The organism is Paraburkholderia sp. 32 (genome assembly GCF_050435345.1).
Classification (GTDB): domain Bacteria; phylum Pseudomonadota; class Gammaproteobacteria; order Burkholderiales; family Burkholderiaceae; genus Paraburkholderia; species Paraburkholderia tuberum.
The window spans coordinates 3,272,843-3,322,248 of record NZ_JBNDKD010000001.1; the positions used below are offsets into that span (position 1 = coordinate 3,272,843).

At 64.6% G+C, this 49,406-nt stretch carries 45 protein-coding genes and 3 pseudogenes (1 of these 48 cut by a window edge); 17 read left to right on the forward strand and 31 right to left on the reverse strand.

What is annotated here, in order from left to right; all coding sequences use genetic code 11:
* The 10 genes and pseudogenes from OKW26_RS15100 to OKW26_RS15145 form a co-directional block, all read right to left on the reverse strand.
* Positions 1-972 (reverse strand): annotated as a pseudogene (locus OKW26_RS15100) (AMP-binding protein) (it extends 583 nt beyond the left edge of the window).
* A 56-nt stretch (positions 973-1,028) separates the two neighbouring features.
* Positions 1,029-2,162 carry a saccharopine dehydrogenase family protein gene (locus OKW26_RS15105; RefSeq protein WP_429354119.1) on the reverse strand — a complete coding sequence of 378 codons (1,134 nt, stop codon included), beginning with the start codon at positions 2,160-2,162 and terminating at the stop codon, positions 1,029-1,031.
* 219 nt (positions 2,163-2,381) lie between these two features.
* On the reverse strand, positions 2,382-3,062 hold the full coding sequence (locus OKW26_RS15110; RefSeq protein ID WP_429354120.1) for a c-type cytochrome: 681 nt from the start codon (positions 3,060-3,062) through the stop codon (positions 2,382-2,384).
* Entirely contained in the window at positions 3,063-4,541 is a 1,479-nt protein-coding gene (locus OKW26_RS15115; RefSeq protein WP_429354121.1) for a flavin monoamine oxidase family protein, read from the reverse strand.
* Between the two features lie 87 nt (positions 4,542-4,628).
* Positions 4,629-5,595, reverse strand: a pseudogene (locus tag OKW26_RS15120) (WD40/YVTN/BNR-like repeat-containing protein).
* Positions 5,596-5,612: 17 nt separating this feature from the next.
* Positions 5,613-7,973, reverse strand: coding sequence for an efflux RND transporter permease subunit (locus tag OKW26_RS15125; RefSeq protein ID WP_429354122.1), 2,361 nt, complete (start codon positions 7,971-7,973; stop codon positions 5,613-5,615).
* 73 nt (positions 7,974-8,046) lie between these two features.
* The gene (locus tag OKW26_RS15130) at positions 8,047-9,876 is read right to left on the reverse strand and encodes a DUF1302 domain-containing protein (protein ID WP_429354123.1); all 1,830 of its coding nucleotides are present in this window, start codon (positions 9,874-9,876) and stop codon (positions 8,047-8,049) included.
* A gap of 75 nt (positions 9,877-9,951) precedes the next feature.
* The gene (locus OKW26_RS15135; protein ID WP_429354124.1) at positions 9,952-11,316 is read right to left on the reverse strand and encodes a DUF1329 domain-containing protein; all 1,365 of its coding nucleotides are present in this window, start codon (positions 11,314-11,316) and stop codon (positions 9,952-9,954) included.
* 76 nt (positions 11,317-11,392) lie between these two features.
* A complete protein-coding gene (locus tag OKW26_RS15140; protein WP_429354125.1) occupies positions 11,393-11,806 on the reverse strand; it encodes a RidA family protein in 414 nt (137 codons plus the stop codon).
* A 17-nt stretch (positions 11,807-11,823) separates the two neighbouring features.
* The gene (locus OKW26_RS15145; RefSeq protein WP_429354126.1) at positions 11,824-12,657 is read right to left on the reverse strand and encodes a phytanoyl-CoA dioxygenase family protein; all 834 of its coding nucleotides are present in this window, start codon (positions 12,655-12,657) and stop codon (positions 11,824-11,826) included.
* Positions 12,658-13,197: 540 nt separating this feature from the next.
* On the opposite strand from OKW26_RS15145, the pseudogene OKW26_RS15150 reads away from it, so the two are divergent.
* Positions 13,198-13,626, forward strand: a pseudogene (locus tag OKW26_RS15150) (LysR substrate-binding domain-containing protein); the annotation flags it as partial.
* Here OKW26_RS15150 and OKW26_RS15155 read toward each other — a convergent pair.
* Positions 13,627-14,502 (reverse strand): aldo/keto reductase family oxidoreductase, encoded by an 876-nt coding sequence (locus tag OKW26_RS15155; protein ID WP_429354127.1) that lies wholly within the window; start codon positions 14,500-14,502, stop codon positions 13,627-13,629.
* A 107-nt stretch (positions 14,503-14,609) separates the two neighbouring features.
* On the opposite strand from OKW26_RS15155, the gene OKW26_RS15160 reads away from it, so the two are divergent.
* Entirely contained in the window at positions 14,610-15,536 is a 927-nt protein-coding gene (locus OKW26_RS15160) for a LysR family transcriptional regulator (protein ID WP_429354128.1), read from the forward strand.
* A gap of 39 nt (positions 15,537-15,575) precedes the next feature.
* On the opposite strand, the gene OKW26_RS15165 is transcribed toward OKW26_RS15160, so the two are convergent.
* Positions 15,576-16,040: a response regulator gene (locus tag OKW26_RS15165; protein ID WP_429354129.1), complete on the reverse strand. Its 465-nt coding sequence runs from the start codon at positions 16,038-16,040 to the stop codon at positions 15,576-15,578.
* Between the two features lie 111 nt (positions 16,041-16,151).
* Here OKW26_RS15165 and OKW26_RS15170 point away from each other — a divergent pair, with 111 nt between their 5' ends.
* Positions 16,152-17,372, forward strand: coding sequence for a sensor histidine kinase (locus OKW26_RS15170; protein WP_429354130.1), 1,221 nt, complete (start codon positions 16,152-16,154; stop codon positions 17,370-17,372).
* Positions 17,373-17,388: 16 nt separating this feature from the next.
* On the opposite strand, the gene OKW26_RS15175 is transcribed toward OKW26_RS15170, so the two are convergent.
* From OKW26_RS15175 to OKW26_RS15190, 4 genes are all read right to left on the reverse strand, one after another.
* Positions 17,389-18,195, reverse strand: coding sequence for an oxidoreductase (locus tag OKW26_RS15175; RefSeq protein ID WP_184060687.1), 807 nt, complete (start codon positions 18,193-18,195; stop codon positions 17,389-17,391).
* A 35-nt stretch (positions 18,196-18,230) separates the two neighbouring features.
* A complete protein-coding gene (locus OKW26_RS15180) occupies positions 18,231-21,371 on the reverse strand; it encodes an efflux RND transporter permease subunit (protein WP_429354131.1) in 3,141 nt (1,046 codons plus the stop codon).
* Positions 21,368-22,483 (reverse strand): efflux RND transporter periplasmic adaptor subunit, encoded by a 1,116-nt coding sequence (locus OKW26_RS15185; RefSeq protein ID WP_429354132.1) that lies wholly within the window; start codon positions 22,481-22,483, stop codon positions 21,368-21,370. The genes OKW26_RS15180 and OKW26_RS15185 overlap by 4 nt, the downstream gene beginning before the upstream one ends.
* Before the next feature lie 83 nt (positions 22,484-22,566).
* A complete protein-coding gene (locus OKW26_RS15190; RefSeq protein ID WP_184039356.1) occupies positions 22,567-23,184 on the reverse strand; it encodes a TetR/AcrR family transcriptional regulator in 618 nt (205 codons plus the stop codon).
* A 76-nt stretch (positions 23,185-23,260) separates the two neighbouring features.
* Here OKW26_RS15190 and OKW26_RS15195 point away from each other — a divergent pair, with 76 nt between their 5' ends.
* From OKW26_RS15195 to OKW26_RS15205, 3 genes are all read left to right on the forward strand, one after another.
* Positions 23,261-24,721 (forward strand): efflux transporter outer membrane subunit, encoded by a 1,461-nt coding sequence (locus tag OKW26_RS15195; protein WP_429354133.1) that lies wholly within the window; start codon positions 23,261-23,263, stop codon positions 24,719-24,721.
* 76 nt (positions 24,722-24,797) lie between these two features.
* Positions 24,798-25,427 (forward strand): TetR/AcrR family transcriptional regulator, encoded by a 630-nt coding sequence (locus OKW26_RS15200; protein WP_429354134.1) that lies wholly within the window; start codon positions 24,798-24,800, stop codon positions 25,425-25,427.
* Positions 25,428-25,717: 290 nt separating this feature from the next.
* Positions 25,718-25,864, forward strand: a complete 147-nt coding sequence (locus OKW26_RS15205; protein ID WP_429354135.1) for a hypothetical protein — start codon at positions 25,718-25,720, stop codon at positions 25,862-25,864.
* Here the strand turns inward: OKW26_RS15205 and OKW26_RS15210 are convergent.
* The 3 genes from OKW26_RS15210 to OKW26_RS15220 all read right to left on the reverse strand — a co-directional run bounded on the left by OKW26_RS15210 (position 25,856) and on the right by OKW26_RS15220 (position 28,096).
* On the reverse strand, positions 25,856-26,107 hold the full coding sequence (locus OKW26_RS15210; protein ID WP_429354136.1) for a hypothetical protein: 252 nt from the start codon (positions 26,105-26,107) through the stop codon (positions 25,856-25,858). The genes OKW26_RS15205 and OKW26_RS15210 overlap by 9 nt on opposite strands.
* Before the next feature lie 188 nt (positions 26,108-26,295).
* The gene (locus tag OKW26_RS15215) at positions 26,296-27,246 is read right to left on the reverse strand and encodes a hypothetical protein (RefSeq protein WP_429354248.1); all 951 of its coding nucleotides are present in this window, start codon (positions 27,244-27,246) and stop codon (positions 26,296-26,298) included.
* A 271-nt stretch (positions 27,247-27,517) separates the two neighbouring features.
* Positions 27,518-28,096, reverse strand: coding sequence for a hypothetical protein (locus tag OKW26_RS15220; protein ID WP_429354137.1), 579 nt, complete (start codon positions 28,094-28,096; stop codon positions 27,518-27,520).
* A gap of 170 nt (positions 28,097-28,266) precedes the next feature.
* On the opposite strand from OKW26_RS15220, the gene OKW26_RS15225 reads away from it, so the two are divergent.
* Positions 28,267-28,614 carry a metal/formaldehyde-sensitive transcriptional repressor gene (locus OKW26_RS15225; RefSeq protein ID WP_429354138.1) on the forward strand — a complete coding sequence of 116 codons (348 nt, stop codon included), beginning with the start codon at positions 28,267-28,269 and terminating at the stop codon, positions 28,612-28,614.
* Positions 28,615-28,620: 6 nt separating this feature from the next.
* Positions 28,621-29,538, forward strand: coding sequence for a CDF family Co(II)/Ni(II) efflux transporter DmeF (dmeF, locus tag OKW26_RS15230; protein ID WP_429354139.1), 918 nt, complete (start codon positions 28,621-28,623; stop codon positions 29,536-29,538).
* 142 nt (positions 29,539-29,680) lie between these two features.
* On the opposite strand, the gene pcaF is transcribed toward dmeF, so the two are convergent.
* The 7 genes from pcaF to OKW26_RS15265 all read right to left on the reverse strand — a co-directional run bounded on the left by pcaF (position 29,681) and on the right by OKW26_RS15265 (position 36,779).
* Complete coding sequence (gene pcaF, locus OKW26_RS15235; protein WP_184060673.1) at positions 29,681-30,883, reverse strand: 3-oxoadipyl-CoA thiolase; 1,203 nt, start codon at positions 30,881-30,883, stop codon at positions 29,681-29,683.
* A gap of 365 nt (positions 30,884-31,248) precedes the next feature.
* The gene (gene denD / locus OKW26_RS15240) at positions 31,249-32,229 is read right to left on the reverse strand and encodes a D-erythronate dehydrogenase (RefSeq protein WP_429354140.1); all 981 of its coding nucleotides are present in this window, start codon (positions 32,227-32,229) and stop codon (positions 31,249-31,251) included.
* 33 nt (positions 32,230-32,262) lie between these two features.
* Complete coding sequence (otnI, locus tag OKW26_RS15245; protein WP_429354141.1) at positions 32,263-33,063, reverse strand: 2-oxo-tetronate isomerase; 801 nt, start codon at positions 33,061-33,063, stop codon at positions 32,263-32,265.
* A gap of 61 nt (positions 33,064-33,124) precedes the next feature.
* The gene (locus OKW26_RS15250) at positions 33,125-33,787 is read right to left on the reverse strand and encodes an aldolase (protein WP_184073342.1); all 663 of its coding nucleotides are present in this window, start codon (positions 33,785-33,787) and stop codon (positions 33,125-33,127) included.
* Positions 33,784-35,097 (reverse strand): 3-oxo-tetronate kinase, encoded by a 1,314-nt coding sequence (gene otnK / locus OKW26_RS15255; protein ID WP_429354142.1) that lies wholly within the window; start codon positions 35,095-35,097, stop codon positions 33,784-33,786. The genes OKW26_RS15250 and otnK overlap by 4 nt, the downstream gene beginning before the upstream one ends.
* Before the next feature lie 14 nt (positions 35,098-35,111).
* Positions 35,112-36,002: an L-threonate dehydrogenase gene (gene ltnD / locus OKW26_RS15260; protein ID WP_429354143.1), complete on the reverse strand. Its 891-nt coding sequence runs from the start codon at positions 36,000-36,002 to the stop codon at positions 35,112-35,114.
* 72 nt (positions 36,003-36,074) lie between these two features.
* Positions 36,075-36,779, reverse strand: a complete 705-nt coding sequence (locus OKW26_RS15265) for a FadR/GntR family transcriptional regulator (protein ID WP_429354144.1) — start codon at positions 36,777-36,779, stop codon at positions 36,075-36,077.
* 220 nt (positions 36,780-36,999) lie between these two features.
* On the opposite strand from OKW26_RS15265, the gene OKW26_RS15270 reads away from it, so the two are divergent.
* Positions 37,000-37,824: an IclR family transcriptional regulator gene (locus OKW26_RS15270; protein ID WP_429354145.1), complete on the forward strand. Its 825-nt coding sequence runs from the start codon at positions 37,000-37,002 to the stop codon at positions 37,822-37,824.
* An 84-nt stretch (positions 37,825-37,908) separates the two neighbouring features.
* Here the strand turns inward: OKW26_RS15270 and OKW26_RS15275 are convergent, their stop codons facing one another.
* A complete protein-coding gene (locus OKW26_RS15275; protein WP_429354146.1) occupies positions 37,909-39,099 on the reverse strand; it encodes a M20 aminoacylase family protein in 1,191 nt (396 codons plus the stop codon).
* 111 nt (positions 39,100-39,210) lie between these two features.
* Here OKW26_RS15275 and OKW26_RS15280 point away from each other — a divergent pair, with 111 nt between their 5' ends.
* Positions 39,211-40,119, forward strand: coding sequence for a LysR family transcriptional regulator (locus tag OKW26_RS15280; RefSeq protein ID WP_429354147.1), 909 nt, complete (start codon positions 39,211-39,213; stop codon positions 40,117-40,119).
* 15 nt (positions 40,120-40,134) lie between these two features.
* On the opposite strand, the gene phnN is transcribed toward OKW26_RS15280, so the two are convergent.
* Genes phnN through phnF form a run of 3 tightly spaced genes read right to left on the reverse strand, consistent with a single transcriptional unit; the run spans position 40,135 to position 42,202 of the window.
* A complete protein-coding gene (gene phnN / locus OKW26_RS15285) occupies positions 40,135-40,686 on the reverse strand; it encodes a phosphonate metabolism protein/1,5-bisphosphokinase (PRPP-forming) PhnN (protein WP_090809526.1) in 552 nt (183 codons plus the stop codon).
* Complete coding sequence (locus tag OKW26_RS15290) at positions 40,683-41,447, reverse strand: DUF1045 domain-containing protein (RefSeq protein ID WP_429354148.1); 765 nt, start codon at positions 41,445-41,447, stop codon at positions 40,683-40,685. Before OKW26_RS15290 ends, phnN begins: the two co-directional genes overlap by 4 nt.
* Positions 41,444-42,202, reverse strand: coding sequence for a phosphonate metabolism transcriptional regulator PhnF (gene phnF, locus OKW26_RS15295; protein ID WP_090809521.1), 759 nt, complete (start codon positions 42,200-42,202; stop codon positions 41,444-41,446). Before phnF ends, OKW26_RS15290 begins: the two co-directional genes overlap by 4 nt.
* A gap of 179 nt (positions 42,203-42,381) precedes the next feature.
* Between phnF and phnG the strand changes: the two genes are divergently transcribed.
* Genes phnG through OKW26_RS15330 form a run of 7 tightly spaced genes read left to right on the forward strand, consistent with a single transcriptional unit; the run spans position 42,382 to position 48,325 of the window.
* Positions 42,382-42,897 carry a phosphonate C-P lyase system protein PhnG gene (gene phnG / locus OKW26_RS15300; RefSeq protein ID WP_429354149.1) on the forward strand — a complete coding sequence of 172 codons (516 nt, stop codon included), beginning with the start codon at positions 42,382-42,384 and terminating at the stop codon, positions 42,895-42,897.
* The gene (gene phnH, locus OKW26_RS15305) at positions 42,897-43,508 is read left to right on the forward strand and encodes a phosphonate C-P lyase system protein PhnH (RefSeq protein WP_429354150.1); all 612 of its coding nucleotides are present in this window, start codon (positions 42,897-42,899) and stop codon (positions 43,506-43,508) included. Before phnG ends, phnH begins: the two co-directional genes overlap by 1 nt.
* Entirely contained in the window at positions 43,508-44,644 is a 1,137-nt protein-coding gene (locus OKW26_RS15310; protein WP_429354151.1) for a carbon-phosphorus lyase complex subunit PhnI, read from the forward strand. Before phnH ends, OKW26_RS15310 begins: the two co-directional genes overlap by 1 nt.
* Positions 44,641-45,591 carry an alpha-D-ribose 1-methylphosphonate 5-phosphate C-P-lyase PhnJ gene (locus tag OKW26_RS15315; RefSeq protein WP_429354152.1) on the forward strand — a complete coding sequence of 317 codons (951 nt, stop codon included), beginning with the start codon at positions 44,641-44,643 and terminating at the stop codon, positions 45,589-45,591. Before OKW26_RS15310 ends, OKW26_RS15315 begins: the two co-directional genes overlap by 4 nt.
* Positions 45,588-46,358 (forward strand): phosphonate C-P lyase system protein PhnK, encoded by a 771-nt coding sequence (gene phnK / locus OKW26_RS15320; RefSeq protein WP_429354153.1) that lies wholly within the window; start codon positions 45,588-45,590, stop codon positions 46,356-46,358. The genes OKW26_RS15315 and phnK overlap by 4 nt, the downstream gene beginning before the upstream one ends.
* Positions 46,359-46,366: 8 nt before the next feature.
* A complete protein-coding gene (gene phnL / locus OKW26_RS15325) occupies positions 46,367-47,155 on the forward strand; it encodes a phosphonate C-P lyase system protein PhnL (protein ID WP_184060649.1) in 789 nt (262 codons plus the stop codon).
* Positions 47,156-47,191: 36 nt separating this feature from the next.
* Positions 47,192-48,325 (forward strand): alpha-D-ribose 1-methylphosphonate 5-triphosphate diphosphatase, encoded by a 1,134-nt coding sequence (locus OKW26_RS15330; RefSeq protein WP_429354154.1) that lies wholly within the window; start codon positions 47,192-47,194, stop codon positions 48,323-48,325.
* Between the two features lie 121 nt (positions 48,326-48,446).
* Here OKW26_RS15330 and OKW26_RS15335 read toward each other — a convergent pair.
* A partial coding sequence (locus tag OKW26_RS15335; protein ID WP_429354155.1) for a diguanylate cyclase domain-containing protein occupies positions 48,447-49,406 on the reverse strand: 960 nt, incomplete at its 5' end.

Here is a 49,406-nt window from a genome sequence, read left to right on the forward strand (position 1 = left end):
CCGTCGACGAAGTGCTCGGCAGGCGTGAGATAGGAGATGGACGCCGGGGCTTCCGTCTGTCCGTAGCCGCCCGCCATAACCGGACCGAAACACCACGATCGCGCGCCTGAGCTTCTCCACCGACATCGGCGCGGCGCCATACAGGAAGCACTTGAGCGACGAAAAATCCTGGTCCTCGATGCCGGGGATATCGAGCAGGCGATAGATGACCGTCGGCGGCAGGAAGAACTCCGTGACCCGATGCTTCGCGATCGCCGCGAGAAGAAGCGCCGGCTCCGGCTTGGGCAACACGACCACCGTGCCGCCGCGCGCGGTGCACGGCAGCGAGAGCATTCCCGCAGTATGCGTCATGGGCGCGGCGGCGAGATTCACCGGACGCTCCACGCCATACGGAAACGCCATCATGAACTGCGCGAAGTAGGTTTGAAACGCGCGATGCGTGTTCATCACTCCCTTCGGCAAACCCGTCGTTCCACCCGTGGCCGAAAGGGTCACGATGTCGTCCATGTCGTAATCGACGCGCGGCTCTGTCGCAGGTTGCGCCGCGCTCCACTTCTCGAGCGACGGCGCCCACGGCAGATCGGCATCGATACAGACCCAGAGCCTGACCTTGGGCAGACTGGGGCGTAGCGCTTCGATCGCCGGTGCGAACGTCTGGTGGAAAAACAGCGCTTCGCAATCGAACGCGTCGAGGAGGTACTGGTTCTCCTGCGGCGCGTTGCGCCCGTTCACCGGGATCCACACCACACCCGCACGCCACAGCGCCAGCGTGCAGGTCCATGCCGTGACGTCGTTGTCGGCCCAGACCGCTGCCTTCGCTTCCTTTTCGAAGCCGGCAGCGAGCAGGCCGTTAGCGATGCGGCACGACAGCGTGTGCACCTCATCGAACGAATAGCTACGCTCGTCCTGGATGTAGGCGATGCCGTTGGGGCTGATGCGCCAACCGCGGTCGAAGAAGTCAATGATTGCCATATCCCGTGTTTCCCTGTCTGTCCTGAATCTGTACCGAAACTGCGCGCTCGCGGCGCTTACAGCTGAGCGACGGTCGCGCGCGCGAGCCCACGCTGCTCGAGGAAGCCGAGCAGATAGCGATGCCCGAATGCCTTGGAACCCGAGGCGAAGCCCACCTTCGCGGTCTCGCCGTCGAGCAGCTTGATGGCCGCGGCCGTCTGGATCGCGCCGGTCGCGATGTATGGCGTGATGCCGTGCACGGTCGCGCGCACGGCCGAGAGCTGGCCGCGGCCAATCGCGAAGTCGACAGTGCGATGAAGCGACGTGCGTTCGCGCGGCGGCATGGCCGGCGTGGTTGAGTCGACGAGTTGCTTGAGCACCGCATCCTGCTGCTCGCGCGGCAAGTTCGCGTACTCGGCTTCCCACTTCTGTCCAAGCGCGTGCACCATCTGCATCGCATTGTTGTCGTAGAAGCCCACGCAGGAAACGCAGCTGCGCACGCGCGGATCGTGCTCGAAGTAGATCGGCAGCGACGTCCCGCCCCACGGCAGGGCGAACACGGGCTGAAGGAAGTCGGGAGAGGCGATGTTGAACGAAGCGTGGCTGTCATGCGGCACCAGCTTCTTTTCCCACAGATAGCATGCTTCCTGACGATAGCCTTCGAAGATGGTCGCAGTGGAGCCCACGCTCACACCGGCGCCGGCGCCGCGCGGGCCGCGCGTGAGCGTGGCGGTCTCCAGCGCATCGATGCCGGGCGTTTCAAGCGCCAGTTCGGCGGCGATTTCCGCGAACGTGTACATGTAGGCGTTCGAGGGCGATACCAGCAGCCCCGCCTGCCGGAACTTCTCGCCGAACTGTTCGCGAACCTGGCGGATATAGTGCTGCTCGCCAGTGGTGTCGAGGTAATGGCAGCCTGCCTTGAGCGCCGCTTCCACGGCCGTAAGGCCGAAATTGAAGAACGGCCCGACCGTGTTGCACACGACCTTTGCACCGCGAAAGGCATTCACGAGCGAATCCACGTTGTGCTCGGCTTCGATGACTTCGTAGTTCGCCGATTCGAGGCGCACGACACGCTGCGCCATCATGTCCTGCGTGCGCTTCGCGTTACGCGCTACCGCCGTAAAGGGAATGTCCTGGTCGATGAGCCAGTCCATGATCAACATGCCGGTGTAACCACTTGCGCCATAAACGACGACGGGATGCTTTGCCATGCTTGTCTCCTGAAACGTGATTGGTTAAATGTTGCGTCTGTCAAATGCGGGGATGTCGCCGGCGGCTGACAAACAGCACCGTCAGTCAGTGTTGCGATGAAGCACGCTTCATTAATAGAACACAATACCCAACTTAGGTCACATTGACAACTTAACGAAACTGAAAAAAACAGGGTATTCCCTGTCACCCCACTGTTCCTGCCCGTTACGCCATGGCAGCTATTGCGTGCCTGCGGCGCTGCCACCCGGCGTCAGGCTCGCCAGATAGCTGGCCACCGCCTGGATGTCTTCGCCGGACAACGTGGCCGCCATCCCGTTCATTGCGCCGCTCGGGTCACGACGCTCGCCCGTCTTGAACGCAGCAAGCTGCTTCGCGAGATAGGCTTCGCCCTGGCCCGCCAGTCGTGGCACCAGGTTGCGGCCCATGAACGACGCCCCGTGGCAGGCCTGACAGCTTTTCGCCGCTACGAGCGCCATCCCGCGCTTTTCGAGCGCCGCCTGGCCGTGCACCGCTTCGCTTTGGGCCGGCGTCTGCCGCGCGAAATAGACAGCCAACGACTTGATCTGCTCGTCCGTAAGCTCCCTCGCAATCGCCCCCATGTGGGGGTTAGGTCGCAGGTCGCCGGCAAACGCGTGCAACTGGGCGACGAGATAAGCTTCTGGCTGTCCGGACAGCGCCGGATACCAGGCGTTGACGGACTGCCCGTGCGCACCGTGGCAGAAGTAGCAGGTCTCCTGCGGTTGCGGCCATGGGCCACCGTTGGCCACTGCCGTCTTGTCGATCTCGCTCATCGCCTGTTCGAAATGCATACCGTCGAGGTAATCGCGTCCGTAGAGCGCTCCCACGCCTGCGACGCCTGCCAGCACAACGGCTGCGCTTACGATCCATGCCCGTTTCATTCACGCCTCCTCGCCGCGTCGAGTGAAGCCGGCCAGCGCCTGCAAGGCAGCGCGGTGGCCCGAACGCACGGCACCGTCCATCGCGCCGGCCCAGATGTTGGCGGTTTCAGTCCCTGACCAGATCAGGCGCCCCACTTCGGGATGCAGATACTTGCCCCACCTGGTCCAGAAGCCCGGCGGCATGGGATTGATGCAATGCAGGGTCCATGGATCGACCCGGCCCCAGTCGTAGTCGTGGAACTGCGTCGGATGCAGCGCGCGGTCGCCGAATGCCTTGGCAAAAGTGGCCGACAGCGTCTTTTCGGCCATCGCGGAATCGTCCGGCAACATCCCCGGCGCGACGAATGCGGCGATCACGCCGAGCGATGCATCGGGAGGCGAGTTGTCGTACGCCATGAAGACGGGGCCACCGACCTGGAAGATCGTTCCGCAATAACCGGCGTCGCGCCAGAACGGTTTGTCGTAGACGTGGACCGTCTTGCGCATGGGGGCATTCGTGGGCCAGTTCTGCTGGAGTTGCGCCCGCCCGCCGGGCAACGGCGGATCGAAAACAACCTGATTGCACAGGGCCGGATTCATCGCGACGATCGCACGACGCGCCTTAACCACGCCCTGATCGGTGTGCACCTCCACAACGTCACGATCCCAGCCGGTGACCTTGCGCACGGGCGAGGACAGCCTGACCTTGTCGCCGAGTTGCTCGGCCATCTTGATGCTCAGACGCTGCGAACCGCCGACGATGCGCGTTTCCTGCGCGCCGCCCTTGAACGCTTCGAGCTGCGTGTAGTTGCAGCTTGCACTGTTGATCATCGATAAGTAGTGCAGCAGACCCAGCTGCGCCGGCGCACCGCCCGTGGTCAGCTTCGCGGCTAGCGCGAGAAAGTAGCCGTCCTCGTATTTCACGCCCTGCTGCAAGAGCCACTCGCCGTAAGAGTGCTTGTCCAGTTCCGCCAGATGCGGTGCTTTCCACGGCGCGCCGGACGGCACGCCGCGCGACAGTTCGGCAAGCCGGTTGCCGATCGTGTCGTCACCCCCAGTGCCGCCATGAAAGTCCTGCGCCACCGTAGCGCCCTGCGCCATCACGACGGTCTTACCCGTGTACCAGCTCGGAAACGTATCGATCTCGAGTTGACGTGCCAGATCGAAGATCGCGGTCTGGCCGGGACCGATCCACTGCCCTCCGGCTTCGGAAACGACGCCGTGTCCGAGGTCGTGGTTATAGGTGCGTCCACCGACGCGGTTGCGTGCCTCGAGCACGACGAACGAATCGCATCCGGCCAGTTTGAGGTCACGGCCCGCGGTCAATCCAGCGAGACCCGCGCCGATGATCGCGACGTCCAGAATGTCGCCGTTCATGGGCTTCGTTACGGCGGCCTGGGCCAGCGACATGCCGCCGGCCGCGAGTGACGCCGCGCCCATCGCCGTCACGCGTAGCAGCTGGCGCCGGGTCTGTGTATCCGGCTTACGTTTCCGATCCATCTTTCATGCCCAATTCAGTTTCATTGTTTCTCCCCTTTCTTCTCCGCTCTTAAGGAGAACTCTTAATAAGATAGCGACTGGCGCTTCTCAATGGATCGTCAGCACCCCCTCCTGCGAAAACAACACCGGTTTGCCGGCGCCATCAATCAATGCGACGGTGAGCGTTGCGCGATCGTCGCGCTGATGAACCTCGAACGACGTGCTGCCCTCGCGTTGCCGGAACACAAGGCCATCGAGCCCGACGCCCATCAGTCCGTTTCGAGTCGCTACGAGATCGGTGATCGAACTCTTCGTGCCCGCGTTCAGCGCCGCCCACGTCGCCCCGCCGTCGCTGCTCTGGTACAGGCTGCCCAGCAGCCCGCCCACCACGATCCGCCCGTCGGGCAGCGCCACGCCCGTCCACAGCGTGCCCTTGCCGCCCGTTGCCTGATAGCTCCAGTTCGCGCCACCATCCGTGGACTTCAGCACCATCCCCTGTTCCGAATCGATATAGAGCGCGCCCTTGCTGTCGGCAAAAATGTGGTACAGGTTGCGGTCCGCCCTCGTGCCCACCCGGCGGCTTCGGCACAGTCACCTTCGTCCACGTCTTGCCGCCGTCGTGCGTGGCGAGCATCAGCGACCACAGGCCTACGGCCACGCCATCTCTCTGGCTCGTGAACAGCACTGAGAAGAGCGGCTGGTCCACCGAGAGGTCCATCCGCTGCTTCTGCCAGGTCTCGCCGCCGTCGCCCGTTGCGAGAATCACGCCCCACTGGCCGACCGCCCAGCCGTGCTGCGCGTCGGTAAAGGTGACTGCCGAGAGCGTCGCCGAAACAGCCACTCCTTTCGCCTGGCGCCACGTCTTTCCTTCGTCATCCGATATAACGATGACGCCGTGCTCGCCCACCGCCACGATGCGCTTACCCGCACGCGTGGCGTCCAGCAGCATCATGTGGGACGGGGCCGCCCACGCGTGTGCGGGCATCGCCGCCCACTCCGCAATGGCTCCCGGCGGCAGAGCCCAGACTGCCGCACTCGCGCACAGCGCGGCACAAGCAACAAGTATCTTGATCATGACTGCGTCTCCCCTGTTCAATGGCTGAAGAGTCCAGGCGCACGCGCCGGTTTGCGCCTCGGGAACCACCGTTCCAGCACAGAGGCCAGCGCCGGCAGTGCCGTCATCGCCATCAGCAGGTTCACCAGGAACATGAACGCCAGCAGCTTGCCCATGTCGGCCTGGAACTTCAGCGCCGAGAAGCTCCACGTCGCCACGCCAATGGCCAGCGTGATAGCCGTAAAGATCGTCGCCACACCCACTTCCAGCATTGCGTGCTGCACAGCCTTCACGATGTTCTGCCCGCCCGCCAGATGCACCTGCAGCCGGTTGTAGATATAGAACGCGTAATCCACGCCAATACCCACCGCCAGCACCATGACGGGCAGCGTCGCCACCGTGAGCCCGATCTGCAGTTCCTTCATGAACCAGTAGCCGATGAAGGTCGCCACCGAGAGCGGCAGGCAGCACGCGAGCATCGCGCGCCAGTCGCGGTAGGCGAGGAACACCAGTATCAGGATCGCTGCATACACGTAGAGCATCATGGGCAACTCGCTCGCTGCCACTTCCTCGTTGGTCGCGGCGAGTACGCCCGCATTGCCCGCCGCGAGACGCACAGTGATGCCCGGGAACGGATGCGTAGCGCGATACGTCTTCACGTCGTCCAGGATCCGGCTGATCGTCTTGGCCTTGTGGTCGGTGAGAAACAGGTGCACGGCCGTCATGCTGCAATCCGCCTTCATGAAGCCCTTCACCCGGCCCACATCCACCGAGACCGCGCCGTAGTTCCCAGGGTCGATCGGCACGACATTCATCTTCGGGTAGTCCTCGTTGTAGCCCTGGTTGTAGCGGCGCAGCATCGCCGAGTAGGACTCGACCGACACCACGCCTCGCTCGGTGCGCATCGCGCTCGTGAGGTCGTCCTCGTACAGGCCGACTGCCGGGTTATCGCAGCCCTTTTGCGCCGACTCGATCGCGACAGTGAGCCAGTCGAGGCCGATGTCGTAGCTCGAAGCGATCGACGTGGCATCGCGGTTGAAACGCGCATCCGCATGCAGTTCTGGCGCGCCCGGCTGCAGTGTGCCGATCACACGGTCGCGGCTTTGCCACGCGGCAAGTGCGAACACCACCAGCGTCAATGCAACGGTCACGCCTGCATAACGCGGCTGGGCGATGCGCGCGAGCCCGCGCAACCACGCCGAGCGCCGCTCGCTGCGCTCGAGCGCGCTGTCCGCGTAGCTCTTCGCGAAGTTGAAGCATGACGCCGCCACCGGCAGCAGGATCAGATTCGTCACGATCTTGTATGCGACGCCGAGCGACGCCGTGATCGCCAGTTCCCGCACCATCGGTATCGGAATCAGCAGCAGCGTGATAAACGATACGAATGCGGTGACGAGTGCCAGTACGCCCGGAATCAGCAAACCACTGAAGCTGTGCCGCGCCGCATCGAACGAGCTGTTGCCGTGCGCAATCTCCCGCACGATGAAATTGACCTGCTGTACGCCGTGCGAGACGCCAATCGCAAAGACCAGGAATGGCACCAGCACCGCGAGCGGGTCCAGTCCAAAGCCCAACAGCTTCAGCGTGCCGAACTGCCAGACGAGCGATGTCAGCGAGCATGAAATCAGCAGCATCGTGAAGCGCACCGAATGGCAGTACCAGTAGACCGCAAGCGCCGTGAGCAGCAACGCGATGCCGCAGAAGCCGAGCACGGCGGTCGCGCCATCGGCGATATCGCCGATCTGCTTCGCGAAGCCAATGATCTGGATTTCATAGCCCGCATCTTCAAACGGTTTGCGGATCTGGGCTTCGAGCAGGTGGTTGAACGCCACGTAATCGAGAACCTTGCCAGTGCGGTCCCGCTCGTTGAGCTCGGCCGTAATCATGGCGCTGTCTTCGTTGTGCGAAACGAGCGTGCCGATATAGCCGCCGAGTGTCGTCGCACGGCGCACCTTCGCGACAACGTCGGGCGTGAGCTGGTCGGGCGTGATCGTGCCGGAGATGATTGGCTCCGCGCGGAAGCCCTCGTCGGTGATCTCGTTCACGTAGGCGTTCGGCGTCCACAGCGACTGCACGCCAATGCGGTCCACGTTCGGCAGGTACGTCACCGCCTGGGTCACCTTGTACAGTCGCGTAAGCCCTTCCTTCGTCCAGATCGAGCCCTTGCGTGCACGCACGACCACGGTGATCCGGTTCGCGCCGAGCAGGTCGGAGCGGTACTTCTGGAAGGTCTGAATGTATTCGTGGCCGATCGGCATCTGCTTCTCGAAGCCCGCATCCATCCGCAACTGCACGGCAAAAAATGCCATGACAACGGTGAACAGGCCAATGCTCACCAGCACCGCCATGCGGTGACCGAAGAACACCCTTTCCAGCGTTTTTACCAGACGATTTAACACGGCATTTTCCCTTCAAATGTTTCGGCAGCTCCGGCGACAAGCGGCATCGGACCCCACACCGGCGCTTCGGCCATCAGAAGTTCCGGGTGACGAACATGCCGACGAAGTTGCGGTCTGCGTAGGGATTGCCTACGGTGTTGTGCCCACCCCAGAACAGCGTGTAATTGATGCCCGCCTGCCAGACCGTCGGGTTCTGGTTGAACAGCACGTAGAGGTTCAGCGACTTCGAGCCCTGCAGGTAGTTCGCGGTAAGCGTCGGCGTATAGCCGTAGAGTCCGTCGGCGAACGTCACGCCCGGCGTCACCTGCCAGCCATGAATCAGCGTGCCGTCGTAGGTCCAGTTGAAATCGATGGTTGCGCCCACGGAGCTCGACGTGCCCTGCGCCATGCCGATCGGGTAGCCCAGGCTGGATCCGTTGTTCAGCCAGGGCAGGTAGCCCGCCTGAGGCACCTGCGTGACCGTCTGGCCATCCACCGAGCGCGTGACGCCGCGCTGGCTCAGGCCAGGGTAGTAGATCCATGTGAGCTCCCAGGTCAGCGTCGCTTCATCCGCACCGAGCAGCTTGAGGAACGGATACTCGCTGCGCGTGAGCGCCAGCAGCCCGTTGATGTCGTACTGGAGCTTCTTCATGTCGGCCCATTGCTGGCAATTCACGCCGGCCACGCCGTTGGTGTTCAGGTCCAGTGGGCCACCTGCGCCATAGCAGCTCGACAGTGCGACGGCATCGTGCGGCCGGTACGAGAGCTCGGTGCCGATCGCCCAGTTGCCGATCCCGAAGTTCGCGCTGGCGCCAAAGAGCTGACGGTTCTGCAGATACGACCAGTCCAACGTCCCATTGGCCAGAGACGAAAGCACCGGCGACTTGTCGGTGTAGTTCTCGTAATAGACAGCAAAGTTCGCATCGAAGGAGCGCGGCGAATAGTTGAACTTCATGCCGAACTGCGGATGGTACTTCGATGGCGCCTGCCAGTTGACGGGCAGGCCGACAACGTTAAAGGGAGGCCCCGCAAACGCACCGCTGACGAGGCCGTTATTGATGCCGTCGAGCACGTTCTGGTTGCCGCTGCTGGCCCCCGCGATGGTGCCGGCGCTGGGGCCGGCCACGTTCAGATTAGTGGTGCTCACCGTATACGGGTTGGTTCCCCGGCCCAGGCTGTTCGATACCGACCAGAACGAACCCACCGGCGGATAGCGGTTGCCGTTCCACGAGAACTGGTAGTAATCCTCAGTACTAAAGCCATGAGAAAGGTCCGCTGCAAAGCTGATCATCGGCGCGGGCAGCAGCGCCTGCTTCAGCTGCGAGCCGGGAATCAGCAGCTTCTGCACGTCGAGCGAGTTGGTGGCGTTGATACCGCCCTGCGCGAACATGCTCTCGCCCCAGTTGACCACCTGGTTGCCGAGGCGCACGTGCGCGTTCTGCCCGTTGATCGTGAAATCCTTCTCGCCCCACAGGTCGAGCAGTTGCACGTTGTAGACGACCTGCGCCGCAGCGGTGCTCGACAGCGGCGTGCGGTTCGTGTCGCCGGCGAGGAAGTCGTACATACCCGTGCCACGGATCATGAACTTTAGGCCCTCGCTTGGCATCTTGAAGAGCAGTTCGCTCGTCGCGCTGATGTAGGTGCTGAAGGGCTGACCCTTGCGGTAGTTCAGATTACCGTCGTCACCCACGCCCCATTGATTGGTGTTGGCTGCCGCGCCGCAACCGAACGAGTTCGGGTCGCCGGTAAGCGAGCAGCTCGGGTTTTTTGTGCGGATGCCCGCGCCCCCCGTGAGGTTGGTCACCCATGAACCCGTGAGATCACCCAGACCCGTCGTGAACTCATAACCGTACGCACTTGTCGCAGCCGTACCGAACATGGCCAGCGACGCCGCAATATATCTTCCGATGATCTTCGTTTTCATGGATCTCCCCTGCCGTCACCCTCGATCCCGGCGCACGTCACCGATGCACGCCGGTCCCTGGTCCTTCGCCGAACTTCAGCGCTCGCTCACCGATCGCAAGGATTCAGCCGTGAAGAAGTCCGTCTTGAAACGCAGGTCGTTGACCTGCTGGTACCAGCGAATGTCCTTACCCTGGCCAATCGACGAAGCGTCGAACACGTAGCGCCCGTTGTTGACGTCGTACTGCACGAACGGCTCGTTATCGCAGGCGCCGCCCAGTTCCCACACCGGGATCGGGTAGCTCTCGCGCACCTTCCAGAGCTTGCCCTGCGCGTCATAGTCCTCGCCCACGAGCGCAAGCCAGCTATCCTCGTCCAGGTAGAACACCTTCTTCGACGCAACGTGGCGCGCCGTGGGCTTGAGCGTCGCCTCCACGACCCAGACGCGGTGCACCTCGTAGCGGCGATGATCGGACGAGATGCCATTGGGCGTGGCGACGTCATGCAGTTTGTCCTTGAAGGTGTACATGCCGAAATCGTTATACGGGACGATCATTTCCTTCTTGCCTACGAGCTTCCAGTTGAAGCGGTCGATTGAGCCGTTCAACATGTTGGATTCGTCGATCAGATACTGATTCTCGAAGCCGATCAGTGGCGCATCGTGCGTATAGGCCGGCATGCGTCTCACCCGGCGTTGGCCGGGGAAGTAGTAATACGTTTCCGAATCCTTATCGAAGTACTGCCGCTGCACGAAGGCCTGCCCGGCCAGTGCTGCCGGCGAATCGACGGAAAAGTAGGCACCGAGACTGAGTTGGTCAACATCCTGCGGCGTGCTGCTGCCATCCTTGCCCCCCGGGAAATAGAACACCTGGGGACCGATTGCGTCGATCCAGTCGCTGCCGCCCGGGCGCGGTGAAATGGACGTGACAACCGGCGACCACTCGACCCCCTCGCCGCGGTACCGTGTTTCATAGTTGAGGATCGCCTCGGCGCCGTTCTTCGGCTGCGGAAACGCCACGCCCGGTAGCGCCGCTGCCTGCAGCGTCTCGCCATCCGAAGCGAGTTTCGCCGTCGTGAGATTTGCCTTCGAATTCTGCTCGGCGAAATCCGGCAGCTGGCATTCGCGGTGGGACGGATAGACGTCCATGCGGTAGCCCTTCAACTGCTTGACGAGCTGAATCTCCCCCGGTGACAGCTTTTCGGCGTATTTGTCGACGTTCGACGCATCGATCGTGTACAGGGGTTTTTCGTTCCTGTACTTCCAGAAGTCACCGCGGACCTTGCCCCACTCCCAGCCGGCCGGCGTGGCTTCCCTGCCGGCCAACGCCGGCACGAGTCCGTCCTTGCTGGCCGCGCGCTCGGCGCCTGACGGCGTGAGGTCGTCGGCAACTGCCACTCCGGCCACGAGCAATAAAGTAGCCGCGATGGCGGACATGGTTCCGATGGTGTGCTTTCTCATCATGACTCTCCTTCCGATCCCATTTTCATTCGTAGTACGCATCGTTAGAATCAAACCCTATACATCGGGGCCGAACCGCTCAGTCCTCGCCGCAGCCTGCCACGGCCACAGCCCGAATCTCGATGCACAACTCTGGCAGCGCCAATTGTGTTACGCCAACCGCGGTCCACGACGGATAGCGCGCCGGGAAGTACGCGTCCTTGACCGCCGAAAAGGCCTCCATTTCACCGCGTAAGTCCGTGTGAAAGGTGGTCAGCTCCACCACGTCGGAGAGGCCCGCGCCCGCCGTCTCGAGCACGGCTTTGAGGGACTCGAAGGCGATGCGGGCCTGCGCCGGCATGCCCTCGCCGGCTTTCATATCCGTGCCGATGCCGACCTGGCCGGAGACCCAGATCGTGTTCCGCACGCGGGTAGCGGGTGAAAAATGGTAAGTGTCGTAGAACGCCTGGAACGGCGGCGGGATGATCGATTGCCGCGTAGTGGACATTGTCATGATGGTGGCCCCTTTGGTCAGACGAGTTGACGGAAACACGGTGCGCGAAACGGATCCCATTCTTTCAACGCGGCAAGTTCTTCGATGAGCAAGACACCGGACGACGTGAAGCCCGAGACGCTCGGTTGCGGCAGCGGACTGAAAACCGCGTCGTCGCCGAAGAAGCGCAGCACGAGCGTATGGCGCTCTGGAAACGCGCGGTCCACCGCGCCGCCGCCGTGCAGCACGCCCGGATGCAGCAGCAGGACGTCACCGGGCTCCGTCGCCCACGAAATGATGTCGTAAGCAGCCGGGTTATCGCGGCGCTCAGCTTCGATATTCGGCAGGCGCGGCCAGACATCGCCGCCATGGAGAGGATCAGTCGGATCTTCAGCATTTTGAAAGGTCGTGCCATCGTGACGCGGACCTCGATGGGATCGCCGCACAATCTCAAGCGCATTCTGTTTGGGGACGCCCTCAAAGCTGATCCACGCATTCCCGAGGTGCATCCCCTCCCATGGCAGGTAGGACGTGTCCTGATGCCACGGCGAGCGACCGCTCCTGCCTCCACTTTTGAAAAACAGCTCCTCTGCGAAATACCAGACGTGATCCGAGGCCCACAGGTCCGCGAACAGTCGGCCGAACGGCAGTTGGCCAACCAGCTCGTCCAGACGCCCCTTCGCATACGGATTGGCGTTGTCGTTGTGGGTCTTGTGTACCGTGCCTTCGAACAGGCTGCAAGCCATAGGCCCGGGGTTCTCTATGCCCCAGTCGAAGACCTCCCGGCACCGGGCCAACTGCTGCTCGCTGAGAAGACCTTTGACCAGAACGGCGCCGTCCTCGGCGAACGCCTCGCGCGTGGCTTCATCCATGTCTGAACTCCTGAATCGTCAATCGGCAGCCCGGTTCAAAACGTTTCCCGCGGCGCCTTCGTAGAAAATACTACCAAAGTTAGGTCATAATACAAAAATAAAAAAAAGAAAAAAGAGAGGGAATTCCCTGCCTTCACAAGGTTGAGCACAAGATGCCAAGCCACGGTTAGAAGCAGAACGCGGCTCCTGTTCCTGCAAGCAGCTCGGGCGCCCGAGGTCCCACCTTCGAGGACGAAAGCGATGAGCGGGCTGTCCGAACCTCCTTGCTTTATTTTGTAAACATACCTATCTTAGTCTTTATGTACAGTATTTGTGGCCGTCTGGCATATCCGCACCTTTGGTAGTCGTGGCACAAGAGCGGTGCCGCGGCATCGAGAGGCGTGAGAACGTGGCTGGGAGCGGCTTTTGCCGCGAAACCGGGGGCGGCGCCCGTTAGCGACGGAAGGAGTGGGAGATGGTGATGTCCAACATTCTCAGCAATTGGATTTATATGGGCAGCAACGCATACGACGCATACACGTTCGTGCCTTGGCTGAAAGCGAAGGCGCGCCCGAAGGCTTGCGCCGTCGCGTGCTGTTTGCCGAGCGCTACGTGCTGGTCGGCCGCGCGGGTCATCCGAAGCTGAAGCGCCGGCCCACCCTCGCGCAGTTCTGCAAGCTCGAACACGTAATCGTGTCGCCCGATGGCGGCGGCTTTTTCGGCGTCACCGACGAGACGCGCGCGAAGGCGGGTCTCGCCCGCAAGGTCGTGCTGTCGGTGCCGCACTTTCTGTTCATGCAGTCGGTGCTCGCGAGCACGGCTCTCGGGGGGATGCTGCCCGCGCGTCTCGTGCGCGGCACGGACGCGCTGCGGATGGTCGAGCCGCCCGTCGAGGTGCCGGGCTACGAGATGGCGATGCTATGGCACGAGCGGGTGTATCGCGATCCCGCGCATCAATGGTTGCGGGAGTTCATCGCGGCATCGGTGTAATCAGCCCTTTTCAGCGCCGATCGCATTCAGTTGATCGAGCACCTCGTCGCTGAGCTTCAACTGCGCCGATTGCAGGTTTTCACGCAGATGAGTCACCGAAGACGTGCCCGGAATCAGCAGAATGTTAGGTGCCCGATGCAATAGCCAGGCAAGAGCGACCTGCATCGGCGTCGCCTCGAGCTTGCGCGCAAGCTCCGACAGTTCGGACGATTGAATCGGCGTGAAGCCGCCCAGCGGGAAAAACGGCACGTAGGCGATGCCCTGTTCCGCGAGCGCATCGATCAACGCATCGTCGTCGCGATGCACGAGGTTGTAGTGATTCTGCACGCACACGACCTTCGTGATGCGCTGCGCCTCGGCAATCTGCGCGGCCGTCACGTTGCTCAGGCCGACATGACGCACGAGCCCGCGCTGCTGCAGCTCGGCGAGCGCCGTGACCTGCTTTTCGATCGAGCCCTCGCTCGGCTCGTGCACGTTGCCCATCACGCGCATGTTGACCACGTCGAGCGCGTCGAGCCCGAGGTTGCGCAGATTGTCATGCACCGCCCGCTCGAGGTCGGCGGGCTCCTGCGCCGGCAGCCAGGCGCCGGCGCCGTCGCGCACCGCGCCCACCTTCGTCACGATCGTCAGATCGCGTGGATACGGGTGGAGCGCCTCGCGGATCAACTGATTGGTCACGTGCGGCCCGTAAAAATCGCTGGTATCGATGTGGTCGACGCCCGATGCGACCGCCTCACGCAGCACCGCGAGCGCCGCGTCGCGGTCTTTCGGCGGCCCGAACACGCCGGGGCCGGCCAGCTGCATCGCGCCATAGCCCATGCGCCGCACCGGGCGGCCGGCTAGTGCGAAAGTGTCGATGGAGCTGAAGTTCGGCATGACGATCTCCTTGTGAAGTGATGAGCGGCAGTATCGCCGGAATTGCGTTGTTGAATAAAGCGGTCTAACGTGTACGGGTTGTTCAAAATTCTGCACAATCAATCGTCATGGAACTGAATGATCTGGCCGCCTTCGTTTCCGTCGCCCGCGCCGGCGGCTTTCGCGACGCGGCGCGCGTGAGCGGCGTGTCGGCGTCGAGTCTGAGCGTCGCGGTGCGGCGCCTCGAAACGAAACTCGGGCTGCGGCTCCTGAACCGCACCACGCGCAGCGTCGCGCCGACCGAAGCCGGGCTGCGTCTGATCGAGAAGCTGACGCCGCTGTTCGGCGAAATGGAAGCGGCGCTCGACGTGCTGAACGGCTTTCGCGACAAACCGACCGGCACATTGAAGCTCAACGTGCCGTCGAGCGTCGCGCGCATCGTGCTGCCCGACGTGCTTGCGCGCTTTCTGAAGCAGTACCCGGATATTCGCGTCGAAGTGGTGGTCGAGGATGGTTTCGTCGATGTGCTGTCGATCGGTTGCGATGCGGGCATTCGCTACGATGAACGCCTCGAGCAGGACATGATCGCGGTGCCGATCGGCGCGCGCGTGCAGCGCTTCGCGACCGCCGCGGCGCCCGCGTATCTCGACGCGCACGGCCGTCCGCACCATCCCGGCGAATTGCTCGCGCATGCCTGCCTGCGCGGGCAATTCGCCAGCGGCGCGCTGCCGACCTGGTACTTCGAGCGCGACGGCGAGCTGCTGCAATTGAATCCGACGGGACCGCTGCTGGTGCGGCCCGGCGCCGCGATCGACCTCGCGGTCAGCGGCGCGGTCGCGGGCCTCGGCATCATTCACCTGTTCGAAGACATGCTGCGCCCGCATCTGGACAGCGGCGCGCTCGAAGCGATTCTCGAACCGTGGTGGCAGTGCTTTTCAGGGCCTTTTCTTTACTATCCGGGCCATCGTCATGTGCCCGCGCCGCTGCGCGCGTTCGTCGATTTCCTGAAGGCCGACTCAGCAAGTGTCCCAGACGATGACGTGGCACGGCGTTGACGTCATCGCACGACGGTGAACGCGGCGACGCGTGCCATATCAGCATCGTGGCGCGCAGAGCTGCGCGATCGTGGTCAGAAAGAGATCCGCGCCGATCGGCTTCAGCAGACATGCGCTGCAGTAATGCGCATCGCTGTCCGAAGGCGGCACCGCGGTATGGACCAGAATCGGTACGTTGACGGATAACGGCATCGATTTCAAACGGCGGCATAACTCCGCGCCGTCCATGACCGGCATCATCCAGTCCGTAACAATCAGGTCGGGAACGTGAGCGACGACACAAGCGAGTGCTTCGGCGCCGTTGCTCGCGCAACTCACCTCATACCCTTCGCTCTCCAGAATCAACCGCCATGCGGCTAGAATTTCCGGTTCGTCGTCGACCAGCAATATCGAATACATCATGTTTTGCGGACAAAATTTGCCTTCTCGTCTGATCAGAGTCTCGCAAGAGGTGTTCCACGAACGGCAATTGCGCGGATAATGACGCGGGTTGCCGGCGCGCATCGGGTCGCGTGGCCGATCGGCAGCGAAACAGGTTTGCGGTGCCCGCGCAAATCGAGGCGTTCGAACCGTTCGCGCGTTGTATGTTGTAGAAACTCCATTCCGGTATCCATCATGACCGACAGACGCGTGAGCCCGCTGCGCAACTTCGCCAACTTCATCCGCGCGGAACGGGGCGGCCTGACGCGGCAATGGATGCATGCCGTCTCCGCCGACGCCGATCTCGTCGAAGCGGACAAGCTCACTTATCGGCAACTGGCCGACCATCTGCCGGATATTCTCGACGAGCTGTGCCGGGCGCTCGATGCAGAAGATCTCGAGCGCGTCGAAACGTCGATCGAACGCGACGCGAAGAAGCACGGCAAGGTCCGTTGGCAGCAGGGCTACCGGATCGAAGAGCTGGTGCGCGAACTGGACCTCTTTCAGCAGGTGCTCTTCGAAGCGCTCGAAGAGTTCGTCGAACGCGACCGGACGTGCACGCGCCGTCACGAGAGCCGCGCGCGCCGCCTGATCGCCGAAGCATTCAGCGTGGTCAGGTATGAGTCGATCAAGGAAGCGGTCGCCGAACGCGATCGCAAGATCGACGAATACACGGGACGGCTCGAACGCGCGAATCACGAATTGACGCTCGAGCAACGGCTGGTCGGCGATCTATATGCATCGCGGATGCAGATCACGCGCAGCGTCGTGCACGATCTGCGCAATTTCCTCAACGCGTTTTCGGTCGCGCTGCAACTGGTCGAGCGAGCGCCGTCGAAAGCCGATACCGCATTGACGCTCGCGAACCGTCAGGCTGCCGACATGAAGCAGCTGGTCGACCAGATGGTCGAGTACTCGGTCGTGCTCGGAGATTCCGCGCCGCTCGTGCTCGAAGACGTCGATTTGCGCGAACTCTTCGACGAACTCGTCGCGTCGACGCGACCGTCGATCGAGGCGAAAGGGCTTGCGTTGCGCAGCGCATTCGACGCGGCGCTGCCGGTCGTCACGTCGAATCGGCTGAAGCTCAAGCAGATCGCGGTCAATCTGTTGACCAACGCGATCAAGTACACGAAGTCGGGGCAAGTCGAAATCCGGTTCGCGATGCATGGCGCCGAACACTGGGCGATTCGCGTCTCCGACACCGGCGTCGGCATTGCGCCCGCCGACGCGGAGCGCGTATTCGATGAGTTCGAGCGCGCGGCCTGCGACGAGATTCCGGGCACGGGGCTCGGGCTCGCGATCGTCAGGGAGCTATGCCGCGTGCTCGATGGGCAGATCGAGTTTGCGTCGCGCGAGGGCGTGGGGACCACGTTCGAGATCCGGTTTCCGCTGCGCCGAACCTTGGCCGCAATGTGATGCGTGGACGAGCGCTTCAACCAAGTCCGAATGTTTTCCTCAAGCTTGAATCGACGGGACCAGCGGGCATAAAGCGGCGTAACTTGCTCAGCAACGACGCCTGTCCGGCAGGCGTGCGACGCATCCGCCAGGCGCCAAGCGCCGCTTCGACAATAGTGTTGGCCACGCCCTCGGGCTCGGGGGCACCTTTGACACTGTTCACGACTGCGCTCATTGCAAGGGCACGCTCGCGGTCATAGTCGGCGATTTTCGAACCCGCCTGAGGCGCATTGATGTCGAGATTGGTCCTGGTAAAAGTCGGTTCGACCAGCGTTGCGCGTATGCCGAACTGGCGCACCTCATGATCGAGGGTTTCGGTCAGCCCTTCCACAGCGTGCTTGGACGCCGAATAGAGTCCCATGTAGGGCGCCGGGAGAAACCCGAGCACCGAACTGACATTGACGATCCTTCCACCGCGTTGTGCCCGCATGTGGGGGAGTACAGCCTGTGTCGCGCGCAGAATGCTGAATACGTTGGTATCGAACAGAGACGAGGCCTCGGCAGTCGACGTTTCCTCGACCGCGCCAATCATGCTCGTTCCTGCATTGTTGACGAGCACGTCGATTCGCCTGGCGCGATCGATGACGGACTGGATTCCAGCCTGGACCGAAGCATCGTTGCGAACATCCATCTCGACAAGCTCGACTCCCGAGATAGGCGCGGCTTTTGCGATGCTGCGCACGGTGCCAAATACGCGGCACCCCCGCCTGGCAAACTTCTCGGCGGCGGCGCGTCCGATACCCGATGACACGCCGGTAACAACGACAACAGTGGAATTCGACATGAACAGCTCCCTTCAGGTGAATTGATGGTGTTTTTTTAACTGTCCGCGTCGAGCGCGTCCTGCAGCGTTTGCTCGGAAGGCTGCACCTGCTCATGCCGATCTTTGCGCAAGCCGGCGATACGCTCGGGTCGAATCTTGAACCAGATCGAATACATCGCCGGCAGGAAGACCAGGGTCAGAATCGTCCCGGCGAACGTGCCGCCGATCAGCGTGTACGCGAGGGTCCCCCAGAACACCGAATGGGTCAGCGGGATGAAAGCGAGGATCGCCGCCATGGCCGTCAGGATCACCGGTCTGGCACGCTGCACGGTAGCTTCGACGACCGCATGGAACGGATCCAGCCCCGCCTGCTCGTTCTGGTGAATCTGTCCGATCAGGATCAGCGTGTTGCGCATCAGGATGCCCGATAGCGCGATGAGACCGACCAGCGCATTGATGCCGAACGGCTGCCTGAACAGGATCAACGTCGGCACCACCCCGATCAAGCCCAGCGGGCTGGTCAGGAACACCATGACCATCGCGGAGATCGAGCGCACCTGGAAGATGATGATGATGAGCGTAACCGCCAGCATGATCGGGAAGAGCGGCAACATGGCTTTCGTCGCTTTAGCCGATTCCTCGATGGAGCCCGCCTCTTCGATACGGTAGCCGGTCGGAAGCCTGGCGATGATGGGTTGAAGCTGCCTGGTGATCGCCGTCGATACGTCCGGCGGCTGAAGGTTGTCGGCGATGTCGCCCCGTACCGTGATCGTCGGCACGCGGTCCCGCCAGCGCATGATTGGTTCCTCCATGCGCACGTCGACCTTGCCCACCTGCGACAGCGGAATGCGTTGCCCGTTCGCGCCAGCCAGCGTGAAGTCGCCGAGCCGGGCCGGATCGAGACGAACATCGCCGGCCGAACGCGCGATGACCTGCACGGTTCGAATATCCTCACGCACGGCGGTGACAGGCACACCGGTTAGCAGGAATTGCAGTTGTTGCGCCACGGCGCTGGATGTCAGCCCCACCGCCTGCAGACGGTCCTGCTGCAACGTGAAGTGCAGCGTGGGCGAGCGCGTACCCCAGTCAGCGTTGACCGTACGCATCATCGGACTGGAGTCCATCACCTGCTCAACTTCTCCCGCAATACCGCGCAGCTTGTCCGGGTCCGGACCAGAGATACGGTAGGCGACCGGGAACGGCGAATACGGACCGAACACGAGTTGCGTGACCCGCACGCGCGCCTCGGAGGCGAGACCGTTGGCGACTGCCTGACGCAGTCGCTGCTTCAATGCGTCGCGCTCATCCTGGCTGTCCGTGCGCACCACGATCTTGGCAAACGACGGATCGGGCAGTTCCGGCCCCATCGCCAGGTAAAAGCGTGGCGCGCCTTGCCCGATGTATGCGGTGACGATCCTGGCTTCCTTCTGCTTCGCGAGCCACGCTTCGACCTTCGTCGTCGCGGCGCTGGTTTGCGAGATCGACGTGCCATAGGGCATCTGCACCTCGACCAGCACTTCGGGACGGTCGGAGATCGGGAAAAACTGTTTTTTGACCACGCCCATGCCGAGGATGGCCAGCACGAAGAGGCCCACGACCGAACCGGCGACCAGCCATTTGCGCGCGATGACGCGCGTGAGCAACTGACGGAAGCGGTTGTAGCGCGGCGTGTCGTAGATCGCGTCGTGACCGCCTTCGACCTTTTTGAAGTCGGGCAGCATCTTCACACCCAGGTAGGGCGTGAAGACCACGGCGACGACCCACGATGCGATCAGTGCGATGCCAACGATCCAGAACATGTTGCTGGTGTATTCGCCGGCCGTGGAGCGCGCGAAACCATTGGGCATGAAGCCGACGGCGGTCACCAGCGTGCCCGCCAGCATCGGCGCGGCCGTATGACTCCACGCGTAGGCGGAGGCGGCGATGCGGCCGTAGCCTTCCTCCATCTTTACCACCATCATTTCGATCGCGATGATCGCGTCGTCCACGAGCAGGCCGAGCGCGAGGATCAGCGATCCGAGCGTGATGCGATCGAAGTTCTTGCCGGTTGCGGCCATCACCACGAACACCACCGCGAGTGTCAGCGGTACGGCCGCGGCAACGACGAGGCCCACCCGCCAGCCCATGCTGACGAAACTCACCAGCATGACCACCAGCAGCGCGACGAAAAACTTGAGCATGAACTCGTCGACCGCCGAATGAATGTTGACGGCTTGATCGGTGACTTTGGTCAGGCTCATGCCTAGCGGCAGCCCGGCGTTGATTGCGCCGACCTCGCTGTCCAGCGCCTTGCCGAGATCGAGCCCGTTCCAGCCGTCGCGCATGACGATGCCCAGCAGCAGTGCCGTTTCGCCGTTGTTGCGGATCATGAACGTCGCCGGATCTTCATAACCACGCGTAACGGTGGCGATGTCCGACAGCTTCAGCGTGCGGCCCTGCGCTACGACCGGCGTGTCGCGGATCTTCTGCAGGTTGTCGAAGGCACCGTCCAGGCGAATGAACACCTCCGGACCTTTGGTCTCCACGGAGCCGGCCGGCGTCAGGGCATTCTGACCGTTGAGCGCGGCGAACACGTCCTGGGGGCTCACGCCCAGCGTTGCCAGCCGGTCATGTGAGAGCTCGACATAGATCCGCTCCGCCTGCTCACCGATGATGTTGACCTTCTTCACGCCCGGCACGTGCAGCAGCCGTTGGCGCAGCGTCTCGGCATCGCGAACGAGCAGGCGCTGCGGTTCACCCTTCGCCTTCAACGCAAACAGCGCGAAGGTAACATCCGCGTATTCGTCGTTGACCATCGGTCCGATCACGCCGGATGGAAGATTGCCCGCCTCGTCGCTGATTTTTTTCCGGGCCTGGTAGAACTGCTCCTGCACTTCCGACGGCGGCGTGCTGTCGAGCAAGGTCAAGGTCGTGAAGGCCAGCCCAGGCCGTGTGTAGGTCTCGGTCCGGTCGTACCAGCGCAGCTCCTGCATGCGCTTTTCGATCTTCTCGGCGACCTGATCGTGCATTTCCTGCGCCGTGGCTCCCGGCCATGCGGTGATGATGGTCATCACCTTGACCGTGAACGCGGGGTCTTCCGCCCGGCCCAGCTTGAAGAACGAAACGAGCCCTGCCAGAGAAATCAGGCAGATCAGGAACAGGGTGATGGAGCGCTCGCGCACGGCGAGCGCCGACAGGTTGAAACGGCCTTCGCTCACGGACGGGCTCCCTCGGCCGTCATGGCGACGGCTTGACTTGTCACCCGGACCTGCTCGCCTTCGCGCAGCAGCTGCGCGCCGAGCGCGACGATCCGGTCGCCTTGCTTGATCTCACCGGCGACGCGAGCACTATCGTCGTCCAGATGTTCGACAGTAACCGGCCGCCAGGCAACCTTTGACGGCTCGCCGTTGATGACCCACACCCCCGGTCCCTTGCCCGCGTCAAACAGCGCGCCGATCGGCACCTGCAAACCGCCTTGCACCGCGGAACGCGCGTCCGGAATCTGGACCGTGACGGTGGCGCCCAGTGGGGCGTCGGCCAGCTCTCCCTGCAGCACATACCGCGCTTCAAAGGTCCGGGTACGAGGATCCGCCGTATCCGAAAGCTGGCGCAGCGTCGCCGGCACGCTAACACCGCCGTTGCCGAACAGCGTGGCCTGGGCGACCGAACCGATTGCGGGGCGTAGGGTTTCGGGTAGCTGGATGACAGCCTCGCGGCGCCCGGCGTGCGCCAGGCGCACCACGGGCTGCCCGGCGCTGACGACCTGGCCCGGTTCGGCCAGCGTTTCCATCACGACGCCATCGCCGTCCGCCAGCAGTTCGGCATAGCCAGTCGCGTTGCGCGCAACGTCGGCGTCGGCCTCGGCCGCGCTGAGCTGCGCTTTGGCGGCGTCGGCCGCCGCCTTGATCTGGTCGTAGGCCGATGCCGATATCGCGCCGGTGCCGCGCAGGTCGCGGTAGCGCTCTTCGTCCTGCGCGGTCTGCTGCGCCCGTGCTCGCGCGGCGGTGACCGCGTCCTGCCGGGCCTGCGCGGCAAGCCTCAGATCGATGGGGTCGAGGCGCATCAGCAGCTGGCCGCGTTTGACGGTTTGCCCGGCATCCACCAGCCGCTCGAGCACCTTGCCGGAGACGCGAAATCCCAGGTCGCTCTGCACGCGCGCGGCGACGGTTCCGGTAAACGAACGGGAGGCGGGGATCGCCGCCCGAGCGATGGCGGTACGCACCAGGGGCGCTTCGGTGCGCGGATCGGACGGTGCTTTTGCGCCGCAGGCGGCTAGCGCAAGTGCCAGTGCACAGACGACTGTAGAGGTAGCAAGGCGACGCCGGAGCATGAAAGACCCATTGACGGAGTGATCGGGGCTTTCATTATGGTTCTAGTGACCAAATTAGTCAATGGTCACAACCGAGATTTCCATCAAGGCGACAGACTGCGGAGCACGAGACCGGACAGTTGTGCAGGCGCGACCTTGGTGTAATCAAAGCTGTACTGCAGGAGCATTGGGTTCAGGTAGGGGCGCAACACCAGATAGATCGCCATCGCAGTCTCATCGAGGGGTGTTTTGCGCTCGAAGTCCCCGCTTTGCCGACCCTCCTGGAGGACGTCCCGAAGCAGCTTCTGGACGCGCTCTTCATACGCAAGCACCGCCTGCCAGTTCTCCGTGGCCGCCGATGCGGCAATCTCGTAGAGCTTGCGGTCCTGGAAAAACAGACGGAGGCTCGCTTCCGTGAAGACGTTGAACATCCGCCGCAGCTTCTCCGGTGGCAGATCGGTCTGTGCGACGGCCGACCTGACCTCGGTTTCGATCTCGTGCAGGCAGTTCGCGCAAATCATCTCGCCAATGGCCTGCTTGGACTCGAAGAACTTGTAGATGTAGGCCTTGGAAAACCCGATCGCCTTGGCGAGGTCTGAGACCGTCGTTTTCTCGTAGCCATACCGGCTGAAGTGCTCGGTGGCGGCGACAACGATCTGATCCCGTACCTCGTGGTCAGCGGGGCCGCGCGCCGGGATGGGGGAACTGGTGGCTTTTTTCATGGGTATAGCATACAGGAATGGACAACCAGTGACTATTTGGTATTATAGTCACCACCGGAATCTTGCGAAGACGCTCATGCTACCCAAACCCATCCTTGCCGCGGTTATTGCCGCCAGTCTCTCGGCTGGCTGCGCTGTAGGCCCCGATTATGTCCGGCCCAATGTAGCCATGCCCGAGCAGTTCCAGGGCCAGGCCGCGGTGGATCACCGGCACGCGGCGGCCAGTGCCGACCTTGTCACGTGGTGGACGGGTTTCGATGATCCGCAACTGACACGATTCGTCACGCTCGCACTGGATCAGAACCTGGACCTCGCGCAGGCCGCCGCTCGCGTCTCGCAGGCGCGCGCGGGACTTGGCGCGGCGAATGCCGCGCTGCTGCCGTCCGGCACTGTCAGCGGGCAGGCGGCGCGAGTCTACCAGTCGGTTGAGACCCCCTTGGGGCGAGTCCTGAATTCGACGCCCGGTTTCGATCGCTATGGCAATGATTACGAGGCTAATTTCAACGCGAGCTGGGAACTGGATGTGTTTGGTGGCCTGCGTCGCGGGCGGGAAGCGGCACTTGCCGAATACCAGGCTTCGGAAGCCGGTGCGGTGGCCACGCGCCTGGCAGTGGCGGCGCAGACTGGCGACATTTACATCACGATTCGTGGATTGCAGGCCCGTCTGAAGGTTGCCCGGCGGCAGGTGCAGACGCAGCAGGATCTGCTTTCGACCATCAACCTCCTGTATAGCAAAGGATTGGCGGCCGACCTTCAGGTGAGCCAGGCCGAAGGTGCGCTGTCCCAGGTTCAGGCATCCGTCCCGGTCCTCGAGGCGGGTCTGGATGCTGCGATAAACGCGCTGGATGTAATGCTGGGTTCACAGCCCGGCACGCATCGAGCCGAACTGGTCGAAGCTGGTGACATCCCGGTCGCCCTGCGGATCGCGGACACAGGATCGCCGGGTGAGTTACTCAGGCGCCGGCCCGACCTGATCGTGGCCGAGCGTCGCCTCGCCGCATCGAACGCGCGCATCGGCGTGGCCATCGCCGAGTATTACCCCAAGGTGTCGCTCAGTGGACTGCTCGGCAGCGCTACCTCGGTGGCCAGCGGCAACCTGTTCAGTACCGGCGCCAATCAGGCCGCCGGCGTGCTGGGGCTGCGCTGGCGTCTGTTCGATTTCGGCCGCATCAATGCGCAGATCGAGCAGGCCAAGGGGCAGCAGGCGGAAATGCTGGCCGCGTATCGGCTCGCCGCGCTTCATGCAACCGAAGACGTCGAGAACTCATTCTCGGCACTCGTGAAGCGCGAGCAAGAGGCCGCGGTGCTCGCCCAGGGAGTGGATTCCCTCGGTCGCGCTCGAGCGGCCTCGTTCGCAGCCTATCAAAAAGGCGTCGTCAGCCTGATCGAAGTCTTGCAGGCCGACGACAACCTGCTACGCGCCTCGGACGAGCGGGTGCAGGCGCAAACGGAATCCGCACGCGCAGCCGTTGCTGCCTTCAAGGCGCTTGGTGGCGGATGGCAACCTCCCGAATCCGAAGCGGTCGCCTTCAAATAGCAGCCCTACGCACCAAACGATTTGCGAGGAGCGTGGATTTTGGCCATCGTTCTTTGCCATATGAGCGCTTTGCCGCATGCCACACAAACGAATGACGCGAGCAGAAAGTCGTGAGCGAACCCGGCGGCGCTTGCTCGACGCAGCAGCGTCGAGCATCGCCGAAAAAGGGTTTGCTGCGACTAGCGTGGAGGATATCGCAGCCCAGGCCGGCTATACCCGCGGCGCGTTTTACTCGAACTTCAGCAGCAAGAGCGATCTATTCGTCGAACTGCTCCGTCTCGATCACCAGAACATGCAAGAAAACTTGCAGAAGCTGCGAGACGCCGCACCGTCCAGCGAAAACCTGCAAGTGCAGCTCACCTTGTTGTACGCGCAGTGCTATCGCGACGACAACAACTACATCATCTGGGCTGAGGCACGTTTGCATGCCATGCGTGACGCAGAATTCCGACAACATGTGAATGCCTTATGCCTGCAAAAGCGCGACATGATCGCGTACTTCATTGAGCAGCTATGCAAGCGCCTCAACATACAGTTGCCGGGCCCTTTCGCCGACCACGCGCTCGCCGTTATCGCATTGGTCGACGGCATCCTCTACTTCAACATGACGATGCCCAATGATCTGTCGATCGCTTCGGCCGAAGCGATTTTGAGCAACGTTTTGACAAAGATGTTCTGCAATGCACCAGTCCTGACTGAAACATAGTTTGATCTTGCGCCTCCTCCACAAATACCCGGTCAAGCGATTCAATCCATTAGTTGGTATCAGCCACACACCAGTCAATCAGCGAGGTCGTCGATGAACTGGACCTTGCGTTAGCTGTGGCCGATGGGTCGTTTGTGAGTAAGAAGAGTGCCATCACCCAGGCGCGGCAGCGTCGGCGTGGCGCCACTGGCGGTGGCTGTTTCACGAATCAGCCAGAAACTGGATTGCGCAGAATCAGGACCGATACCTCTTCAAGGGATTCTCGCTGTTCGCGATGAGGCTATCGCCGCATGCGTCTCGACACGCTGCCGACGATGCAAGCAGCGCTCGGCCTCTACGCATCGCTGGGATTCGAGCCCATCGACGCCTACGTGTCCAATCCGATCCCCGGCGCGATTTTTCTGGAACGCGATCTGACGCGGCCGCGTTCAATGTAATGGCGGTGCAGGCCTGACCCGGCCTGCAGGTATGCACTCGCTCATTGCCCCGTTCTGCTGGCTCAAGCCACGCACGACCACCTCGGACGATTTGCCGTCACGCCGCGCGAGTTCGGCCAGATCGAGCAACGCGGCGTAGCGCGCGGAACAGTCGCTCGCCGCGCCGGCGGCGGGGTTCGCGCGAAGGTCGTCGTTGGCGTCGCCGGCGTCGATGACTGCGTTGACCGCCAGCAACGTCGCCACGACGATCGTCGCGAGCGCGACCGTTTTGCGGAGCGCGCCCCGCGCAGCCCTTTGCGCTCGCGAGTGACGCTCCCCCTCAGCAGATGGTGGACACGAGCCCGCCATTTCGCACATCGCGTCGCACCGCGCGGCGCGACGTGAGCGCCACGATTCTACGCAGGTTCTGATTCTCATCGCCGCGCTCATCGTCAGGCCCAATGCGCCGGCACCCACACGCGCCCGACCCAATGGCCCGGCACCCAGACCACAGCCCGCGGCGCGACATACACGGGACGCGGCGCGACGTAGACGGCCGGCGGCGGGGGCGGCGCCACGACCACCACCGGCGGCGGAACATAGGCCGGCGGAGGCGTCACCACGACCGGCGGCGGCACGTACACGACCGGCGGCGGGACGACGACCGACGGAGGCGGCGCCACGACCACCACCGGCTTCGGCGCAACGACCACGGTCGTACCGGTCGCCGTCGTGGTCCCGCCCGCGACCACCACGCCGCCTGTTACCACCGTACCGCTCGACGTCGCCGTGTGGCCTTGCGTGCCGGTCACGCTCGTCGAAGTCGTCACGACGCCGGGCGCGACCCGCGTCGCGGTGCCTGAGTGATAGACGTTGTTGTTGTCCGGACCCGTCACCGTGCCCGAGCGCGCGCAGGTCGACCCCGCGCAATTCGTCGACGCAGAATGATTGACCGTATTGCCGTTCGACCCGCTGATCGAGCCCGACGACGAATACTGGCCCGGCGCGGTGCGCGTCACGTCGCCGGACGTCGTCGCCGTTTTGCCGTCGGGACCGGTCAGCGTGCCGCTATGCGAGCAGGAGCCGCCCGCGCAGCTGGTGTCGCCCGAGTGCTGCACCGAGTTGCCGTAGCGGCCCGTCGCGGTACCCGAGTTCGAGAACTGGCCGGGCGCCGTGCGCGTGACCGTGCCAGTGTTGCTCGCGACGCCGCCATAGGGGCCGGCCACGCTGCCCGCATGCGAGCAGCTACCGCCGCCGCACGAGCCGTAGTGCGCGCCGTTATAGACGCCGCGCGACGTGTACGCGGTGCCGTGACCCGACCACGCGAACGCCGATGCGCTGCCGAGCGCGAGCACGGCGGCGGCCGCGCCGAGCACCACCTTGCGCAGCGCGCCTCGCGCCATGCTGGCGCAGACCCTGTCGGAACCTGCGAATGAACGATTTTTCACGGTATGTCCTTGCTGGATTCGGGCCACTTGCGTCACTGCCGCGTGGCAACGAACGGACTATAGAAGGACACACCGCGGAAATCATCACGGAACATATGTCGCGCTGTTTCACCGCGACGCGGGCCCGCCAGGCAAGGTTTTGCGGGCATTCGGCGGGAGCCGCGACATATTTCGACATAGTTTGCGAAACAGATGCGGCCGCCGGAATCGACTGCGGCCCCGCCGCTCACTGCCCGACCGGCGTCACCTGCACGGCGGCGGCGGACACGAACGCCGCATGCACGGTGTCGCCGACCTTCACGTCGCTCAAATCGACGTCGGGCGCGGCTTCGAAGGTCTGGGTCTGATACGCGCCGCGCAGCGTCACGAGGCGCTGCTTGCGATCGATCTTCAGCACGGTCGCGAGCACCTCGGTCTGCCGCGCCGACTCGTACTCGCCCGACGCCGGCGCATAGCTCCGCCGGTCGATCCGCTCGCGAATCCCCTTGCCCGCGCTGCTAGCCTTCTCGACCTTGGTGAGCAACGCATTCTTGTACAGCACGTCGACGCGATCGCCGATCTTCAGTTGATCGAAACCGGCAACCTGCTGGCTGACGAGCACGATCGCGACGTCGCCATGCGGACCCTTCAATGTCAGCGAACGGTTGCCCGCATCGATGGCGACGATCTCCGCCGTCATATGCACCGGCTGCGCCGCGCTGAGCATCGCTTGCGCGGTGCTCGCCATGTCGCCCTGCGCTCGCGCCGGCGGGGCCGCGGCCACCACCGCGATGACCAATGCTGCAGCTATCGTCGCTATTTTCATCCGCGTTCTCCTCCTGCAAGGTATCGATACGGCTTGACGGTCGGTCATGCGCGTCGAGCGCAATCGCTTCGTGCTACGCAGCATTCGTGCCCGGCGTCGTGAACTCTGCGCTTACAGGACAACCACGGCCAACAGTATGACGCGAACGATTTGCCGACGTATGCATCGGCATGGCCGCCGACAGCCATCAGAAACGCCATCTCGTCACCGTGCTATTCTATATACCTATAGGGGGTATATGTATGGCACATCTGAGCACACACAAAGACGGCTTATTGAAGCGCGTTCGTCGCATCGCGGGCCAGGTTCAGGCTATCGAGCGTTCACTGGAGTCGGACGCCGATTGCGAAAAAGTCCTGCACCTGGTGGCCGCGACCCGCGGCGCAATGAACGGCCTGCTCGACGAGATCGTCGAGGCGCACGCGCGCGAACATGTCGCGCATCCGGACCTGACGGCCAGCCAGCGCAAGAAGGGAGTTGATGCATTGATCGGCGCAATCCGCCGCTATTCGAAGTAAGTTTGTATGACTGACCATCTGATCCGCAAACACGAGCACTCGTTTCTCGGCAGCGCGCACGACGACAACGCGCGCCGGACCCGCTTCGTCGTCGCGCTCACCGTTGTCATGATGATCGGCGAAATCGCGGCCGGTTACGTGACCGGCTCGATGGCGCTGCTCGCCGATGGCTTCCACATGGCGACGCATGCCGGCGCGCTCGGCATTGCCGCGCTCGCGTATGCGTTCGCGAGACGCAACTCGGCAAACCGCGCGTTCAGTTTCGGAACGGGAAAAGTGGGCGAGCTTGCCGGCTTCGCTTCGGCGCTGATTCTCGCGCTGGTGTCGCTTGGCATCGGCATCGAATCGGCGATCCGCCTCGTTCATCCCACCGGTGTCGCGTTCGGGCAGGCCGCGGTGATTGCGGCGATCGGGCTGGTCGTGAACATCGTCAGCGCGCTGCTGTTGTCGGGCGGCCATGCGCACCATGGGCATCACGATCATCACCATCATCACGACCATGCGCATGGGTCCGACAACAACCTGCGCTCGGCCTATGTGCACGTGCTCGCCGATGCGCTGACCTCGGTGCTGGCGATCGTGGCCATGCTGGCCGGCCGCTATCTCGGGTGGGTCTGGACGGACCCGCTGATGGGCATCGTCGGATCGATCGTCATCGCGCGCTGGGCATGGACGCTGATGCGCGACACGGCCGACGTGCTGCTCGACAGAACCGACGAGCACGTGGCCGGCGAAATCCGCGAAATCCTGGATTCGCACGGCGATGCCGAGATCGCCGACCTGCACGTCTGGCAGATCGGCCCGGAGGCGCGAGCGGCGATCGTCAGTGTGCGCACGCATGGCGGCGTTACGGCCGAGACGATCCGCGCGCGGCTCGCACCGGTGCATGAGGTCATGCATCTGACCGTCGAAGCGGCGTCATAACGCCTGCGCCCGGCGCAACAAGGCGCGATCAAAACAAAGGGCCGGCGTGTCTCGACGCCGGCCCTTCCGCTTTTTACTATTCAGCTTGCGCGGAGACCCGCCTAGCGCGGGGACCGAAGCTGGCGCTAAACCAGCTCACGCATCACACGCGCTCGATCGCGATCGCGATGCCTTGGCCGACACCGATACACATCGTGCACAGCGCGAAGCGGCCCTGCGTGCGTTGCAACTGATACGTCGCGGTCGTCACCAGACGCGCGCCGCTCATGCCGAGCGGGTGGCCGAGCGCAATCGCGCCGCCGTTCGGGTTCACGCGGGGATCGTCGTCGGCGACGCCGAGGGCGCGCAGCACCGCGATACCTTGCGAGGCGAACGCTTCGTTCAGTTCGATCACGTCGAACTGGTCGATCTTCATGCCCAGACGCGCGAGCAGCTTCTGCGTCGCGGGTGCCGGGCCGATGCCCATCACGCGCGGCTCGACGCCGGCGGTGGCCACACCGAGCACGCGGGCGCGCGGCGTGAGGCCGAAGCGCTTCGCGGTCTCTTCATTGGCAAGCAGCAACGCCGCCGCGCCGTCGTTCACGCCCGATGCGTTACCGGCCGTCACCGTGCCGTCCGGACGCACGACGCCCTTCAGCTTCGCGAGCGTTTCGAGGCTCGTTTCGCGCGGATGCTCGTCCTGCATGACCGTGATCGGATCGCCCTTCTTCTGCGCGATCGTCACGCCGACGATCTCCTGCGCGAGCGTGCCGTCGCGTTGGGCGCGCGCCGCCTTCTGCTGGCTGCGCAGCGCGAATGCGTCCTGGTCGGCGCGGCTGATGTTGTAGTCGGTCGCGACGTTTTCGCCGGTTTCCGGCATCGAGTCGACGCCGTACAGCTTCTTCATCAGCGGGTTCACGAAACGCCAGCCGATCGTCGTGTCGTAGACCTCGTTCTGACGCGAGAACGCGCTGGTCGCCTTGGGCATCACGAACGGCGCGCGGCTCATGCTTTCGACGCCACCGGCAATCATCAGCGCGGCCTCGCCCGACTTGATCGCGCGCGCGGCGATGCCGACCGCATCCATGCCCGAGCCGCACAGACGGTTGACCGTCGAGCCCGGCACGTCCTTCGGCAGACCCGCGAGCAGCAGCGACATGCGCGCGACGTTGCGGTTGTCGTCACCGGCCTGGTTGGCGCAGCCGTAGATGAGGTCGTCGATCGCGGTCCAGTCGACGTTCTTGTTGCGCTCCATCAACGCCTTGAGCGGCACCGCGCCCAGGTCGTCGGCGCGCACCGACGACAGCGAACCCGCATAGCGGCCAATGGGGGTGCGAATCGCATCGCACAGGAATGCTTCGGTCATGGGATGTCTCCAGTTGAGATGCTGCGTGCGCTGCGCCTCGGCCGGCTTCGCACCGATGAGGCCGGTTCGATGCGCCGAGGCATCGGCCCTGGGCGTCAACGGCCGCGGACGGGCAACTGCAAAATGGCGGCGGCGTAGCGCGCCGTCACGTCGAAGCAGCTTAGCGCAGGATCGTGAACGATGGGCTTGGGATTGACGACCGATACGGCTGCCGCCCCTTCTTCGCCCGCCTCATGTTCTTTATACGAACACAAGGTCATATATCGAACAAAACAGCCTCGATAATAGGCGGGGGCGCGAAAGCATGTCAAGCACGGCCGCAGCCGTGCCAAGCGACACCAGGGAATACGCGGAGGGGGCGATCTTCAGCGAACTTCGATTCCTTCATCGGCGATGTAGCCGCGAATCACGTCCGCGAAACTGCGCTCGGTCGCGAGCCCGAGCCGTTCGGCGCGCGACGTATCCCACGCGCCGGGCCAGCTGCCGACGATCTTCTCGATGCGCTCGTCGGGCTGCCGCACAATGCGGCTCGCGACCGCCTCGCCCGCGACCTCGCGCAGTGCCGCGATCATCTCGTCGACGCTGACCGACAAGCCCGGCAGGTTCAGCACGCGTTGCTTGCCAAGCGCGGCGCCATCGAGTTCGAGGCCGGCGATAAGACCCTCGATCGCCTTGCGCGGCGACAGCAACCACAGCCGCGTCGAACCGGCGACCGGACACACGGCCTCCTCGCCATTGAGCGGCTCGCGGACGATGCCGCTCGCGAACGACGACGCCGCCGCATTCGGCCGCCCCGCCCGCACGCTGATGGTCGGCAGCCGCAGCACGCGGCCGTCGACGAAACCGCGCCGCGAATAATCGTTGAGCAGCAGCTCCGCGATCGCCTTCTGCGCGCCGTACGACGACTGCGGATTGAGCGCGGTGTCGTCCTGCACGACTGCAGGCAGATCGCCACCGTAGACCGCGACCGAACTGGTGAACACGACGCGCGGTTGGTGCCCGCGCTGCCGGCAGATTTCGAGCAGCAGCCGCGACGCATCGAGATTGATACGCATGCCGAGATCGAAGTCCGCCTCGGCCTGGCCGCTGACGATCGCAGCGAGATGAAAGATCGCCGAGGTTTGATCGTCGATCACGCGTTCGAGCACACTGCGCTCCGCGATATCGCCGACTTCGGTGCGCACGCGCGCATCGCCGAAATCGTGTGCGCGCAGGACGTCGAGCAACACGAGCCCGGTAATCGCTTGCGGCGCGCCGTGCGCATCTTTCAGCGCGCCGCGCGCGAGCAGCTCGCGCGCGAGACGCTGGCCGAGAAAACCGGCACCGCCGGTGATCAGTACTTTCATGGTTACGTGTGCGTCAGTGGTTGTCGGAAAGAGTCAACGCCCCGCATCGAGATAAGGCTTCAGCCAGCCAAGCCCCGCCGAGGTCCCCGCGCGCGGCCGGTATTCGCAGCCGATGTAGCCGTCGTAGCCGAGCGCATCGATCAGATCGAACAGGTACGGGTAGTTCAGCTCGCCGATGTCGGGCTCGTGCCGCTCTGGCACACCCGCAACCTGGATGTGACCGATGCCGGCCATATCGCGTTTGAGCTTCGTCGCGAGATCGCCCTCGACGATCTGGCAGTGATAGCAATCGAACTGCACCTTCAGATTCGGCGCGCCGAGTTCGGCGCAGATCGCTTGCGCATCGTCCTGTCGATTGAGGAAATAGCCGGGCATGTCGCGCGTATTGATCGGCTCGATGACGACCGTGATCTGTTCGGCTTGCGCCGTCCGCGCGGCATAGGCGAGGTTGTTCAGGTACACGTCGCGTTGTGTTTTGCGCTGCGTTTCGCCCGCTTGATCGCCGGCGATCAACCCCGCCATCACATGCAGCTTGCGATTGCCGAGCACGCGCGCGTACTCGAGTGCCGTGTCGATGCTGCGGCGGAACTCGTCCTCACGGCCCGGCAACGACGCAAGGCCGCGCTCGCCGCCGCTCCAGTCGCCGGGTGGCGCATTGAACAGCGCCTGCGTGAGGCCATGCGCGTCGAGCCGCGCCTTCAGCTCGCCCGGGCGGAACTCGTAGGGAAACAGGAATTCGACCGCGTTGAAGCCGTCGCGCGCGGCGGCGGCGAAGCGATCGAGGAACGCGTGCTCGTTGTACATCATCGACAGATTGGCGGCGAAGCGAGGCATGGCGGCAGCTCCTTCAAGACAGTGCGATACGGTGCGCGGCGTTCATCGGCAATGCGCGCTGCTACCAGCGCGCGCCGAACGCGGCACGGAGTTCTTCGATCGCGGCGGCGTCGAGCGGCGCGGGCCGCGGATTCGTCATCAGCCACAGGCGCGCGGTCTCCTCGAGTTCTTCGAGCGCATACGACGCGTGCGCGACCGAGCGCTCCCACACTACCGGCCCCAGACGTTCGAGCAACACCGCGCGCACCCGATCGGCCAGCGCGGCGATCTGCGCGGCCACTCGGGGATCACCCGGGCGTTCGTAGCGAATCAGCGGTACGTGGCCCACTTTCATCACGTAGTACGGTGTGATCGGCGGCAGCACGTCCGCTTCGCTCCATACGCCCCCGAGCGTCAACGCGACCAGATGCGTCGAATGGGTATGGACGATGCCGCGCGCCTCGCCGTTGCGCGCATAGATACCGCGATGCAGCGCCAGCGTTTTCGACGGCTTGCCGCCCGACACCGCGTGGCCGTTTGCATCGACCTTCGCGATGTCGGCGGGATCGAGGCGACCGAGGCACGCGTCGGTCGGGGTAATCAGCCAGCCGTCGTCGAGCCGCGCGCTGATGTTGCCGGCGCTGCCGACCGTATAGCCGCGTTGATACAGGCTCGCGCCGACCGCGCAGATTTCCTCGCGCACGCGCGCTTCGGCGCAGGTGTGAAGTGCCGGTGCGTCGCTCATTGCGCGGCTCCGTCGAGATGGCGCAGGGCCTTGTCGAAGAAGTCCGTGGTGCCGAAATTGCCGGATTTCAGCGCGAGTGCGAGCGGCTCCGCTTCGGCCGTCGCCGTGGCCGGCACGCCCGGATCGATCTGCGCGCCGATGCGCAGCATGCGCACGTCGAGCGCCTGCACGACGGCGCCCGAAGTCTCGCCGCCCGCGACGACGAACTTGCGCACTCCCCGTTCGCGCAGACCGCGCGCAATCGCCGCCAACGTCTTCTCGACCAGATGCCCGGCCTCGTTGACGCCGAGTTCGCGCTGCACGGCCTGCACTTCGTCGGGCGATGCGGTCGCATAGACCAGCACCGCTTCCGCGTGCACGAAGCGCTGTTGTGCGAACGCGAGCGCCTCGCCGACGACGTCCTCGCCGCGCGCCGCCGCGAGCGAATCGATGCGGAACGCGGGCCGTGTCGCGCACCAGGCGGCGACCTGCGCGTTGGTCGCCGTCGACGCACTGCCCGCGAGCACCGCCGACAAACCTTCTATCCGCGGCAATTGCGCGGCATGGGTTTGCTCGCCGAGCAGACCCGCGCGCCGGAAGTTGGCCGGCAAACCAAGCGCGACGCCGGAGCCGCCGGTGATCAGCGCGAGGTCCGCGCAGGCCGCGCCGAGCGTGTGCAAATCGGCGTCGGACACCGCATCGGCAATCGCGATGCGTACGCCGTCGACGCGCAACGCGGCGAATGCGGCACGCACGGCCGCATCGCCTTGCGCGAGCTGGTCGTAACGCACGAGGCCGACCTTCGATTGCGTTTGCCGCCGCAGCACGCGCACGAGGTTCGCGTCGCGCATCGGCGTCAGCGGATGGTTTTCCATGCCCGACTCGTTGAGCAGCGCATCGCCGACGAACAGATGACCGCGAAAAATCGTGCGGCCGTTCTCGGGAAACGCGGGACACGCGATCGTGAACGACGCGCGCTCAGCGAACTCGGCGGACAGCGCATTCAGCAACGCATCGGTCACTGGGCCGATGTTGCCCGCATCGGTCGAATCGAAGGTCGAGCAGTACTTGAAGAAGAATTGCCGGCACCCTTGCGCGCGCAGCCAGGCGAGCGCGGCCAGCGATTGCGCGACCGCGTCGGCGGCCGGGATCGTGCGCGACTTCAGCGCGACGACGAGCGCATCGGCGCCGAGCGCTGCGTTGGAGGTGGGCACGCCGATCGTCTGCACCGTGCGCATGCCACCGCGCACGAGCATGTTGGCGAGATCGGTGGCGCCGGTGAAGTCGTCGGCGATGCAGCCGAGCAGCGCGGGTTTCGTTTGAGCCGTCATGACCTCTCCCTCGCCTATTGCTTCGTCGGCAATTCGATGCCTGGGAAAATCTTCACGACCGCCGAGTCGTCTTCGCCACCGTGGCCCGCCGTCGACGCCATCATGAACATCTGATGCGCGGCCGCCGACAGCGGCAGCGGAAACTTCGTGCGACGCGCGGTATCGAGCACGAGGCCGAGGTCCTTGACGAAAATATCGACCGCCGACAGCGGCGTGTAGTCGCCCGCGAGAATATGCGGCACGCGGTTCTCGAACATCCACGAATTGCCCGCGCTGTGCGTGATCACGTCGTATAGCGCGTCCGGGTCGACACCTTCGCGCAGGCCGAGCGCCATTGCCTCGGCGGCCACCGCGATATGCACGCCGGCCAGCAGCTGGTTGATGATCTTCACCTTCGAGCCTGCGCCATGCGTGGCGCCAAGCCGATACACGTTGCCGGCGATCGCGGCGAGCACGTCTTCGCACGCGGCATAAGCGGCCGCGGGACCGGACGTCATCATCGTCATCTCGCCCGACGCCGCGCGCGCCGCGCCGCCCGACACCGGCGCATCGAGCATCTGCAGACCGGCCGCCTCGACGCGCCTGCCGAGATCGCTCGCGAACTCCGGCGCGACCGTGGCACTCGCGATCACGACGCCGCCCGGCTTCATGGCCGCGAGCGCGCCGTGCTCACCGAACAGCACGGCCTCGGTTTGCGCCGCATTCACGACCAGCGTGATCACGACCTCGCACTGCGCGCCGAGCTCCGCGGGCGTCGCACAGCCGATGCCCCCTTCATCGACGAACGCCTGCAGCGCGTCGCGCCGCAAGTCGCACGCGCGGACCCTGAAGCCCGCGCGCAACAGCGAGCGCGCGACGCCGAGCCCCATGGCCCCCAAACCTACGACACCGACATTTCTCGACATGCATGACCTCTATGGATAGGTGCTGCATTCGTGGGTTCGCGCGCGTCGGAATCACCGCGCGCCTTCGGCGCGTCAGACGATGCCCGCCTCGGCAAGCCGCCGCGCCGCGTTGTACAGATGCGTCTGCGCGGCGTTGCGCGCCGCCATCGGATCGCCGGCGCGAATCGCCGCGGCGATCGCCGCGTGCTCCTCGCGCACCTGCCGCGAGAAGTCCTCGCGCAGCGCCTCGTTGCGGCGCGTGACGACCGTGCCCGCTTCGAGGTACTGATTGAGGAACGTCAGCGTCTTCAGGAAATACGGATTGCCCGTAGCCGCCGCGATCGCGCGATGAAACGCGACGTCTTCGGCAACACCGTCTTCGCCATTGCCGACCGCGCGCTCGATGCGCGCGAGCGCGGCGTCGATCGCGGCCATGTCGGCATCGCTGCGGCGCATCGCGGCTTCCGACGCGACCTCCGCCTCGATCGCGCGACGCAGCGCGAGGATCTGCACGACCGAGCCCGGCTCCACGGCTTGCGCGTAGTCGATTCGCAGCGGGCGGATCGCGCCGTGCCCGGCGACGAACACGCCACTGCCCTGGCGCGGCTCGACCACCCCCTCGTTCTTCAGCCGCGACAGCGCCTCGCGAATCACCGTGCGGCTTACGCCGAACTGTTGCGCGAGCACGGCTTCGGTCGGCAGCCTGGCGCCGCGCGCAAAGGTGCCCTTGTCGATCTGCTTCAGCAGTTGCTGCGCGACGGTGTCGCTCAAAGCGCGCGCGGGAATCTTGTCGAACATGGCGGATCGGTTGGACCGGGTGTCTCGAACTAGTCAGGTTATCGGGTCATCATACAAATTTGGAGTGGGAATCGCATCCACGCAAACCCTGGGGTTTTTGCACGAATCGGCGTTATTTGGCGAAATAGAAGGCTTAAGCTATCGTCTCGCCTTTGCGCCGCAACGCAAAACGCGTCGCGCGTCCTTCGCGCGCACTCTTCCGAACCCACGATCAAGGTCCATGAGCAAAGCCCTGCCGCCGTCTTCCGTCGCGCCCGCCAACGCCGAACCGGCCCCGGAGAAACCGGGCGACTCGTACGTGCAGTCGTTCGCGCGCGGCCTCGCGGTCATCCGCGCGTTCGACGCGACGCGGCCTGAACAGACGCTCACCGACGTCGCCGCGGCGACTGGTCTCACGCGCGCCGGCGCGCGCCGGATCCTGCTGACGCTGCAAACACTCGGCTATGTGGAAGCCGAGGGACGCCTGTTTCGTCTGACGCCGAAGATTCTCGACCTCGGCTTCGCGTATCTGACCTCGATGCCGTTCTGGAATCTCGCCGAACCGGTGATGGAAAGCCTGTCGGCGCAGGTGCACGAAAGCTGCTCCGCGGCCGTGCTCGATCGCACCGAGATCGTCTACGTGCTGCGCGTGCCGACTCACAAGATCATGACGATCAACCTGTCGATCGGCAGCCGCCTGCCCGCGTACTGCACGTCGATGGGCCGCGTGCTGCTTGCCTCGCTCGACGACGCGACGCTCGACGCGACGCTGAACTCGACGCCGCTCTACGCGCACACGCCGCGCACCGTCACCGACAAGCAAGAGTTGAAGAAGCTGATCGAGCTGGTGCGTCGCCAGGGGTGGGCGATCGTCGATCAGGAGCTCGAAGGCGGCTTGATTTCGCTGTCCGCGCCGATTCGCAATCGCCAGGGCCGCGTGATCGCCGCGATGAACATCAGCGGCAACGCACAGCGCAATTCGGCCAAACAGATGGTGAAGGCGTTCCTGGAACCGCTGCAGCGCGCCGCGCAGACAGTCTCGGAGATGGTCGCGCGGCGCGGCTAATGAACGTTTCGTGACTCTGGCCGCGCGGTGACGAGCAGCCGGGCGCGCACGCCTCGTGCGCGCCGCGTCGTTTGCATCAAGCGCTCACTGCGCGAGATAGCGCTCCACCAACCGTGCCCAGAACGCCGCGCCGATCGGCAGACTGCGGTCGTTGAAGTCGTAGTGCGGGTTGTGCACCATGCAGCCGTCCTCGCCGACGCCATTGCCGATGCGCAGGAACGTGCCCGGCCGCTTCTGCAGCATGAATGCGAAGTCCTCGCTACCCATCAGGATGTCGGTCTGCTCGACCACCTTGTCGTCGCCCACCAGTTCGCGCGCGACCTGCACCGCGAAATCCGTTTCGGCATCCGTATTGATGACGACCGGATAGCCTTCGATGTACTCGACGTGCGCTTTGCCGCCATAGCTCGCGGCCTGTGACTCGGCCAACTCAGTGATGCGCTTCTTCAGCAACGCGCGCACCTCGGGGCTGAACGAGCGCACGCTGAGCTCGAGCCGCGCGCTGCTGGAAATCACGTTGTTCGCGGTGCCCGCGTGCATCGAGCCGACCGTCACCACGGCGGGCTGCGACGGATCGACGTTGCGCGCGACGATCGTTTGCAGCGCCATCACGATGCTCGCCGCGACCACGACCGGATCGACGGTCAGATGCGGACGCGCCGCATGGCCGCCGACGCCTTCGATCGTGATGATCGCCTTATCGCCCGCCGACATGAACGGTCCCTTGCGGAACAGCAACACGCCCGGCTCGGCTCCCGGATGGTTGTGCAGGCCGAACACGGCGTCGCACGGGAAGCGCTCGAACAGGCCGTCGTCGATCATCTTCAGCGCACCGCTGTCGATGCCGCTTTCCTCGGCCGGCTGGAAATACAAATGCACGGTGCCCGAGAAATTGCGCGTGGCCGCGAGACGTTGCGCGGCGCCGAGCAGGATCGTGGTGTGACCGTCGTGGCCGCACGCGTGCATCTTGCCGTGGGTGCCGCTCGCGTACGGCAGGCCGGTCTGTTCGATGATCGGCAACGCGTCCATGTCCGCGCGAATGCCGATGCTGCGCTTGCCGTCACCCTCTTTCAGCGTGCCGACCACGCCGGTCTTGCCGACCCCGCGCGTGACCTGCCAGCCCCACTTTTCGAGTTTTTCCGCGACGAGCGCCGCGGTCTGCACTTCCTCGTACGCGAGTTCCGGATGGTGGTGAATGTGATGGCGAATCTCGCGCAGGCTCGCGGCGGCGGGTTCCAGATCGGACACTTCGGTCAAACGCGGGGTCTCGTTCATGGTTTGTATGGCTCCAGTGAGTAGCCTCGCACTATAGCCACGCCGTTTTGTTCGAATAAGATGCTATTTTTTTCACCCTGATTAACAGGCCTTATATACGGGGTTACCCTTATGAAACTGCAGCAGTTGCAGGCCTTCGTCGCCGCCGCGCATCACCGCACTCTGCGCGCCGCCGCGCGTGAGCTTGGCGTCACGCAGCCGGCCGTCACGCATACGATTCGCGAGCTGGAAAGCGCGCTCAACGCCGAGCTGATGGTGCGCAGCGTGCGCGGCATCGAGCTGACCGCGTGCGGGCTCGCGCTGTTGCCGCGCGCCGAGCAGTTGCTCGGCGACATGCGCCGCACGGTCGAGGCCGTCGAGCAGGTCAAGGGCGAACTGGCCGGCAAGGTCAGCGTCGGCACGATGCCATCGCTCGCGCTGACGGTACTGCCGCATGCGGTGTCGAGCTTTCGCGAGCGGATGCCGCTCGTGAGTCTGCATCTGGAGGAAGTGACCGTGCCCGACGCGCTCGCGCGTCTGCGCAACGGCGCGCTCGATCTCGCGGCGATCCATCACGTTCTGGCATTGGATAACGATCTGGTGCAGGTGCCGCTGTACTCGACGCAGTTCGTCGTCACGATGCGCGCTGGCCATCCGCTCGCGAACGTCACGCGTCTGTCCGAGCTGCTCGACGCCGAGTGGATCGTCACGGTCGGCGCCGATCACTTCCCGCACAGCGTGATGATGGCGATGTTCAGCGCGCACGGCTTGCCGGTACCGAAGCGCTTGCTGCGCGCGCCGTCGTCGTTTGCAGTCACGCTCGGGCTCGTGTCGCAGACCGACGCGATCAGTTGCTTCACGCGGCCGCTTGCGCAGAGGGTCGCGCCGCTCGGCATTCGCGTCGCACAGATCGAAGACGCGCTGCCGAACTACGATCTGAGCATCATCTCGCGACGCGATCTGCTGCCGACGCCGGCCGTGCAGCAGTTCGTCGCATGTTTGCGGCAGGTGACGCGGGAGCGGATGGGAGCCGTGCAGTAAGGCCGCGTGCTTGCGCTATGCGCTCACCTGCTCCTTGAGCACCGTGATCAATGCGTGCCCCGCTTCTTCGAGCGCGCCGGAGTTGTCGATCGTCGTGCAGCGCACGCCGGCCGGCAACGCAAACGGCGCGCGCCGCGCGAGCCGCGCCGCAACTTGCTCCGACGATTCGCGCGCCCGCGCGCCGAGCCGTGCTTCGAGAATATGCGGCGCAGCGCTCACGTGCACCACTTCCGCGCGTGGATAGCGCGCGAGCGCATGCTGCAGGTACTGCCGCGAGCCGTTGACGACCACCGTGCAGCCGCGCGCGAGCCACGCATCGAGTTCGATGCCGATGCCATAGCGCAGCGAATGGCTCGACCATTCGAGCGCGAACAGGCCAAGCACCGAGCGCGCGGCGAACTCCTCGACGCTTAGTGCAACATGCACCTCGCCATTGCCGCTCGGCCGCGTGATGTAACGATGCGCGAATACGAGCGGCTCCCCGGCGAGCCGCATGCGCGCGAACTGCAGCAGCGAATCCTTGCCCGCGCCCGACGGCCCCATCACATAGATCAAACGCCCAGTCATTGGCTGCTCACCTCGTCTTGCTGCTCGTCAGTGCGATCGCCAGGTTGCGCGCCGTGGCCGAACGGCAGCGGCTGCCAAAGCACGAACGGCTCGCCCGCCGCCGGCTCGACGAACAGCGCGGCCTGATCCACAGCGAGCGGCCCGAGCGCGGGCGTGCGCTCCCGCCACCATGCGATCAACGTCGCGCGCTCGTCGGCATCGGCGAGCGAACTGGACAACGTCATATGAAAACGGAACTCGTCGAACACGTACGGATAGCCCCATTGCAACAGCAACGCACGTTGGCGTTCGCTGAGCGGCGCGGCGAGCCGTCGCTCGAGATCGGCCGCCGACGGCCGCGCGCGCAGCCTGTCGAGCGACTGCAGCGCGTTCGACGCGAGTTCGCCAATGCGCGTCTCGCCATCTGCATCGGCCGGTCGCAACGCGACGAAGTCGCCCAGCGTGGCCGCTTCTACCGGCAACGTGAACGGCCGCTGCGCGAGCGCCCAGGCTCGCGCGGCCGCGAGCACGTCGGGCTGCATGACGCCGGCGCCGAGCCGGAACGGAGCGACCAGCGTGCCATGCCAGCCATAGCGGCGCGGCGCGTCGGTCAACGCGGCGAGCGGGCGCGTCAGGCCTGGCGGCTGCGGCTGCGCGCGGCGCTCGCCGCTTTGCGCATCGCGGCCGAGCCATGTCGAGCCGGCCTGCCACCACGCCGATTCAACCGACGGCGCGTAGTACAGCGCAAAGCGCGCTCCGGCACTCCATACGGGGCCGCTCACAGGTCATGCTCCACGAGCAGTTGCACGCGATCGGCCGCGAAATGCGTGAAGCCGTATTTGACCGGCGTGCCCTGCAGATCGACGTCGACGTTCTCGACCCACAGCACCGGCTGCTGACGGTTGATGTTGAGCCGCCGCGCGACTTCCGGCTCGGGCAGCACGCTGCCGATGCGGCTCCACTTGCGCAGATAATCGTCCACGCCGAATTCGGCCAGCGCTTTCGTCGTGCCGCCGAGGCGTTGCACGACCTCCGGCAAATCCGGAAAACGCGCGGCCGGATACCAGCTGCGCGCGTACGTGAGCGGCACGCCGTCCGACTCGTTCAGCGATTCGATGCGATAGACCGCCGCGCCCGCGCGCAGACCCAACGCCTTCGCGACACTGGGCTCGGCCTTCACGCGCGCGGCCGACAGCATCGTGCCCGCGGGCGAGTGGTGTTGTTGACGCAGGTTCTCGGTGAAACGCGTACGGCGGCCGATCGAATAGTCGATCGCGCCGGGCTGCACGAACGTGCCACGCCCCTGCTCGACGCTGACGAGGCCGAGCGCGGCGAGGCCGAGCATCGCGCGGCGCACCGTGTGACGGTTGACGTCGAAGCGCTTCGCCAGCTCACCCTCGCTCGGCAGCCGCCCTTCTTCGCCGAACCCGCTTGCCGTGATCTCTGCGGCGAGAATCTGTTCGATCTGTCTCCAGACGGCCACGCCCGCGCCGCGTTCGAGCGTCGTGGCCGGCGCCGCGCTGTCGTTCGATGTCATGGTGCTGTCATTCCCTTCGGTTCAAATGATCGCCATGACGTGCATTGTAGTGCGCGGGCCGTGATGAAAATATGAACGTCCGCCGCGCGCAACAGTCCAGACAACTATGCTTATAAACGTCTAGACGTTTAGATGAATAGATGCTTCAATGCCCACTCGCTGGATCGACAGGAAATCCGATGAGCCCGAGTTACGTTCCGCCCCGTCCATCTTCTTCGCCGTTGCCGGTCGTGTCTTCGGCGGCGCGGCGCGCCTGGATGGCCGTGCTGGCGCGCACGCCGCGCGCCGACCTCGAAGCCGCGCTGCAGCGCGCGCTGCAAGGCCGTCCCACCCCCGCCTACGACTGGCTGCGCCCCCCTGAAATCGGCCTCGCGATGGTGCGCGGGCGCATCGGCGGTAGCGGCGATCCGTTCAATCTCGGCGAAGCCACGGTTACGCGCGCCACGCTGCGTCTGCATGCCAGCGGCGACGCCGAAGCCACCGTCGGCGTCGCCTGCCATCTGGGACGCGACCGCCGTCGCGCCGAGCTTGCCGCGCTCGCCGATGCCTTGCTGCAGATGCCCGAGCATCACGACAGCCTGCATCGTCGATTGATCGAGCCATTCGCCGCGCAACAGCAGGCCCGGGGCGCGCAACAGCAACAGGACGTCGCGGCGACGCGCGTCGAATTCTTCACGATGGTGCGAGGCGACTGATGGAACGTTCACCGATTGCGTTGTCCACGCTGACGCCGGGTTTCGCGGACCCGGTCCACGATACCCAGGCCGTGTTTCGCACGCTGCTCGACGCGTTGTCGCGGCCCGGCACGATCGGCGTGATCCGCGACGTGCTGCCCGAGTTGCGCAACACGCCGGTCGAACCCGCCGCGTTTGCCGCACTGCTGACGCTCTGCGACTACGCGACGCCGGTGTGGCTCGCGCAGCCTGATCGCGCGCTCGCGTCGGCGTTGCGTTTTCATACCGGCGCGCCGCTCGTCGATGCGCCCGGCAATGCCGCATTCGTGTATGTGCACGATGCCGACGCGTTGCCATCGCTCGAAAGCTTCGCGCCCGGCAGCGCCGAGTCACCGGAACAATCGGCCACGTTGCTGATCCGCGTCGACGCGCTGACGGGCGGCGCACCGGTCACGCTGAGCGGCCCCGGCATTCTGGATGCCGAAACGATTTCGCCGGTCGGTCTTCCCGCGCGGTTCTGGCAAGAACGCGCAATGCTCGCGCCGCTGTTTCCGTGCGGCATCGACTGTTATCTGGTTTGCGGCGCGCGCGTGATCGGCCTGCCGCGCACAACTGAAGCGAAGGTGAACTGATGTACGTTGCCGTCAAAGGTGGAGAACGCGCGATCGAAGCGTCGTGGCGCCTGCTCGACAAAGCGCGCCGCGGCGATACGCGAATCGCCGAACTGAGCGTCGCGCAGATTCGCGAGCAGTTGCGGCTCGCGGTCGCACGCGTGATGACCGAAGGCTCGGTCTACGACGAGGAGCTTGCGGCGCTCGCCATCAAGCAGGCGGCCGGCGATCTGGTCGAGGCGATTTTCCTGCTGCGCGCGTATCGCACCACGTTGCCGCGCTTCGGCTATACGCGCGCCATCGATACCGAAACGATGCAGGTCGAGCGGCGCATCTCGGCGACGTTCAAGGACCTGCCCGGCGGCCAGTTGCTCGGCGCGACCTATGACTACACGCAGCGTCTGCTCGATTTCGCGTTGCTCGCCGATGGTGATGACGCGCGGCAGGACGTGACGCGCGGCAACGCGCCCGTTCCGCAAGAACCGCCAGCGCCAGAATCGATGCCGCGCGTCGTGTCGCTGCTCGACAAGGAAGGCCTGATCGAACAGGAGCGCCCGACACCCGACGGCGCGGAACCCGGCGACCTGTCGCGTGAACCGCTCGCGTTTCCGGCGAGCCGCGCGACGCGTCTGCAAAATCTCGCGCGTGGCGACGAAGGCTTTCTGCTCGCGATGGGCTATGCGACGCAACGCGGCTACGCGCACTCGCATCCGTTCGCGGGCGAGATCCGCTTCGGCACGATCGCGGTCGAGATGGACCTCGACGAACTCGGCGAAGCGGTCGACATCGGCGATATCGACATCACCGAATGCCAGATGATCAACCAGTTCGCGGGCAGCGGCACGGTGCCGCCCACCTTCACGCAGGGCTACGGCCTCGCGTTCGGCCATTCGGAGCGCAAGGCGATGGCGATGGCGCTCGTCGATCGCGCGTTGCGTGCCGAAGAACTCGGCGAGACGCTCGCGTCACCGACGCAGGACATCGAGTTCATGCTGTCGCATAGCGACAACGTCGAGGCGTCGGGCTTCGTGCAGCACCTGAAGCTGCCGCATTACGTCGACTTCCAGGCGGAGCTGGAACTGGTGCGGCGTTTGCGCGCGCAGCATCACAGCAACGATGAAACAAGCCGCGCCACCGACAAGGAGCAGGCAGCATGAACGCGCCCGACACCGCTGTTGCCAATACCTCATGCGACACCGCCGCGCACGGCTACAACTTCGCGTATCTCGACGAGCAGACCAAGCGCATGCTGCGCCGCGCGCTGCTGAAGGCAGTCGCCGTGCCGGGCTACCAGGTGCCGTTCGCGTCGCGCGAAATGCCGCTGCCGTACGGCTGGGGCACCGGCGGCATCCAGGTGACGGCCGCGATCATCGGCAAGACGGACACGCTGAAGGTCATCGATCAGGGTTCCGACGAAACCACCAACGCCGTCAACATCCGCCGCTTCTTCGCGCGCACCACGGGTGTGGCGACCACGCGGCACACGAGCGAAGCGACGATCATCCAGACGCGGCACCGGATTCCCGAAACGCCGCTGACCGAGCGGCAGATCCTCGTCTATCAGGTGCCGATGCCCGAGCCGCTGTACCGGCTCGAGCCGCGCGTCGCCGAATGCAAGAAGCTGCATGCGCTCGCCGATTACGGGCTGATCAGCGTGAAACTGTACGAGGACATCGTGCATCACGGCAGCATCGCGACCACCTACGACTACCCGGTGATCGTCAATCATCGCTATCTGAGCTCGCCGTCGCCGATCCCGAAGTTCGACAATCCGAAGATGCATATGAACGCCGCGCTGCAACTGTTCGGCGCGGGCCGCGAGCGCCGCATTCACGCGATTCCGCCTTATACGCCGGTGCGCAGCCTCGACTTCGACGATCATCCGTTCGAAGTGCAGAAGTGGCAGCACGCGTGTGCGCTGTGCGGATCGAAGGAAAGCTTTCTCGACGAGATGATCGTCGACGATGCGGGCACGCGCATGTTCGTGTGCTCGGACAGCGACTACTGTCACGGGCGGCGCGGCAATGGCGATAGCGACGGCGACGGCGCTATCGAAGCGCAAGCGCCGCTGCCCCACGCCACGCGCGAAGGAGAATCCGCATGACGCCGCTTCTGAGCGCACGCGCGCTCACCAAACAATATGGCGGCCGCAACGGTTGCCGCAACGTGAGTTTCGATCTGTATCCGGGCGAAGTGCTGTGCATCGTCGGTGAATCGGGTTCGGGCAAGACCACGCTGCTCAACACGCTGGCGCTGAAGACCGAGGCCGATAGCGGCTCGCTGCACTACACCGCGTCGCATGGCGACTCGCTCGATCTGCGCGCGCTGTCCGAGCCGCGCCGCCGTCTGCTGACGCGCACCGAGTGGGGCTTCGTGCAGCAGAATCCGCGCGATGGCCTGCGCAGCGGCGTATCGGCCGGCGCCAACATCGGCGAGCCGTTGATGGCGGTCGGCGCGCGCCACTACGGCGAAATTCGCCGCAGAGCCACGCAATGGATGGAGCACGTCGAGCTCGACCCCACTCGCATCGACGAATTCCCCGCCGCGTTTTCGGGCGGTATGCAGCAACGTCTGCAGATCGCGCGCAATCTCGTCACCGGTCCGCGTCTGGTGTTCATGGACGAACCGACCGCCGGTCTCGACGTGTCCGTGCAGGCGCGTCTGCTCGATTTGCTGCGCACGCTGAGCTCGACGCTGCATCTGTCGGTGCTGATCGTCACGCACGATATCGGCGTCGCGCGTCTGCTCGCGCATCGGCTGATGGTGATGCAGGCGGGCGAAGTCGTCGAGGCGGGTCTGACCGATCAGGTGCTCGACGATCCGCAGCACCCGTATACACAAACGCTGGTTTCCTCGGTTCTGCCGGTTTGAGGCTCACGATGCAATCCACTGAGGTAGTCACTGAGGTAGTCAATGAAGCAGGCAGCGATGCACGCCACGGCGAGCGCGCTTTCGCCGACAACGCGGCGCTGATGCTGCGCGCCATCGGCATCGGCAAGACTTTCACGCTGCACGGCCAGGGCGGTGTGCGGATCGACGCGCTCGCGAACGTGTCGCTCGAGGTCGAGCGCGGTGAATGCGTGGTGCTGGTCGGGCCGTCGGGTGCGGGCAAGAGCACGCTGCTGCGCTGTCTGTACGGCAACTATCTGGCGAGCAGCGGCTCGATTGCGATTCGCGACACCAGCGATCACGGCCGGCCCATTGCAATCACCCGTGCCGAACCGCGTGACGTGCTGCGGCTGCGCCGTCGCGTGGTCGGCTATGTGAGCCAGTTTTTGCGCGTGATCCCGCGCGTGCCGACGCTCGCGCTGGTCGCCGAGCCGCTGGTCTTGCACGGCGTCGCCGAACCCGAAGCCAGCGCGCGTGCCGCTGAATTGCTCGCGCGGCTGAACGTGCCCGAGCGTTTGTGGTCCCTCGCGCCCGCGACGTTTTCGGGCGGCGAGCAGCAACGCGTGAACATCGCGCGAGGTTTGATCGCCGAACATCCGCTGTTGCTGCTCGACGAACCGACCGCTTCGCTCGATGCGGAAAACCGCGACGTTGTGGCCGATCTGATCGTCGAGGCGCGCGAGCGCGGCGCGGCGATCGTTGGTATCTTTCACGACGAAGAGACCCGCAACAAGGTCGCGACGCGCCGCCTGGAACTGCGGCCGCCGCTGCGGCACTAAATTGACACCAGTCCCGACTGACTACGGAGCAAGTCGATGTTGATCAGTAACGCTCGCATCGTGACGCGAGACGAAGAATTCATTGGCACCGTGCGCGTGGAAGACGGCGTGATTCGCGACGTCGAACGCGGCGCGGGTTTGGCGCGCGACGCCGAAGACTGGGACGGCGATTATCTGCTGCCCGGTCTGATCGAACTGCATACGGACAACCTCGAGAAGCACCTCGTGCCGCGTCCCGGCGTCGAATGGAATACCGACGCGGCCTTCGTGATTCACGACGCGCAGGTCGCCGCAGCCGGCATCACGACGGTATTCGACGCGCTCGCCATCGGCTCGCGCTCGAGCGTTGGGCTGCGTAACCGCGATGTGCAAACGCAATGCGCCGATTCGCTGCTGCGGCTGTCCACGCGTCGACTGCTGCGCGCCGAGCACTTTCTGCATCTGCGCTGCGAGATCGCGACCGCCGACGTGCTCGAGGTATTCGATTCGCTGTGCGCGCATCCGCTGCTGCGGCTCGCGTCGGTGATGGACCATACGCCGGGCCAGCGCCAATGGCACGACCGCGAGCAATGGCGCCGCTTCCAGGAGCGCAACGGCAAGATGAGCGACGAGCGTGTCGCGAGCACGCTCGCCGAACTCGCGGTCGAACAGGAGCGTTACGCGGATGAGCACCGCCGCGAGATCGTCGCGCGTTGCCGGCGGCTCGGCATTCCGGTTGCGAGCCACGACGACACGCTGATCGAGCACGTCGAACAGGCGAAGGCCGAGGGCATCGTGCTCGCCGAATTCCCGACCACGCGCATCGCCGCGCAAGCCGCGCGCGAGCATGGCATCGCGACGATCATGGGCGCGCCGAACATCGTGCGCGGTGGCTCGCATTCGGGCAACGTGTCGGCGCTCGAACTCGCGCGCGCGGACCTGCTCGACATTCTGTCGTCGGATTACGTGCCGTCGAGCTTGCTGACCGCGGTGTTCGATCTCGTCGAAAAAGCGGGCTGGTCGCTGCCGCGCGCGATGGCAACGGTCTCGGCCGAGCCGGCGCGCACCGCCGGCCTCACGGACCGCGGCGCGATCGAGCCCGGCCTGCGCGCGGATCTCGTGCGCGTGACGATGCTCGACAAGCTGCCGGTGCCGCGCGCGACTTATCGCGCAGGGGTGCGGATCGTTTGAGTGGGCTGGTTGAGCGCGCCTGACGCTCGATCACGCGTTGCTACAGTTGCAGCAAGAAGGCACTCGCGGCGCGATCGCGGCGTGGCAATAGAAAACCCTCAGCGGCGCGGGTAAAACCGCGTCACGCGGTGGGCTCCGCCTCGCGCCCCTCGGTCGCATCGCGCGCGGCGTGCGCCTGGGCGAGCTGGGCCTGGGCAGCCCTCGCCTGCCCAGCCTGTTCGTCGAGCCGCATGGCGAGCAGATCCTGATAGCGCAGATACGCGCAACGGCCACCCGATTTCGCCGCATACATCGCGGCATCGGCGTTCAGCAGCAGTTCCTCGGCATTGCCGCTGTCGTGCGGGAACTCGCTGATGCCGATGCTCGCGCCGACCGTCATGCTATTGCCGTCGACGGTCAGCGTTTCGTTCAGCGCGTCCATGATGCGCTCGGCGATTTCTGGCGTGACCTCGGCCGCGCGCTGCCCTTCGATCAGCACGATGAATTCGTCGCCGCCCAGCCGCGCGACCACGTCCCCGGCATACAGCACGTCCTTCAGACGGCGTGCGACCGCGACCAGCACCTTGTCGCCGACCGAGTGACCGAACTGATCGTTGATCTGCTTGAAGCGGTCGAGGTCGACGAACAGCACGGCGAGGCCTTCGCGGCGGAAGCTTGCCTCCTCGATCGCGTTCTCGAGCTTCTGCATGAACAGCATGCGGTTCGGCAAGCCGGTCAGCACGTCGTGCGAGGCCAGATGCACGAGCTCGCTCTGCTTGCTGTGCAGCGTATCCATCTGCGCGCGGATTTCGCAACGCAAACGCTCGAAGCAGCGCGCGAGCACGCCGATTTCGTCGGTGCGTTTGAGCGGCAAGGTGTGCATCGCGTGGTCGGCGAACAGGTGCGTCGCCGCATACGCGAGCAGATGCAGCGGCTTGGTCAGCGCTCGCGCGAACAGGATCGCCAGCAGTACCGACAATGCGCTGAACACCAGCACCATGCGAATGATCCGCGTGCCGAGCTGATTGGCGCCGGTCAGCACGTCCTCGAGCGGCTTCGCGAGACCTAGCACGATAAAGCGGTTGCCCTCGGAACCGCCGAA

What these genes read in the sequence shown, in the direction of transcription:
- OKW26_RS15110 (WP_429354120.1), bottom strand. Translation starts at nt 3,062, where the DNA reads ATGAAACGGGCATGGATCGTAAGCGCAGCCGTTGTGCTGGCAGGCGTC.
- OKW26_RS15170 (WP_429354130.1), top strand. Translation starts at nt 16,152, where the DNA reads ATGACCGACAGACGCGTGAGCCCGCTGCGCAACTTCGCCAACTTCATC.
- OKW26_RS15140 (WP_429354125.1), bottom strand. Translation starts at nt 11,806, where the DNA reads ATGACAATGTCCACTACGCGGCAATCGATCATCCCGCCGCCGTTCCAG.
- OKW26_RS15205 (WP_429354135.1), top strand. Translation starts at nt 25,718, where the DNA reads ATGCGTCTCGACACGCTGCCGACGATGCAAGCAGCGCTCGGCCTCTAC.
- OKW26_RS15225 (WP_429354138.1), top strand. Translation starts at nt 28,267, where the DNA reads ATGGCCGCCGACAGCCATCAGAAACGCCATCTCGTCACCGTGCTATTC.
- phnF (WP_090809521.1), bottom strand. Translation starts at nt 42,202, where the DNA reads ATGACATCGAACGACAGCGCGGCGCCGGCCACGACGCTCGAACGCGGC.
- phnN (WP_090809526.1), bottom strand. Translation starts at nt 40,686, where the DNA reads ATGACTGGGCGTTTGATCTATGTGATGGGGCCGTCGGGCGCGGGCAAG.
- OKW26_RS15215 (WP_429354248.1), bottom strand. Translation starts at nt 27,246, where the DNA reads ATGGCGCGAGGCGCGCTGCGCAAGGTGGTGCTCGGCGCGGCCGCCGCC.
- OKW26_RS15280 (WP_429354147.1), top strand. Translation starts at nt 39,211, where the DNA reads ATGAAACTGCAGCAGTTGCAGGCCTTCGTCGCCGCCGCGCATCACCGC.
- dmeF (WP_429354139.1), top strand. Translation starts at nt 28,621, where the DNA reads ATGACTGACCATCTGATCCGCAAACACGAGCACTCGTTTCTCGGCAGC.
- OKW26_RS15155 (WP_429354127.1), bottom strand. Translation starts at nt 14,502, where the DNA reads ATGCCGAACTTCAGCTCCATCGACACTTTCGCACTAGCCGGCCGCCCG.
- pcaF (WP_184060673.1), bottom strand. Translation starts at nt 30,883, where the DNA reads ATGACCGAAGCATTCCTGTGCGATGCGATTCGCACCCCCATTGGCCGC.
- OKW26_RS15190 (WP_184039356.1), bottom strand. Translation starts at nt 23,184, where the DNA reads ATGAAAAAAGCCACCAGTTCCCCCATCCCGGCGCGCGGCCCCGCTGAC.
- OKW26_RS15315 (WP_429354152.1), top strand. Translation starts at nt 44,641, where the DNA reads ATGAACGCGCCCGACACCGCTGTTGCCAATACCTCATGCGACACCGCC.
- phnK (WP_429354153.1), top strand. Translation starts at nt 45,588, where the DNA reads ATGACGCCGCTTCTGAGCGCACGCGCGCTCACCAAACAATATGGCGGC.
- OKW26_RS15195 (WP_429354133.1), top strand. Translation starts at nt 23,261, where the DNA reads ATGCTACCCAAACCCATCCTTGCCGCGGTTATTGCCGCCAGTCTCTCG.
- phnG (WP_429354149.1), top strand. Translation starts at nt 42,382, where the DNA reads ATGAGCCCGAGTTACGTTCCGCCCCGTCCATCTTCTTCGCCGTTGCCG.
- OKW26_RS15145 (WP_429354126.1), bottom strand. Translation starts at nt 12,657, where the DNA reads ATGGATGAAGCCACGCGCGAGGCGTTCGCCGAGGACGGCGCCGTTCTG.
- OKW26_RS15265 (WP_429354144.1), bottom strand. Translation starts at nt 36,779, where the DNA reads ATGTTCGACAAGATTCCCGCGCGCGCTTTGAGCGACACCGTCGCGCAG.
- OKW26_RS15135 (WP_429354124.1), bottom strand. Translation starts at nt 11,316, where the DNA reads ATGATGAGAAAGCACACCATCGGAACCATGTCCGCCATCGCGGCTACT.
- OKW26_RS15160 (WP_429354128.1), top strand. Translation starts at nt 14,610, where the DNA reads ATGGAACTGAATGATCTGGCCGCCTTCGTTTCCGTCGCCCGCGCCGGC.
- phnL (WP_184060649.1), top strand. Translation starts at nt 46,367, where the DNA reads ATGCAATCCACTGAGGTAGTCACTGAGGTAGTCAATGAAGCAGGCAGC.
- OKW26_RS15200 (WP_429354134.1), top strand. Translation starts at nt 24,798, where the DNA reads ATGCCACACAAACGAATGACGCGAGCAGAAAGTCGTGAGCGAACCCGG.
- OKW26_RS15330 (WP_429354154.1), top strand. Translation starts at nt 47,192, where the DNA reads ATGTTGATCAGTAACGCTCGCATCGTGACGCGAGACGAAGAATTCATT.
- OKW26_RS15220 (WP_429354137.1), bottom strand. Translation starts at nt 28,096, where the DNA reads ATGAAAATAGCGACGATAGCTGCAGCATTGGTCATCGCGGTGGTGGCC.
- OKW26_RS15165 (WP_429354129.1), bottom strand. Translation starts at nt 16,040, where the DNA reads ATGCGCGCCGGCAACCCGCGTCATTATCCGCGCAATTGCCGTTCGTGG.
- OKW26_RS15175 (WP_184060687.1), bottom strand. Translation starts at nt 18,195, where the DNA reads ATGTCGAATTCCACTGTTGTCGTTGTTACCGGCGTGTCATCGGGTATC.
- OKW26_RS15105 (WP_429354119.1), bottom strand. Translation starts at nt 2,162, where the DNA reads ATGGCAAAGCATCCCGTCGTCGTTTATGGCGCAAGTGGTTACACCGGC.
- ltnD (WP_429354143.1), bottom strand. Translation starts at nt 36,002, where the DNA reads ATGTCGAGAAATGTCGGTGTCGTAGGTTTGGGGGCCATGGGGCTCGGC.
- OKW26_RS15130 (WP_429354123.1), bottom strand. Translation starts at nt 9,876, where the DNA reads ATGAAAACGAAGATCATCGGAAGATATATTGCGGCGTCGCTGGCCATG.
- OKW26_RS15310 (WP_429354151.1), top strand. Translation starts at nt 43,508, where the DNA reads ATGTACGTTGCCGTCAAAGGTGGAGAACGCGCGATCGAAGCGTCGTGG.
- denD (WP_429354140.1), bottom strand. Translation starts at nt 32,229, where the DNA reads ATGAAAGTACTGATCACCGGCGGTGCCGGTTTTCTCGGCCAGCGTCTC.
- OKW26_RS15270 (WP_429354145.1), top strand. Translation starts at nt 37,000, where the DNA reads ATGAGCAAAGCCCTGCCGCCGTCTTCCGTCGCGCCCGCCAACGCCGAA.
- OKW26_RS15185 (WP_429354132.1), bottom strand. Translation starts at nt 22,483, where the DNA reads ATGCTCCGGCGTCGCCTTGCTACCTCTACAGTCGTCTGTGCACTGGCA.
- otnI (WP_429354141.1), bottom strand. Translation starts at nt 33,063, where the DNA reads ATGCCTCGCTTCGCCGCCAATCTGTCGATGATGTACAACGAGCACGCG.
- OKW26_RS15250 (WP_184073342.1), bottom strand. Translation starts at nt 33,787, where the DNA reads ATGAGCGACGCACCGGCACTTCACACCTGCGCCGAAGCGCGCGTGCGC.
- OKW26_RS15115 (WP_429354121.1), bottom strand. Translation starts at nt 4,541, where the DNA reads ATGGATCGGAAACGTAAGCCGGATACACAGACCCGGCGCCAGCTGCTA.
- phnH (WP_429354150.1), top strand. Translation starts at nt 42,897, where the DNA reads ATGGAACGTTCACCGATTGCGTTGTCCACGCTGACGCCGGGTTTCGCG.
- OKW26_RS15275 (WP_429354146.1), bottom strand. Translation starts at nt 39,099, where the DNA reads ATGAACGAGACCCCGCGTTTGACCGAAGTGTCCGATCTGGAACCCGCC.
- otnK (WP_429354142.1), bottom strand. Translation starts at nt 35,097, where the DNA reads ATGACGGCTCAAACGAAACCCGCGCTGCTCGGCTGCATCGCCGACGAC.